This window comes from Serratia sp. BW106 (assembly GCF_002607755.1).
GTDB classification, from domain to species: domain Bacteria; phylum Pseudomonadota; class Gammaproteobacteria; order Enterobacterales; family Enterobacteriaceae; genus Serratia; species Serratia proteamaculans.
The window spans coordinates 178,251-235,921 of the sequence record NZ_MCGS01000023.1; the positions used below are offsets into that span (position 1 = coordinate 178,251).

Below are 57,671 nucleotides of genomic sequence, written 5' to 3' on the forward strand. Positions count from 1 at the left end.
GCACCGAGCAGCGACACACAGGTACGTATCAGTCCCGCCACCACCTGGGGGTTTAGCGTCGACCATTATGATGCGCTGCTGGTGCATTAAAAAACAGTTTGACTCGCCAAAACTGCCGCCAGATGGCGCAGAGCGATCAAACAAAAAAGGAAACCCTCGCAAGGGTTAATGGACTCAATGTGCAGAAGCACAAGCATCAAGGAATAATGCTCATGAAAAAAACACTGCTGGCCGCCTCGTTGGCGGCAACCACCCTGTTCTCCGCTTCATCCGCCTTCGCCGTTGACAGCGTAGAACTCAAGGTGATCGGTACTATTTCACCGGTGGCCTGTACACCAGCTCTGAGTGGCGGTGGCAGCATCGATTACGGTGACATAAAGGCCGACACCTTAAAACAAGACGACTATACCGTGCTGGATGAAAAAACTTTGAATTTTACCATTACCTGTGACGGTAATGCCAAGGTAGCAGTGAAAGTGGTGAATGGCCGTACTAATACCCTCGCGGGCTCCACCGAAAACCCACTATCAGGTGCCGGTAAAACACCGACCGGAGTCACCTTAACCACCGGCGATGCGGCCTATGGGCTGGGTCTGGCTGGCAGCGCCAAAATTGGCGGTTACGGCATAGCACTGGGTACACCAACGGCAGATGGTACCGCCGTTGACTCCATCTACAAATCTGCGGATGCATCAGTCACCACCTGGGCCAAGGGTGCAGCCAAGTCATCCCTGACCACCAGTACCGATCAACTGACACTCACCTCCTGGGCGACCAGCGGCACCCTGGTGCCAGTCGCCCTCAAGGCTCTAGCTGGCACCTTGTCGGTTCAGGCCTATATCAACAAGGCCTCCGCACTCGACATGACCAAACCAACCAAGCTGGATGGTTTGGCCACCCTCGAATTGGTTTACCTGTAAGTTCTGGCGGCCGGCGTTATACCGGCCGCATATCCTTCACTATGGCGGCCCACGCGGTGTGCCATGTTGAAAAAGGTTATTCAATGCAGCCCCTTTCCTCGCACCGTTATCCGGCGGTGGCCCTGCGCCTTTTTTCTGGCGTAGCTCTGCATTTACTGGCTCCTCTCGCCTGGGCGACCGGAATAGCGCCCCATGCCGAAGAAACCCTGTTTGACTCGCAAATGCTGCAGTCCCGCAATATTGATACCGCCGTCGCCGACACCTTTCGTCAGGGGCCACGCTTTTTACCCGGGGATAATCCGGTGATGCTGACGGTCAATGGCAGCGGCCGCGGCCGGATCAGCGCCCACTTTGATAACGATGGCCAACTCTGTGCCGATGCCGACTTTCAAAAGCTGGCCGGTCTGGCGTCTCCGCCGGGTTTTACCGGCAAAGAGACCTGCTTTGATCTGCGCAGCGCCTGGCCACAGACCGAACTGCAGCTGGATCCCGGTGAGCGCCGGGTTGATCTGGTGGTGCCGCCGCAGGCGGTCGTCGCCCCCGGCAGCGACAACGGTAACTGGCAACACGGCGGCGTCGCCGGTTTGTTCAACTACGATGCCCAATACATGGGTACCGCCGGCAACAGCGCCGGGGTCAACTTTAGCCAACTGGACAGCGAAGCCGGATTTAACGCCGGTGACTGGATAGTACGCAGCCGCCAAACCCTGTCGCGGTTTAACGGCACACAAACCCTGCAGCATCAGGCCGCCTATGCCCAGCGCAGCTTCGTCGGCATCAAAAAAGTGTTCCAGACCGGACAAATCAGCCTGGCCAACTCACTGTTCGGCACCGGACAGGTACTGGGTGCCCAGCTAGTTCCGGAGACCGCACTCACCCAAGGTCGCGGTGGCGCAGGCTTGGTGGAAAGCATCGCCGACAGCCAGTCGGTAGTCGAGGTACGCCAGTCCGGGGTGCTGCTCTACCGCACCACCGTGCCCGCCGGGCCGTTTCGCCTGCAGGGGTTTTCCCTGCTCAATACCAGCACCGATCTGGCCGTGACCCTGACCGGCAGTGACGGTGGGCAACGCCAGTTCAGCGTACCGGCCAGCACCTTCCTGCTGAGCGGCAATGCCATAGTCCCGGGCTGGTCCTTTGGCGTTGGGAAAATGGACCAACAGGGCAGCAGCGAAGCCCCCTGGTTGGGTACCGCAGCCAACGGCTGGCAACTGACGCCGCACACCAGTCTCAATGCCGGTGTGTTGGCCTCGTCCCCCTATCGGGCTGGCGGTGTGGCGCTGGACAGCCAGGTGTTTGACGCCACCCAACTGTCGCTGCAGGGCAAGGTGGCGCAGGATAATCGCCATGCCAAGACCGGCGCATCGCTCTCCGCCTCACTCAGCCGACAGCTTACGGAAAGAATCAGCGCCGGTCTCAACACCACGCAGCAAACCCTCGATTATCAGGAACTGAGCGATGCGTTGCAAAGCAGCGAACAGGACACGCAAGGCCGTACCCGCAGCCAATATGGTGCCAACCTCAGTTGGGCTGCGCCTTATGTCGGTAACCTGTCCATCGGCTGGGCACAAAGTAACACCTTTGACGGTGCCCGCAGCCGCTACCTGCGCGCCGGTTGGAGCCGCCAGATAGCCCAGGCCTATCTCGGCCTTAGCCTGGAGCGTAATACCCGTTCGCTGGATGGCAAGACCGAAGACCGCGCCTACCTGACCCTCAGCATCCCTTTCGGTAGCCGCAGCCTCAGCGCCTCGGTCACCCACACGGATAAAAGCACCCGCAGCGGGCTGCGCTACAGCGATCGCAGCCATCAGGACTGGGGTTGGAGTTTGTCTGCCGATCATGACTCCGGCAGTCAGCGTTCCAGCGGCACCGGCTCACTGGACTGGGTCACCCGCGTTAGCCAATTTAGCGGCAGCCTGACCCGTGACTCGAACGATTACTCCAGTTGGAGCGCCCGCGCCTCCGGCGGCGTAGTGGCGCACGGCGGCGGTGTCACGCTTTCGCCCTACCGCATTGGCGATACCTTCGGCATCGCCCGGGTCGGCCGCGAGGCCGGTATCCGGCTGGACACACCGGCAGGCCCAACCTGGACCGACAGCCGGGGGTATGCGGTGCTGCCATCACTCAGTGGTTACCAACGCGCCACCGTGCAGGTGGATACCCGCAGCCTGCCGAAAAGCCTGGATATCGGTAACGCCTGGCAAGACAGCGAACTGGCTCGCGGCGCAGTAGGCCGAATGGACTTTGAGGTGGTGCGCACCCGGCGGGTACTGATCAGCCTGCGCGATGCCCAAGGCACATTCCTGCCGCACGGGGCAGCGCTGTTCGACAGCGCCGGCAACTTTGTCACCGTAGTCGGCAATGACGGCGCAGCCTTCTTGCCGGACGCCGAACCGGGCAAATCACTGGATGTACAAAATGCCGGGCGACCCTTGTGTTCGCTCCGGCTGGCTCTGCCGGAACAGCCGGATAACACCGGGCTTTATGAAACCGCCGCAGCGGTCTGCCGCTGAACATGGAGAGGAAGATGAAACGGATCGTTGTACTTTCGGGGCTGCTGCTGAGCCTGATTATCTGGATGGCCGGGGCGGAAAGCCTGCCGCCACCCGACACCCGTTGCAGCCTGTCGGCCAGTACCACGCAGTTTGACTATGGCATGCAAACCCGTTGGCAGTTACGAACTATGCCGGGGACGACGCTGTTATCCCCGGGTGACCGGGCCCTGACGGTGACGGCCGCTTGCCCGTACAGCCAGGTACTGCGCCTGAAGTTGCAGGGCGAAACGGGCCCCAATGGACAGTTGCGCTACGGCGACCGGGGTGAATTGCAGGTCCGGGTGACCGCCGCTCAGTTGGACGGACAGCCGGTTGGGCTGGCACTGAGCCGAGCGGGTCATCATGAGGCCACGGCCGTGACGTTACCGGTCACGCTGGGGCCGGACAGCGAACTGACCGCCGGTGAACCCGGCCAGCCGCGCACCGGACGCACCCTGAGCCTGCAACTCACGCTGACGCCGCTGCTGAGCGAACAGGACACCCGCGTCATTAGGCGAACACAAAACGAGAGCGGGTTGACGTTCACCCTACTGGATTGAACAAAACGACTGACCTACTAGCGGTGCAAGGCCTTACGAGCATTGAAACGCAGACTTCGCCCCTATCCAGAAAAGAGGCATTAAAACCCTGTCAGGGAGAGATGACCATGTTATTACCGAACCACACTGCGACCAACACCCGAGACCAGGAACCAACACGTTTGCCCCTCCTGCCACCCCAACTGGCCGCCCGGCTGACACCGACTGAACACATTATCATGCAGGCCCTGCTTAGCGGCCAGGAGTTGACCGCCATTGCCTGGAAACTGCACCGTGATATCCGGACCATCAGCAGTCACAAGCAACGGGCAATGGCCCGACTGGCGCTGACCAGCAATGCCATGTTGTATGCCCTGGGGGCGCTGCTCGGCCCACCGCTGCCAGCCGAGATCGCCGCCCGCCGTCAGCTACTGGCCCCCCGCGAACAACAGGTACTAAACTCCCTGCTCAAAGGCCACTGTGTGACCGACATTGCCCACCAACAGCGCCGCAGCGTGAAAACTATCAGTTATCAGAAATGCCAGTTAATGCAAAAATTGGGGTTAAAGAGTGAAGTAGGGTTATTTGCATTGGAACCCCAGCAGGCACGGGCCTTGATGGCTGACTGGTCAGGATGGTCTGAGCCCGCTATTGCGGGATAAAAAACCAAGAAAGGCAAAACCCCTGACCGACTCTGACCATTGCAGGGTGTGCCAAACATAATCAATAAAAAGCCCATTGGCGGAAAAGAGTCCGCCGAATGGGCTTTAAAGCGAGAAGAAATACCCTCAGCGGCGGTTACGCACCAGTTGGTAGCGGCGGGTCAGGTATTCCACCGGCACACTCCAGATATGCACCAGGCGGCAGAATGGGAACAGCACGAACAACGTCATGCCCAGCACCATATGCAGTTTAAAGATCGGCGCAACGCCCACCAGATGCTCAGATGCGCCAGTATGGAAGGTCACCACTGCCTGTGCCCAACCCACCAGCTTCATCATCTCGCTGCCGTCCATATGTTGGGCGGAGAACGGAATGGTCAGCAGACCGAGGCACACCTGCACCACCAGCAAGGTCAGGATCATGATATCGGCAAAGCTGCTGGTCGCCCGCACCCGTGGGTTGGTCAGACGGCGTTTCAGCAACAGCGCACCGCCGATCAAGGTCATTACACCGCAGGCCCCCCCGGCGATCATCGCCAGCTTCTGTTTCACATCAACCGGCAGGAAAGACTCGTACATCCAGTGCGGCGTCAGCATGCCGAGGAAGTGCCCGGCAAAGATGCCCAAAATGCCGATATGGAACAGGTTGGAAGCCAACCGCATGCCCTTTTTATCCAGCATCTGGCTGGATCCGGCGCGCCAGGTATATTGCCCGTAATCGTAGCGCAGCCAACTGCCGATCAGGAAAATCGCGCCCGCCAGATAGGGGTAGATATCGAAAAAGAACTGATTTAAAAATTGCATGATTAGCGTCCTTTGGTTCCGGTTAGCGCATCCGTCAGGTCCAGGTATTGCGGTGCCACCGCGCCAGCAAAGCGCCGTTGGTGCGCCGCCTGCTGCGCCGAAGCGCAGCCCTGCTCGCCCAAAAACTTAACCTGTTCCTCTTCCCATACCGCGTCCAGCGCCTGCGGCGTGTCATCGCGGGCTTCTTTTGCTACCTGGGACTCCAGCGCCTGTGCCTGAACTTCGCTACCGGACAGCGCCAGCAGCAGATCAAACAGCACCGCATACGGGCTTTCCCGCTGCTGTAGCCGTGCACCCAGCAGTGCCAGGATCGGCGCGATATCCTGCAGCCCTCCGGCGGCCTGTTCCTTGCTGCGGCTGGCGAGATACTCCAGGTACAACGGCAGGAAGTCCGGCAGTTCGCGGCTGTCGATCTCCAGCCCGGCTTCGCGGTATTGCGCCATCAAATCGACCATCGCCTGACCGCGATCGCGTGATTCACCGTGCACATGTTCAAACAGCAACAGCGAAGTGGCGCGGCCACGGTCGAACAGCTCGCAGTATTCGGCCTGCACATCCAGCAACGGGCGGGCGCAAAAACGGCGAATAAACAGGATCAGCTGCGCGCTGTGGTGCAAATCCAGTTCACTGGCCGGTTCCAGCGCTTCCACCAACGCCTGTTGGTGGTCAAACAATGCCTGCTCCGGGTAGTCCAGCAGGCGGGCAATCACTTTCAGGCTGATCATGAGGCGTCCTCCTGACGAGGCGTTTTTTTCGTCACATCAATGGCGTCAATGCGGCGGCTGTTGAACAGGTTGAATTTGCCGTCGCTGCCGTGGCAACCATCGCCGAAGCTGAAGCCGCAGCCTTTGCTTTCCGGGAAGGCCTCACGCGCCAGTTCACGGTGGCTGGACGGGATCACAAAGCGGTCTTCATAGTTGGCGATCGCCAGATAGCGGTACATCTCCTGCGCCTGTGCTTCGCTCAGCCCCACCTGTTCCAGTGCGCTGGTGTCCAGCACGCCGTCAACGGTTTCTGCCCGTTTGTAATGACGCATCGCCAGCATGCGCTTGAGCGCCAACAGCACCGGGGCGGTATCACCGGCGGTCAACAGGTTGGCCAGGTATTGCACCGGAATACGCAGGCTCTCCACGTCCGGCAGTACGCCGCTGTGCGCCAGCTCACCGGCATCGGCGGCGGATTGAATCGGTGACAGCGGCGGCACGTACCACACCATCGGCAGCGTGCGGTATTCCGGGTGCAGCGGCAGTGCCAACTTCCAGTCCATCGCCATTTTGTATACCGGCGACTGCTGGGCAGATTCGATCACCCCTTGTGGGATGCCATCCGCCAACGCCTGGGCAATCACCGCCGGGTCATGCGGGTCGAGGAAAATATCCAGTTGGCTCTGGTACAGATCTTTGTCGTTTTCGACCGCCGCCGCCTGCTCGATACGGTCGGCGTCATACAGCAGCACGCCAAGATAGCGGATACGGCCGACGCAGGTTTCCGAACACACCGTTGGCTGGCCGGATTCGATGCGCGGGTAGCAGAAGATGCATTTCTCGGACTTGCCGCTCTTCCAGTTGAAATAGATTTTCTTGTACGGGCAGCCGGTCAGGCACATGCGCCAGCCGCGGCATTTATCCTGATCGATCAGCACAATGCCGTCTTCGCCACGCTTGTAGATAGCCCCGCTCGGGCAGGTCGCGACGCAGGCCGGGTTGAGGCAGTGTTCGCACAGGCGCGGCAGGTACATCATGAAGGTGTTTTCGAACTGGCCGTACATCTCCTTTTGCATATTGTCGAAGTTTTTATCCTTCGAGCGCTTGGAGAATTCACCGCCGAGGATCTCTTCCCAGTTCGGACCATTTTCAATCTTCTTCATGCGCTGGCCGGTGATCAGCGAGCGCGGCCGGGCGATCGGCTGATGCTTGCCCTGCGGCGCGGTATGCAGGTTCTGATAGTCGTAGTCGAACGGCTCGTAGTAGTCGTCCAGCGCCGGGACGTCCGGGTTGGCGAAAATCTTCGACAGCAGGCCGACACGGCCGCCCATGCGTGGCTCCAGCTTGCCGTTGATTTTACGGATCCAACCGCCCTTCCACTTTTCCTGATCTTCCCAGGCGTGCGGATAACCGACGCCGGGCTTGCTTTCCACGTTGTTGAACCAGGCGTACTCCATGCCTTCGCGGCTGGTCCAGACGTTCTTGCAGGTCACCGAACAGGTGTGGCAACCGATACATTTGTCCAGGTTCAGCACCATGCCGACTTGTGAACGAATTTTCATTTTGCTTTCTCCTGCTGGCTGCCCTGCGAGTCGTCGTTACCTTCACCGTCTAACCAGTCGATGCGGTTCATCTTGCGCACCACCACAAACTCGTCGCGGTTGGAGCCGACAGTGCCGTAATAGTTGAAACCGTAAGCCAGTTGGGCGTAACCGCCGATCATATGGGTCGGTTTCGGGCAGACGCGGGTCACCGAGTTATGGATGCCGCCGCGCTGGCTGGTGATTTCCGAGCCGGGAATATTCACGATGCGTTCCTGCGCGTGGTACATCATGGTCATGCCGGCCGGAATACGCTGGCTAACCACCGCCCGCGCAGTGAGCGCGCCGTTGGCGTTAAAGGCTTCGATCCAGTCGTTGTCCTCAATCCCTAAGTCTTTGGCGTCGTCCTCACTCATCCAGACGATCGGCCCGCCGCGCGACAGGGTCAGCATCAGCAGGTTGTCACTGTAGGTGGAGTGAATACCCCACTTCTGGTGCGGCGTCAGGAAGTTCAGTGCCTTCTCTTTATTGCCGTTCGGCTTCTGGTTCAGCAACGGCTGCGCGGCCCGGGTGTCGATCGGTGGACGGTACACCAGCAGGCTCTCGCCAAAGGCACGCATCCACTCATGATCCTGATACAGCTGCTGGCGGCCGCTGATGGTGCGCCATGGGATCAGCTCATGGACGTTGGTATAGCAGGCGTTATACGACACATGTTCGTCTTCCAACCCTGACCAGGTTGGGCTGGAAATGATTTTGCGCGGCTGGGCCTGAATATCACGGAAGCGGATTTTTTCGTCTTCCTTGTTCAGCGCCAGATGGCGGTGATCGCGACCGGTCATCTTGCCCAGCGCGTCCCATGCCTTGACCGCAACCTGTCCGTTGGTTTCCGGTGCCAGCGCCAGGATCACCTCGGCGGCATCGATGGCGGTTTCAATCTTCGGTCGACCGGCGGCCGGGCCTTCCGTCTTGACGTAGTTGAGTTTTTTCAGGAAGTCGACTTCGGTCTGGGTGTTCCAGCTGATGCCTTTGCCGCCGTTGCCCAGCTTATCCAGCAGCGGCCCCAGCGAAGTGAAACGCTCATAGGTGGCTGGATAATCACGTTCTACCACCATGATGTGCGGCGCGGTTTTACCGGGGATCAGATCGCACTCGCCTTTTTTCCAGTCTTTGACGCCGTAAGGCTGTGCCAGCTCGGCGGCCGAATCATGCTGGATCGGCAGCGTCACCACGTCGGTCTCCTGGCCCAGATGCCCGACGCAAACTTCGGAGAAGGCTTTGGCGATGCCCTTGTAGATCTCCCAGTCGCTTTTCGAGTCCCAGGCCGGATCAACCGCCGCCGACAGCGGGTGAATAAACGGATGCATATCCGAGGTATTCATGTCGTCTTTTTCGTACCAGGTGGCGGTCGGCAGCACGATGTCGGAATAAAGACAGGTGCTGGACATGCGGAAATCAAGCGTCACCACCAGATCCAGCTTGCCTTCACCGCCGTTATCCAGCCATTCCACTTCCTCAGGTTTGGCACCGCCCTGTTGGCCCAGATCCTTGCCCTGAATGCCGTTTTCGGTACCCAGCAGGTATTTGAGCATGTACTCGTGGCCCTTGCCGGATGACCCCAGCAGGTTGGAGCGCCAGACGAACAGATTGCGCGGGAAGTTCTGCGGGTTGTCCGGCTGTTCGGCGGCGAAGTTCAGGGTGCCTTTTTTCAGCCCTTCAACGGTGAAGTCCAGCGGCGACTGACCGGCGGCTTTCGCCTGTGCCGCCAAATGCAGCGGGTTGGTACCCAACTGGGGAGCTGACGGCAGCCAGCCCATGCGTTCGGCGCGCACGTTAAGGTCGATCAGGCTGCCGCCAAAGCGGGTTTTGTCCGCCAATGGCGACAGCAGCTCTTCGGTGCCGACGGTTTCATAGCGCCACTGGCTGGAGTGGTTGTAGAAGAACGAGGTGCTGTTCATATGGCGCGGCGGACGCTGCCAGTCGAGGCCAAACGCCAGCGGCAGCCAACCGGTCTGCGGGCGCAGCTTTTCCTGGCCGACGTAGTGCGCCCAGCCACCACCGCTCTGGCCGACGCAGCCGCAGAAGATCAGCATATTGATCAGGCCGCGGTAGGTCATGTCCATGTGATACCAGTGGTTGACACCGGCACCGACGATAATCATCGAACGGCCATGGGTTTTCTCGGCATTGTCGGCAAACTCACGGGCAATGCGGATAATGTTGTGGCGCGACACGCCGGTGATCTGCTCGGCCCAGGCCGGAGTATAGGCTTTGACGTCGTCGTAATCGGTGGCGCAGTTGACGTCATCCAGACCACGTTCGAGGCCGTAGTTAGCCAGGGTCAAATCGTAAACGCTGGTCACCAGCGCTTCGCTGCCGTCTGCCAGACGCAGGCGTTTTACCGGCAGCTTGTGCAGCAGGATCTCGTCCAGCGCCACGCTGTTGAAGTGTTCGCTCTCGGCACCGCCGCTTTTGATGCCGCCAAAGTAAGGGAAGCCCACTTCGGCCACCTCGTCGTGTGCGCCCAGCAGGCTGAGTTGCAACTCGACTTCCTGCTGATCTTCACCGGCGCGCTGTTCCAGGTTCCATTTGCCCTGCTCGCCCCAACGGAAACCGATCGACCCCTGTGGGGCCACCAGTTCGCCGCTGCGTTGATCAATGGCGACGGTTTTCCACTCGGGGTTATTTTCCTGCCCCAGGCTATCGACCAGATCGGCGGCACGCAGCAGGCGTCCGGCGGCGTAATGCCCCTCTTCGCGCGGCTCCAGCAGCACCAGCATCGGCATATCGGTGTAACGACGCACGTAGTCGCGGAAGTACCCCACCTCACGATCCAGGTGGAACTCTTTGAGCATCACGTGGCCCATCGCCAACGCCATGGCGCTGTCGGTGCCCTGTTTTGGGTTCAGCCATTGGTCACAGAGTTTGGCGACTTCGGCGTAGTCCGGCGTTACCGCCACGGTTTTGGTGCCTTTGTAGCGGACTTCGGTGAAGAAGTGGGCGTCCGGGGTACGCGTCTGCGGCACGTTGGAGCCCCAGGCGATAATGTAGGAAGAGTTGTACCAGTCGGCCGATTCCGGCACGTCGGTCTGCTCGCCCCAGGTCATTGGCGAGGCCGGTGGCAAGTCGCAATACCAGTCGTAGAAGCTCAGGCAGGTGCCGCCAATCAGCGACAGATAGCGAGCCCCGGCGGCGTAGGACACCATCGACATCGCCGGGATCGGTGAGAAGCCGATGATGCGGTCGGGGCCGAAGGTTTTGGCGGTATAGACGTTAGAAGCGGCGATCAGTTCGTTCACTTCCTGCCAGCTGGAGCGGACAAAACCACCGCGTCCGCGTGCGACCTTGTAGCTTTTGGATTTTTCCGCATCGCTGACGATCGAGCCCCAGGCATCGACCGGATCGCTGTGCAGCGCTTTGGCCTCACGCCACAGTTTGATCAGGCGTTTACGCATCAGCGGGTATTTCAGGCGGTTGGCGCTGTACAGATACCAGGAGTAGCTGGCGCCGCGTGGACAGCCGCGTGGTTCATGATTGGGTAGGTCTGGGCGGGTACGCGGGTAGTCGGTTTGCTGGGTTTCCCAGGTCACCAGGCCGTTTTTCACATAAATCTTCCAGCTACAGGAGCCGGTGCAGTTCACCCCATGGGTGGATCGCACAATCTTGTCGTGCTGCCAACGGCTGCGGTAGCCGTCTTCCCAGTCGCGGTTGGTGTTCAGCGTCTGGCCATGTTCGCCAGAAAAGGGTTCCGCCAACTGCTTAAAATAGCGGAATCGGTCTAGAAACTTGCTCATCCGGAGTTCTCCTGAAGGCTTTCATTGTTATATGAAGTGACATTGCTCAATCTGCCGCCAGCCTACTGAGGCCAGAACTGTGGCAAATTGATTGCGATCAAGAGAACGGAGGGAGAAGAACGGCGGCAGCGGCGTGGCTACCCCTAAAGTATCATGGCAAGTATTGGGTTTAATGAATTGAAAATATTATAGAAATGATGAGTCAGATGTTCGAGGGGATATGCTGCGGGGTCAGTCGGGGTATTTGGGGGTAGGATACGGGCGGGTGCCCGCATCCTTGACGGCAATGTTGCTGTTATTGGTGGGAAAGACGCATTAGCCGAGATCCATCTCATGGCCGATCCACTCGCCGCTGTCGCGATTAATCACGCGCAGATACTGCTCATATTCCTGTTCGCCGTAGAACAGGTTCAGCAACGGCGTTTTATAAAATGACTGCCACATTTGCCCCAGCATGATCGGTCGGCGCGGGACATAAATGTTCTCGATCAGGTTATAGCCGGTAGCCATCAGCATGAAGCACAGGAAGAAGTAGTTAAACCTGCCGCGGATGAACGAGCTCTGATGAGCCACGTAATAAAACAGCAGAAAGACCGACGCCACGCTGGCATAGCGGCTGGCCGCCTGTAACGAGCTGGAACACAGGAAAACAAACACCACCAGCCAGGCCGCGGTATTTTTGATGTCCCCCGTCTGGTTGCGCATTGGGTGAGCCAGCATGAAAACGCCGAGAAACAGCGCCGGGAACAGCACGATCAGGAAGTTAATCATCCCGTTGGCATTGCCGGAGGTCAGGTAATCGCTGGCATACATGCCGGAGGTATAGACGTCGGAATAACTGTTGATGCCGGAAATCGTAATATGGGAAACGATAAACGGCAGCGCGAACTTGGCGGTCAGCAACGCAATGGCGCTAAACACCACCGTCAGCAGGCCGTTCAGGCGCATCACCCGGCTGCACAGAAATACCCCGACCAGCAGCATGCTGGAAAAGTGGGTCAGCATGGCAAACAGCATCAGACCGGCGGCGAGCGGCCGATTTTGCTTATGGCAAAACAGCACTATCGCCAGCGTCATCACCGCCATCGAGAAACCAAAACGCAAGCCCATGCCGATGATAAACGGGTTGATCAAAAACAGCACCGCCAGATGCAGCAACACAAACTGCCGGGCTGAAAACACCTTGCCGGAGTGCAGCATGACAATATTCAACGCGCTCAGGTAACAGTAAACCGACAGCGCGACGTACAGCCCCGGGATGACGAAGAACGGGATACCCAGCGTTTTGAAAATATAAAAGTTGGCGTACAGCACCACGTCCACCTTGCCCTGAATGACATCACCCAGGCTGGTGGCCGAGTTAATGGCATCGTAATTGGCAAAGTGGCGATAGAGATCCGCCAGCGGCGGGATCTTGATAAAGAAGAAGAAAAAACACAGCGCAATCAGCAGATAGGCCACCGTGTTTTTCTTTCCCGCCCGCAGCGTGGCAATACTGTGCAGCAAGGCGAACAGCGGTACCGTCAGCAGCAGCACGCTGCCGATCAGCGTAGAACGTTCAAAGCGCATAATCATCCTCTGGAAAGGGTTGTTCTCTTATCTGTATTGCTGAAACGTCAGAACGGCACGCCACGGAAGAACACATTGCGGATGATATTTTTCATGTATACGCCGGCCATCAGGCCACTATTGACATAAACAATGCCCTTCAACCCGTACACCACCCCGGCCAGGCGGTTCTTGCCGTCGGTAATGATGCGCGAGTTAATGCAGGTATGGCGCAGCCGCATGATGTTGCGCGCCCGGCCTGAGATCTGCGGCATCAATCGCTGCTCGAACTGCATTTTATTGCGATAGCCAATAATGCCTTTCGGGCTGGAAGTGATGCGTTCACCGTCGTGGTCGTTGTGCACCGCCAGCCGTTCATGCAGCGTGCCCACCTTCGCCCCGGCCGCCAACAGCCGGTACAGGAAGATATGGTCCTGGTAGCGTGGGGTATTGAAGAAACCACGCACCGCTATCGCCATGCTGCGTCGCAGCATAATCATCGGCGTGTAGGCCACACCGGCCAGCATAAAGTCTTCCAGCCCCTCACAACGCGCCCGGTAATAATGCTCGGCGCTGATCTGGCCGTCCTTCAGGATATCCATATCGCACAGGCTGACGTCGTAATCCCCCTGTTGCATAAACGCCAACTGGCGGGCGATTTTCTGCGGATGGTAGTAGTCGTCATCATCCAGAAAGGCAATGTACTCGCCACGTGAACGCAGGATCCCGCTGTTACGCGCCTGCGCGCCACCGCCGTTATGCCGACGCGGATAATAGATAACCTGCCCCCGTTCGATATAGCCGGCCAGGCGTTCGCGGGTCGCCAGGCGTTGTGCATCGCCCTGCGGGTTGTCATCCACCACGATAATCTCCAGCGGGCGATGGGTTTGCGCCAGCACGCTGTCGATGGCGCGTGCCAGCAGTTCACTGCGGCCATAGGTGGGTATGATGACGCTAACAGTAATACTCATATATAGATTTGCCCCAATTGACATAGGTGCGCCGCTATCCGCGCAGGTTATACAGCCGGGCCATCAGGTAGTAAGCCAGCGGGCTGCGGTAGAACAGTCGGTTCTTGCGGCTCAGCATTTTACGCTCTTCCGCCCGCAGGCCGGAGTAGCGGCGTTTCAGCTCGCGGGTTTCGCGCAGTGCATCACGCAGCCCGAAAAAGTCCAGTCCCACCAGCAAACGTGCCTTCAGCGTGGTGACGAACAGCACCGAGTAAAGCCCATGCCCCATCCCCTGGCGGCGTCCACTGTCGGCACCGTCGAGCGCATAATCCAGATCATCCAGATCGCGTCGTTTGGGTGCACGCGTGATGCCATTCGGGTTGGCGCGGTAGCCCACCAGCGGCGTGTCGCAAACCACGATACGTTGCGCTTTCAGATAGAGTTGCGGAATCAGCTGAATGTCTTCGAAATTGCGTCCCGCCGGGAAGCGTGCCTGATCGAACAGCGTTTTGCGGTAAATACGCGCCCAGGCGAACCACATGCTGCGGTTGAAGCTGTCCGCCAGCAGCGCCATATGAGCATCACGCTGCTGCGGCGCGGCATTGCCGGGCACGATAGCCATAGTGCCGTCCGACTGGATCTTGCCGTTGTTGATTGTCGAGAAGCGCTGGGCATTGAACGCCACTATGTCTGCCTGCGGGTTATCTGCCAGCAGGCGGCCTAAAATGCTGAAATACCCTGCCAGCAGCACGTCATCGGAATCGAGAAAACCGATATAGCGCCCTTCCGCATGGGCAATGCCACTGTTACGCGCTTCGCTCAGCCCCTGGTTTTTCTGCCGCAGAATACTGACCCGCCGTTTGTGTTGCGGGTAACGACACAGCACCTCTTCGGCAAATCCAATGGCACCATCCGGGCTGCCGTCATCCACGATGATCACTTCCGCCCAGTCCGGCAGCTGCTGCAGCACTGAGCACAGGCAGGCCTCAATATAAGCCTCGACCTTATACACCGGAATAATCAGGCTCAGAGTGGTATTCATGATCGGTTATCCTTGGTTTTCTTTTTGAAGTTGCACCCTGACCGCCCGGCTGCCCATCGACGGCAATTCAGCCTCGATCTGCCGCTGGCCTTGCGCCTGCCAGCCCGCCGGCAAGTCAAAGCGCGCCGACATGGGCCGGTAGTAAGGGTTGGCGATCAGCACCAGGCCCTGCTCGCCATTGATAAACAGCCTGGCCGGGATGGCGGTATTGTTGCCCTGTAACAGGGTGCTTTCGCCGGAAAGCAGGTAAGGGTTAAAGCTGACAATCTGCTGCGCCACGCTGGCCACCCCCTGCCAGATAGCCTCGAACTCCTGCTGGCTAAAACCGCCGCGTTGGCGCTTGTAGAACAAGTCGGTATAGGAATAAAACAGAATGCCTTTGGCGCCGCCAATCAGCCCCAGCCAGGCCTGATTGCGGATCTCCGCCTCCGTCGGTTGGCGTGGTTTGCGACCCGGCGCATAAGCGGCGTGATCCATAATCTGCATCACCAACCAGGCCCCTTTGACCTGCCGCGCCACCTGACTGGTGATGCGGCTGTACTCCAGAGTGCGCGTCAGGTCGGCGTCTCGGCCAACCGGGTAAGGATCGCTGGCCAGCACGTCCGAACTGTTGAAATAGGCGTTGAGCGTGCCGGTCTTGTCCAGCACCTGGAACGTCAGGTGATCCGGATCCAGGCGTTTTACCTGCAAATGCTTTTGCTCGATCTGCGGCACGTATTCCGGCCCCAGTTCGTCGTTGATATACCAGGCCAGCAGGTTCGGCTGGTGTTTGAACCTTTCCACATAGCTCGCCGTCAGTTGCGGATAGCTCATTTTGGTTTCCGGCGCGAACCGGGTACCGGCATACATGTCCTTGAGCGAGAAAATCACCTGCAAACCGTACTGCTGGGTTTTGCGGAAATAGTTATCGGGATCGCGGCCGGTACCGTAGTTGTAATTGAGCAGCGTGTTGAAACCGGCATCGCGGATGCGCGCCAGATGCTCATCCGTCGCCATTTCACCGTACATGTAAATACCCAGCGGGAAGAAGCGCTTGCCCTGTTTCAGGGTATAGCCCTGGGCATCCAGCGCCACTTTAGGCTGCGCACGACCGACACTGATCGGCATTTCGCTTCGCTGGCTGCGCTGTGAGGCGACATCCGTCACCTGCTGCTGCAGCCGATACTCCCCGGCGGCCAAATCGGCCGGCAACGGGAACTCCACCTGCTGTTTACCACTAATACGGTAACGGCGGCTGTCGTGCTTCACGGCGGTGTTTTTGTCGTCGACCAGCGTGCTGTCCACCTGCACCTGTTGCGGGTCCACCACTTCTATCAGGCTCGATGCTGCGCCGTTGGCACTGCGCATCTGGTATAACTCCGGCGCTACCGGCTGCTGACAGGCGTAGACGTCATCAAACCAGGCGCTGCCGGTGGTGCCCTGGCGCAGATAAACACCCAGCACCACCTTCACCGCCCGTGGCGGTACCCGAAAATCCCCGGTGACCGGCTGCCAGCCGCTGGTGCCCAGCAGGCCCTGCGGATAGCTACCGGCCAAAAAACGCCCCTGATCGTCATAGCTTTCGATAAATACCCCGGCGCCCTGATTATCCCCCTTGCCCTTCAGGTTCTCACCGCGCACCCAACTGCCAAAAGCCAGTTGCTGACCGGGTTTAACCGCCAGCGTCTGCAGCATATTGTGGTAGTTGGCGGGGTTGTGATTTTGATAGAACAGGCTGCTCTGGCCGCCATGACCACCGGCCACCACCTGCGCGGAAGCCAGTGACCAGCCCGCGCCGCCCTGCTCGAAACCGGGATCCTGCAGCAGGTTATTGCTGCAGGGGGCGGCATTGGCCAGCCCGGAGCCCACCAGCAGGCAGGCCGTGCTTAGCTTGCTGAGTTTCATTGGCGTTTCATCACCGCGTTGTACAGATAAGAGAAGAACAGATAGCAGGACTTCTGGTAGGAGAGCCCGAGATGGCGGCGATAAATTTGCCATTGCCAGTCGGCCGCCTGGATTTTATTGCCGGATAACGACTGCGCAGAAAGGCGGTAGAAGGCCAGCGGTTCGGGAATGCAATACGCCAGGTGGTTACGCGCTTTTTCCAGCACCGACAGCCACATCACGTAGTCCTCGTGCCCGACCTTGCTTTGGTACACCTTGCCGATCTGGCGCTGGTTGTACATGCCGGTCAGGTTGCCGATCCAGTTACTTTTCAGCATGTCCTGGTAAGCGATGATCTCCCCGGAACCCCGGTAGTTTTTCACCCGCGCCGGGTCATCTTCGAAGGTGTAATAATGCGAGCATACCACGTCATAACGGGAAGTCTTCAGGATGCCAACCTGGCGCGCCAGCTTGTTCGGGTGCCAGACATCATCGCTGTCGCAGAACGCAATATAATCACCGCGCGCCGCTTCAATCGCGATATTGCGGGTTTCGGCCACCCCCTGGTTGGTGTTGTTGCGAATGTAGGTCAGGCGATCGTGAATAAAAGGCTTCACCACCTCGGCGGTCTGATCGGTGGAAGCGTCGTCGATCACGTACAGGTGATAATCCTGATAGGTCTGGTTCAGCACCCCGAGGATCGACTGTTTGATAAAGCCCGCGGCGTTGTAAGCCGGCATGATAACTGAAACTTTTTCCATCTTAACCTCCAGCGATAAGCTGTTGCCATTGGGGATAAATACGCTCAGGGATGAACTGCTGTGCCCGTTCCAGCGAGTGCAGAGAGAAGCGCTGACGCAACTCGCCGTCCTCGATCAGCGCCAGCGTACGTCGGCTGAAGGCCTCGATATCGCCCTCCGCCACCAGATAGCCATTGCCCGCATCATCGATCAGTTCAGCGGGCCCGGTCTGACAGTCGAACGCCACCAGCGGCAGGCCAAAGCTCATGGCTTCAATCAACACCATCGGCAGCCCTTCGTAACGCGAGGTCATCAACAGCATCGCTGCCTGACGGTAGTGGCTGGCAATGTCTGCCGTTGCCGGCAGCAACCTCACCTGTTCACCCAGCCCGGCGGCGTCAATCTGCTGCTGTAACGCCGCGCGGTCCGGGCCGTCACCGACGATATGCAGTTGCCAGCCCGTCGTTTGCTGCGCCACCCGTTGCCAGGCGGCAATCAGACGATCAAAGCCTTTCTGATGACACAGCCGACCGACCGCCAGCGCCACCGGCTGTTGCAACGTCGGCTGCGGTGCTTGCACCGGGAACGGGGAAACGTTCTCGATCACCCGACATTTACGTTCCGGTACCCAGCGGCTGATGGTCGCCAGATCTTTCCTGGTCAGCAGTACCGTGCGGTCACCCAACCGATAAACCAGCACCTTCAGCCACTTCATCGGCCAGGCGTATTGATGGAAGCTGACGTGTTCACTCAGCAACAGGCGGCTGCGCGGACAGAGTAAACGCAGGTACGGCACCATCAGCGACGAGAGTTTTCCCATCGAAACGGTGACGATCACGTCATAGCGACCACGCCGCAGAAACCACGCCAGCCGCCAGGGCCACAGCAGCGTTCTGCCGGGCATAAAGCGCAGGGTCACCGCGGGATCCAGCGGGTAAAACGCCCGGTCACCGCTGATCGACACCAGATCCACCTGATGGCCCAGACGCGTGGACAGCGCATTGGCCAGGCTGCTGGCGACCCGCTCGGTACCGCCCTTTTCGGCGATGTTCTCAATCACAATCGCTACTTTTCGTTGCTGCATGTCATCTCCGAAATCCCTCACGGGCGGTGCGCAACAGACGCCCCCCCAATGGAAACAGCCCCAGTCTGGCCAGGCAGTCGCCGTACAGTTTGATCGCCCTGAACTTGCTGCTCAGGGCATGGTGTTCGGTGCGCGACGAGTAATAGTTGAAGGCCTGCAGGTTCTCGCTGTACAGCGAGGCCAGCAGGTGTTTGCAGGCAAATCCGCTGATATAGCGGCCGCTGGTATGCAGGTAGGCATCAATAAACTGTTCGCTGGCGTCGATGTTCATCCGGCAGCGATCCGTGTCGGCATCACCGCAGCGGATGAATACCCCGTGCCCTTCGTCAAAGGCCACCCTGGCCCCCAGATTGGTGGCATTGACCAAAAACCCCCAGTCCTGGTACTTGTAGAGGAATTCCGGGAATAAAAACCGTCGGTCCTCTTTTTTACGCAGGCTGATGGTGGAGGTGCGAATATCGCCCATATCGAGGAATAAAAAGTCGGCCCCTGCCGCCCCTTCCTTATAATCGAATCGGTAACTGCGAATGTTTTTGTCACTCACCGTGGCGTAATTACCAAAAATAATGTCCAGCCGGGTATCCTGATGGCGTTTCAGGCGGCGGATAATATAGTTGGTACTGAAGGAGTCTTCCGGCTCAAGAAAGAAAACCACCTCCGCACGCGCCAGCCGAAAACCAGTATTACAGGAAACCGCAGTATTAGTACGTATTTTATTTTCATGCAGGCGCGCCCGACGATTGGCGGCCAATAAGCTGCGCATATTATCCAGCTCTGGTTTATCGGAAGCATTATCAACCACGATAATTTCATAATCAAAGCCGGAGCAGGCATTGGTCATCCGGACTAGCGTGGCGGCCAAACTGGCTGAGTTATTAAAAACGGGCATGACAATCGATAAGTCCATTTATTACCTCAACAATATATTATCATTTGGCATAACAACGTTATTGCCAACGGAATAGTTTGTTATCCCAGAATTTCCTTGTCCGGTTATTACCCCCCGTCCTGACGCGGTTAAAATTCGCGCAGCCTACCGGTTATTCAACTACTCCTGGAAATAACCTCCCCACTCCTGTTCAATGGTTTCTGGCATCAACCTTTGCAGGCCGGCCCCCGGGGTGAATGTCAGCTCGCCAAAATAGATACGTTGCTGCACCTGATAAAAATCGACACGAACATAGGAAAATTGCTCCGCAACCTGATGCGACAACGCCAGCATTTGCTCCAACCGGCAGGGTTTGTCCATCGGCACTTCGCTGTTGGGCACCCCCAGACGGATCTCGGTGCGGTTCCAGTCAGCATCAAAAAAGTCGCGACGGTGATCGATAAAGCGCTGGTAATCGATCTGGATGAAAAACCGCACTTCACCACCGCGGTTAAAACAGTGGATCTTGATATCATTGGGTGTTTTGCCATCTTCCAGCAGCATTTTTTCCACCATCACACAGGGTGGAATATCCTTATAATGACGCTCGCGGTAGACCTGATAAAAATTCTGTCGCAGCCAGCTGTTGGTCAGCACTCTCAATTCATTGAAGCTGGTCTGGCTTTTATCAAACACCAGTTTGTTATAACCGCTGCCGTGATTGGCCTTAATAACAAATGCATCAGGCAGTGCCTCATACATCTCCTCAGTTAATTCATTACCCTGGGCATAAAGTTCAATCAGGTACTCTTCCCCCCACAAATTCTTGATGTACTCTCTGACCTGATATTTATCGGATAACTGAGTGTACATTGCCAGAGGATAGACTTTTCTGCGCATCAGTTTTTCGCTATACCCCACCGGCTTGGCCAGGTGCGGTACCTTGTGAAAAAACAAGGCGTATTTTAACTGATGATATAATGCGTCGGGTATATTACGGTAAAAACCCTTCACCAGATTATTTAGCATAAAGTTCTCGCACCTTCCCTATTAATTGAGGTAAACAACGGTAACAGGTGACCTGCAACCGGGTAATTTGTCCTCTCCTGAAGAAACCATTAAGTACAAAGAATGAAATAAACTCGGTGATCAGGGTGGAAATCGCAGCGCCCGCTATGCCGTAACGCGGTATCAACAGCAGATTCATCAATACGTTGGCCAGGGCGGCCAGCGGCATTTTTATCGCGATAAACCGATAACCGCCAAACAGCACAATCGCCCGATAGGACACGGTACCCATCACCGAAAACAAAGAAGTCACCGAACACAGCGCCAGAATAGTGGCGGTTTCACGGTAGCTGTCACCAAACATCAGCGCCACTATCGGCCCGGGGAACAGCGACAGCAGCAAAATGACCGGCATCGAAAGCAGCAGCACCACCAGATACAACAGCCGAATACGCCCTTCCTGTTCGACCTGGGTGCGGGCATTTGCCACCCCCGGCATCATCGAGGTAATCAGCGCGATCGGCACAAAGATCCACCCCTGACTCAGGGTGATGGCGGCGCTGTACAGCCCAACGCTGTGCTCGCCCAGATAGTTGCCGATCATGATCTGATCGATACGGGTATAGATGACAATCGACAGTCCGGAGACCGCCAACGGCAGCCCTACCTTTAGCAGGTAACGCCCGTAGCGTCGTTGATGTCGCCCGCTGATCGGCCGCAGCCCACTGCGCTCTCGGCGAAACAGCACCCAACGCACCGCGTAGGGGATCAGGCTGCTCAACACATAAGGCACGGCAAACCACTCCAGCGGCAGTCTGGCATGCACCAGCGCCAGCCGAACCACGATCGACAATAACAGCGCCAGATTGTTGATCAGCGTGTTCAACTTCGATTTCAGCAGGGCGTCGTAATAGATTTTATAAACGTCCTGCACCGAGAAATAAGCGCTGATCAGCATCAACGCCATCATGATCTGGCTGGTGCGATCCTGCGTCAGCAGCGCCCAGGCCATCAGCGGCACGGCGATCAGCGCAAACAACTGTCGGCGCAGGCGCATTGAGGCCAGCATCAGCCGGATACCGCTGTGCCGTCGCCGGGCGACGCGGTTAAACAACACCGCATCGGCCCCCAATTGCACCAGCGGGACGGCAATGGCGATCACCGACAGCAGGTAGTTAATCAGCCCGTATTGCGCCGGTCCCAGGTAACGCGCCACGTACACCGAAACGAAAATGCCTGACAGGCTCAGCGATACCCGTTCCAACATCAACCACAGGGAGTTCATCAGCATCGCTTTCATGCGGCTACTGGACCTTTTCCTGATGGCTGGGGTAAGCAAAGGCGTAGTACCCGGCATCGGTGGCGGTTTTCTTCACCATGCCGTTGAGGATCACCCCTTTAATGGTCACCCCGTTCTGCTCGAAGCGGCGGATACTGGTCTCAATCTGCCTGACGGTGTTGACCTCAAAGCGCACCACCATCAGTGCGGTCCCGGCATGATGGCCCACGATGGCGGCGTCGGTCACCGCCAGCACCGGCGGCGTGTCGATCAGCACCAGATCATAGTTCTGCCCCGCCCAACGCAGGAAGTCGGCAAAGCGCTGGTGCATCAGCAGTTCAGACGGATTCGGTGGCACCTGACCGCGTGGCACGAAGTCCAGATTGGCAATGTCGGTTTTCTTCACCGCCTGGTCTGGGGCGATCAACCCCGACAGCATGTCTGAAAGACCGCCCTTGGCGCTGTTGTTCAACCAGCGGTGCAAAAAGCCTTTGCGCATGTCGGCGTCGATCAACAACACCCGTTGACCGGCCTGGGCGATCACCACCGCCAGGTTGGTGCTGGTAAAGCTTTTACCGCTGGCGGGACTGGCGCCGGAGACCATCAGAATGTTGTTTTTGGCCTCCATCATGGCAAAGTGCAAACTGGTGCGCAGACTGCGGATCGCCTCAACCGACAAGTCCTCCGGTTCCTCTTGCGCCAGGATCGGCAGTTTGCCGCTGCTGCTTTTGGTCAACAATTGCTGCTGAGTACGATTACGCTTTTGCTGCCAGGGGGATAACGGCACCGTGGCGTACACGCTGATGCCGCGCTTTTCCAGCGTATCGGTGTCACTGATGCCACGGTGAAGCGCGGCACGCAACACCACCACCGAGGCTGACAGCACGCCGCCCATCAACAGAGCGAAGAAAACGATCATCATTTTTTGCGGCTGAACGGGGCGCAGACCGGTTTCCGCCTCATCGATAATACGGATGTTGCCCACCGTGCCGGCCTTGCTGATGCTTAATTCCTGCTGCTTGTTCATCAGTTGCATGTAGACCTGCTGATCCACCTGCACGTCACGGGTCAAACGCAGAATTTCCTGCTGGGTTTTTGGCAAGCTCTGTACCTGCTTGCCCAACCGCGCCTTTTCCGCTTCCAGCGTGGCGCGCTTTTCCAACAGTGCCCGGTAAGCCGGATGTACGCGGGTATAAAGCTTGGAGATTTCCGCCTCTTTGAAGGTCAGCTCATTCAACTGGCCTTCCAACTGCACCTGAGTATCCAGCACCGATTTGGCTTCCAGTGACAAATCCACCGAATCGTTCTGCTGACGGAACTGGTTAAGCTGATTCTCGGCGTTATTAAGCGAACTCTGGGTACGCGGCAACTGTTCGTGCAGGAAAGCCAGCATGCGCTGTGCCTCCTCGGTTTTGCGATCCACGTTTTGCTGCAGGTAGTTATCGGTGATGCTCTTAAGCACCGCCTCCGCACGCTGCGGATCCTCCCCCGCCAGGCTGAAGGTCATGATGCCGCTTTCCTTGCCACCGGGAGCGACATCCAGCATGTTGCGCAGATCGTCCACCGCTTTCTGACGTGGCACATTAACCACGCTGAAGGTGGTCCCCGGCAAGGCTTCGAGCGCGGTCACATTGATTGCCCAGCCGCCCTGCTGCAATACCTGCCCAACGCTGCCACTGAACAGGGTTTTACCGTCATGGCTCAGGCTATAGCGCTGTTGATCTTCCGCCGTCAGGGTCAATTCCTGGCCCTGCATGATGGCCGGGACCTTCATGCCGGAGATATTCAGTACCGGGGGCGTTTCGCCGCTCAGGCGAGCAATGCCCTTGCCGAACAGCGGGAAGTAATCCGGGCTGATTCGCACCGTCAGGCCAAGGTCGTCGACGGTTTTGCCAATCACGTAGCGCGATTTTGCCAGCGAAACCTCGTCCTGGGTCGCCGAGTTTTGCCCGATGGATCCGCCAATCGAACTGTCCAGCGTTTCACGCAGCAACGAGTCACCCGAAAGCTGTTTTTCCACCTGCACCAGTGCGGTAGCCTGATAGATTGGCGTTGCCATCAACGCATAAGCGCAGCCGAGAATGCCGGCCACGCCGGTCACCAGCAGAATGCGCCAGCGGTTGTCCCACAGCGGGCCAATCAGTCGCTCCCACTCCAGTTTGTCGTCCTGCTCAGCCATCACAATCGGCAATGCATTGTTCTTCATCATCGGTTTTCCTTTAGTCACCGTTACGGGTTTACCAGTTACGTACCCGCAACGTGGCCTCGCTGAGGTCGTTAAAGCTGGAAATGGTCGGTGCCAACTGGCTGATCAAACGGTTCCAGCGCGCGATCGGCGCCGCAGTGACGTACACCACATCGTAAGGTTCCAACTGGAATTCGGTGCCCATCGCCAACGCGGAGGCATCAGACAGGTCGAACTGATAGAGCGACGCCAGCCGCTGTGGCTGTTTGCCGCCGTTCGGGCGGATCACGAACACGCCGGTCGCGTCGGCGACCGTTTGGCTGATCCCTTCGGAGCTGCCCAACGCCTCGGTCAATGTCATCCCGCTGCGATCCATTTTCAGCGTCGACTGCTTGCCGACCTCACCCATAACGAACACTTTCAGTTCGTCGTTGCGCGGCACATACAGGATGTCGCCCGGCTCCAGCAGGTGGTTTTGGCTGATATCGCCACGTTGCATCAGTGCCTGCAGGGAAATCGGCTGCTCTTTACCCTGATGCGTCAACACCACGTTGCGCCAGTCGGCGTTGTCCGTCAGGCCGCCGGCGGCATTAACCGCATCAAGAATGGTCAGCGGCACGTTGGTCACGGCCTGCTGCCCTGAAGTTTTCACTTCACCGGTCACATAGACTTTTTGCGAGCGGAAGGCGGCGATGCTGACATCCACCTGCGGACTTTCCACATAGGTGGCCAGTCGACCGGCAATCTGGTTACGCACTTCGCTGACGGTTTTTCCCACCACCTTCACCCGACCGATATACGGATAGAAGATTGAGCCGTCGGCATGTACCCAGTTGCCGGTGTCGCTGGCGCTGCGGTATTGTCCGGCCGGCGTGGTCAGTTCGGGATGATCCCAGACGGTGACGTTAAGCACATCGCCGACACCGATGCGGTACTGATAGCTTTGCAGACGCTGGTCCAGTGCCAGGTTTGGTCGCGCTACCGGCTCAACCCGACGCATTTTTTGCAGCAGCATCGGCGTAACGCGGTACACCTGGACCTGTTTATTCAAATCAAAGTCTTCGTCCGGTTGAGTCACTGTCTCTTTGCCATGGGTCGGCAGATGTGAACCCGGAAAGGCAGTGCAACCACTAAGCAAAACGCTGGACAGCACCAGTGGCATCAAATGAGGCAAATGAAGGTTCATAACGGTACCGTGAGAAAACGGGCCGCCGTTGCGGCCCGTTGGAGGATTAACGATCGGCGGTAGGGTTATCGGTAAAGATCCTTGCCTGACGAGGTTCGTGCAGCAGGGCAAAATAACCGAAGAAGCAAAATACGAAAGCCAACAGCATCAGGTGGTCCGGCAACTGCAACACTTCGCTACAGATGCCCACGCAGGCCAAAGTGACCGCCAACATGCAGCTCATGGCCAGCGCCTGGCGTGCATTGAGGCCACGACGCATCAGAATGTGATGCAGGTGATCGCGCCCGGCCTTGAACGGGCTCTGGCGACGCAACAAACGCCGTACCATCACTGTCACCATATCCATCAGCGGGATGGCGATTAACCACAGTGCGGTCACCGGTCGTATTATTGCGTCGTCTCCCTGAGTAGCGACAATCAACAACCACAGCACGCTGAAGCCAATAACCATGCTGCCGGCATCACCCATGAAAATCTTGTTACGCGCACCGAACACGCTGAGGTTAAACAACAGATACGCCGCCAGAGCCGCTATCAGGCTCAGACACCACAACGCCTGCGCGTCATGCCCGGCCAGACCGAACAGGATGGCCAATGCCATAAAAGTGACACAGGACAGCGCGCCGAGCTGGCCGTCGATACCGTCAACCATGTTATAAGCGTTGATCGCCCCCCATACCGCCAGCGGCGTAATCAGCAAGGCGGCATAACCCAGCAGTAACTCCTGGTGACCCCACAGATGCCCGAAGGAAGTAAGTTGCATCCCTGTTGCCAGCATCATCGCCAGCGCAATCCCTCCCTGCACAATGACGCGCGGCGCCACCGGCAGATCAAAACGGTCATCAAGCACTCCCAGCATCACCAACGCCGTGACGCACAACAAATAGGTAGTGCTGTGCGGCAGCCAGTCCGGTTGCCAGAAGGTCACCAGCGTCATGATCAGGTAAATGGCAATGCCGCCGACCAGCGGAACGTGTCCCTGATGACGCTTACGCGCATTGGGTTTATCCACTAATCCCACCGCTAACGCAGCACGCCGGGCAATAACCACCAGCATCAGCGCCAAAATAAATATCACACTCAGTTGATATAACATGATCCCTCCAGCGAATAAGCACGCTACCGCCCTTGAGTTACAGCTCCCAATGCGCTATTAACAGAAATAAAATTGACAGTGCCAGGATATAAGTCAGCATGAGTTAATCCTGTTAAATACAGATTTATCCGCTTGTCAGCGGTGAAAAATAAACAACCCTGATCTTAGAGAAAGTTATCTCTAGGAAAACTCGTGTTTAATTGTTCTTTCGATTGCCGAATCAAGTTCAACCGGCGCCACGAAATCACTTTGTACATTGCTTTTAAATTGTGTTCTGGCGCAGAATTTTTGCACCCGTATGCGGCTAATAGGGAATTTACGGCGACTTATTTTACTCACCAAATCCAATGCCGTTGCGCCACAGAGACCAAATAAATAGGGAATGCGAATAGTCTTATTACTTTTTCCTAATGAAGAAGAAATAACATCGACCAGTTGATTCATGGTGAAGTCAGGTTTATCAACATAATTACTGACCTGATAAGTTGCCTGCTGATCCAGCGCGTGCTCCAGTCTGGCGGCAATATTTTCCACGTAAGCCATGGACTTCATATTATTGCCGCTGCCAATCATCACAAAACGACCGCTGGCGATTTGCCGGAACAGGTTATAGACGTTGCCACGATTATTTTCACCAAACACTACCGTCGGGCGGATGATGGTTAATTTGTTGCTGCCCTCGGCTTTGCGCCAGGCTTCGTAGACATACTCGGCCTCCAGCTTGGATTTGCCGTAATGGTTAAAGGGTTCGAAAAGCCCTTCTTCACCGGTTTCCTGGGTCACGAAACCGTAGACCGCCACCGATGAGGTAAAGATGATTTGCTTGATATTCAATGCCGAGGCCGTCATGCAAACATTGCGCGCGCCTTCAACGTTAACCTGATAATACAGTGAGACAGGATCGACATTATCCTGATGCTCGGCCGCAAGATTAATCACGGCGTCACAATCCGCCAGTGACTGCCGCAGGGTCTCGGGCTGGGTTACATCGCCAAATTGATAAAGCTCAGGAAAATGCTCACTTGGCTTTTTATCCACGATGGTCAACACCAGGTCGTTACGCGCACTCAGACGTTTAACCAAACGCGTCCCGATAAAGCCGGAACCCCCGATGATAGCTACTTTACGCTTATCCATAATTTGTCACTCAACCCGGTTACCCATTATTCCCTACCGCACCATTGAGGCAGGACGCTAATTGGCGTTAGAACATGGAAACCAGACTGGACAAAACAGACCGAGCTTTCAAATAACAAATAATGAAATAAAAATATTGGCCGAATGTAAAATTATCGATAAAGGTGAAATATTATCTTGTGCTAATTTTTAACATCGTAAGCAACCTGATATTCCATGGTTTTATTCGGTAGTATAAGATTAATCTTACCCGTTCCCTGCGCATCTGAAGTTTCGTATTTCACTGGCTGTTTCAACTTTCCCTGTTTGGGATCGACACACTCTATGGTCGCTTGGTCCAGGCTTTCACCCTGATACAGACAAAGCAAGGTTTGTGGCCCGTTGCTCCGGGAGTTGTTCAGCGTCAGGGTAAGTACCACGCGGGTATTGTTTTGAATATCATTGATAATGGGTGGGCGAGTTTGATTCCCCAGCACATATGAGAAATGTGAAATTATCAGCAAAGACACGAATACCGACAGATATTTTACAACTCTGACGGCAGGAACTGAGAAAAAACCTGCCGGCATCGGAATTTTTTTTCTTATTGACGTATTTTTAAGCGTTCCTGACGTGACAGACGGAGTAACTGGAGCCATATCCCTCTCGGGTTGCTCTATTTCTTCAGTAAGAATTTCATCATCTTTATTGTCATTTTCAGAAAGTTCCGCTTGAATATCTTTATTAGCATCTTCTTCAGCATTCCATATTTCGTCAGCGACGTATTCATCTTCTTCAGAAATAAAGTGAAAAACAGCCTTATTCTCAACCTTATAACCCAGGCGAGGAATAGTTCTGATAAGTGTATGCTCTGTATCACCGATTTTTTGGCGAATTGATTTAATTGTTTGATTTATCGTTGAATCTGAACAATAAGTTCCTTTCCATATGTTTTCTATAATTTCCGTACGACTAACCAGCTCAGGTGATCTGGCGACAAGAAGTGAAAGTATCTGATACTCCTTCCAACGTAGACGAAACTTTTCCCTGGACGGTGTCAGAACATCTAGATTCCTAATCTTTATTCTTTTATCAAGATTCACTTTTAATTTCCTTAGCGTGCCTGTCCTGCACACTTTGTATAGAAATATGAAAAAATGTTCAAGAAATTAAATGTAAACTCAACAGGTTGCATTCAATAGATATTAACTTTTATAAAAATTCGCTGATTTCATTTTTTACATTACCTCTCAAATGGAGGTTCTGATTCTTTGAATGTCTCTATTTCCCTGTTGGCATCATGGTTTCTTATCATGTTTACCGGCAATAAAATACAGCCAAATTGCTGTTTTAAAACACAAAATACAAATATGTTATAATATTGTTATTTAAGTGAAATTGTGAAATTTCATACTCACCACCAAGGACACCCTCTGTTTTTCCGTCTAATCCGATTGCCAGATAGCCTACAAAAAGCCTGCAAAAACAGAATGAGAGTTATCTGATTTAATCCTTCGCAGAACACCCGGTTAAAATATAGCACCAAATACAAAGGCCTATTGCCGTCCTGATGAGATGAATCTCTAATAACAAAAAAAAAACCAAAATTCATTACCGCACCATACGTCATACACAGTGCTTTATTTTCGTAAGGAATTCGACTGGATAATGAAAAAATAACGCACAGAAAAAAATCCAGTCATCAACAGTGAAAACTCACGGTTTGAGAGAGATACCTATAAACAAAGGGAAAAACAGTACGCGATAATAAGAATATTACCTAAAGAGGTGGGAATTTCACTGAGGGATTAAAATTTCATCGGGGACAAAGAGAAATGAGTCCCTCCCCTGTTGGGGAGGAACCGGTGCTACTCGAAGGTTTTACTGTTTCTTGCGGCCATAAACTACCCAGGTGACCACCACACACAGCACGTAGAACACCAGGAAGATTTTCATCGCTCCCGCCGGTGAGCCGGTCAAGGCCAGAGAGGTGCCAAAGGCTTTCGGAATAAAGAAGCCGCCGGCAGCACCAATTGCCGAGATAAAGCCCAGGGCTGCCGCAGAGTCGGTCACCGCTTCGCGCTGAGCGCTTTCGTCACTGCCCCCGCTGGCCTTAACCCGGTCAACGGTGATTTTACGAAAGATCACGGCAATCATCTGGAAGGTAGAACCGCTGCCTAACCCGGCAGTGAGGAACAGCAGCATAAAGACGCTATAAAACGCAATAAACGACCCTGTATGCCCCGCCCCCGGTAAAGTCAGGAACAGCAAGGCAGCGAACACCGCCATCAGCACAAAGTTAATCAGCGTAACGCGAATGCCGCCAAAGCGATCGGACAGTGCGCCGCCCACCGGCCGTGCCAGAGCGCCAAGGAACGGGCCGAAGAAGGCATAATGCAGGATCACCACGTCCGGGAACTGGGTTTTAGACAACATGGCGAAACCGGCGGAAAAACCGATAAAGGAACCAAAGGTGGCGAGATACAGCAGGCTTAGCACCCACAGGTGACAGCGTTTGAGTACCGGCAGTTGCTGACGCAGCGACGCTTTGGAGGCCGCCAGATCGTTCATGCCAAACCAGGCCGCAAACGTACCGACCAACAGGAACGGCACCCAGATCCATGCGGCGTTCTCCAGCCACAGTGAGCTGCCATCCGCCTGTGTCTGAGCGGTGCCACCAAAGGCACCAAAGATAGCGACAGAGATGGCCAGCGGAGCCACCAACTGCATCACGCTAACCCCCAGGTTGCCCAAACCGCCATTCAAACCCAGCGCGCCGCCCTGCCTGGCCTTCGGAAAGAAGAAGCTGATATTGGCCATGCTGGAAGCAAAGTTGGCACCGGCGAAGCCACACAGCAGGGAGATAATCACAAACACGCTATAAGGGGTAGTGTCGTCTTGTACCGCAAACCCCAACCACAGACAGGGTACCAACAGAAAGCAGGTACTGATGGCAGTCCAGCGACGGCCGCCGAACAGCGGGATCACAAAGGAATAAGGCACGCGCAGGATAGCGCCAGAAACGGAAGGTAATGCAGTAAGCAGGAACAGCTGATCGGTGGTGAAATTGAAGCCAACCTTATTCAAATTGACCGCGACCGCGCTAAATAACATCCAGACGCAGAAAGCCAATAACAGACAAGGAATGGAAATCCACAGGTTGCGGTTGGCAATGCGTTGGCCACGCTGTTGCCAGAATGCGGCATCCTCAGGTTGCCAGTCCTGAATAACCGCGCCTGTTTGTTTTGATAATGACGTTGCAGATTGCGACATAAAAACCTCAGACACAGGATGATAACTCCGCCCACCCTAGGCGGCGCACCCCATGGCAAAGTTGATGTAAATCAACCCGGATGCAGGTAGCCAACGGCCGAAAAAGGCTCGCCATCCCTTTGTGAGTAACCCGAGGATTCTTATAAAAGCAAAATAAATCAATCGATTGAAAAATACGCCATGCCTCAGCAACTCGCCAACATCGCGGCGTGGAAACTAGGGGGTACTTCGTTAGAGGTATGGGGTTATGCCCCGGTATGATAAAAAATGGCGCTGAATTGTTGCCACACCGGCTGGTGCCACCTGCTTTTGTCCTCTGGTTACCCGCCGTTGTCTTGCTCTGCGCCGGGGATCCCAAATTTATGAAACGCCTGTTGGCTCCGCTTTCCATCGTTAATCAGGTGGCCGTATTGATGTTGCTGTTGGGCATTCTTGGCGTGGCCGGCATGAGTATTTCCGCCTGGATGTCACAAAGTATTCAAGGTAACGCGCATGCCATCAACAAAGCCGGGTCGCTGCGGATGCAAAGTTACCGCCTGCTGGCGCAGGTGCCGTTGGATGTCCACAGCGAAGCATTGATCCGCGAGTTGGATCAGGATGCCAACAGCCCTGATCTGCAACACTCGGTGACGCAAGAGCAACTGACCGAACAATTTCAGGCACTGTACCGCTACTGGCAATCGACTTTGTTGCCAAGGTTGCGCGAAGCCCAGCAACCGGCTGACGCCGCGCCGCAGGTGGCACATTTCGTTTCCCAGTTGGATACCCTGGTCTCCGATATCGACCACCATACCGAACGCCGACTGCTGACGGTAACACTGGTGCAGGGGGTGTTTATCGCACTGACGCTGCTGCTGTTGGTGGGCACCATTTGTTATCTGCGCCGGCGCCTGCTGCATCCCTGGCGGCAATTGGTGGCGATGGCACTGTCGGCGGGCCGCGGCGATTTCAGTCGCCGTTTTGCCCAGCGTGGGCATCAGGATGAAATGGCCTCGCTCGGCGGCGCATTAAACACCATGTCCGACGAACTTGCCGCCATGTACAGCGGGCTGGAGCAACGGGTGGCGGAAAAAACCGCCGACCTGCAGCAAAAGAATCAGGTGCTGAGCTTTTTATATCGCGCCAGTCGTCAGTTGCATGCCAATGAACCTTTGTGCAGCCGCCTGACGCCAATACTCAATCAGTTGCAAACCCTGACGCCGCTGCGTGCCATCCAGGTGCGCCTGTACGAAAACAACAGTCAGGAGCAGTTTGTGCAACTGAGCGGCAACCAGCCGCTGCGGCCGGAGTATTGCAATAATCCGGTGTGCAGCGCCTGCCTGAACGACGAGGGCCAACAACAGGCCGATCACCCTTCTTTGAGCTGGAGTCTGAGCGACAAGCTGGGTGATTACGGGGTGATCGTCGCGCAACATGCGCCACAGCAGCCGCTGAATGACGATCATCAACAACTGATGAGTACCCTGGTCGAACAGTTGACCAGCGTGCTGGCGATTGAACGCCAGGTCGATCATCAACAACAGTTGATGTTGATGGAGGAACGGGCAGCAATAGCGCGCGAGCTGCATGACTCCATCGCTCAGTCGCTGTCGTGCCTGAAGATGCAAACCAGTTGCCTGCAAATGCAGGGTGCCGAGCTGTCGCCCGCCAACCTGGCGCTGGTGCAACAGATGCGTGAAGAGCTGAACATTGCCTACCGCCAGCTACGGGAGCTGTTGACCACCTTCCGCCTGCGGTTGACGGAGCCGGGGCTACTGGCGGCGCTACAATCGACGGTGCAGGAGTTTAGCCAACGGCTCGGGATCACCATCAACCTAGACTACCAGTTGACGCCGCGTACGGTCCCCGCTTATCAGGCCATCCACCTGTTGCAGATCGCCCGTGAGGCGTTAAGCAACATCAACAAACATGCTCAGGCCAGTCAGGTGAGCATTCAGGTGGTCAATCAACGTGGCGAGGTCACCCTGAGCGTCTGCGATAACGGCTGCGGGTTGCCGGAAGAGACCGATCGTCCCGATCACTACGGCCTGATCATTATGCGCGATCGCGCCAAAAGCCTGCACGGCCGCTGCGAAATTTTACCCCGCAGCGGCGGCGGCACTGAAGTCCGGGTGGTATTTAAACCGGACAACCACGCCATCGACTAATGGGAGAAACCATGACCACCGAAACTGCCGCCACTATTTTACTGATTGACGACCACCCGATGCTGCGCAATGGCGTAAAACAGCTTATCGGCATGGACCCACGCCTGCAGGTGATTGCTGAAGCCGGTAACGGCGAACAGGGGGTCGCGTTGGCCGAAGAACACGATCCGGATCTGATCCTGCTCGATCTGAACATGCCTGGCATCAACGGGCTGGAGACGCTGGATCGCCTGCGCCAGACCGCCCTTTCCGGACGTATCGTGGTGTTTAGCGTGTCGAACCATGAAGATGATGTCGTCAGCGCGCTAAAACGCGGTGCCGATGGTTATCTGCTGAAAGATATGGAGCCCGAGGAGCTGCTGAAGGCACTGCATCAGGCAGCGGCCGGGCAGATGGTGTTAAGCGAGGCCCTGACGCCGATCCTGGCCGCCAGCCTGCGTGAGAACCGCCCCAGCACCGAACGCGATATCCAACAGCTCACACCGCGTGAGCGCGATATTCTCAAGCTGATCGCTCAAGGCCTGCCCAACAAGATGATTGCCCGCAAACTGACCATCACCGAAAGCACCGTCAAGGTGCACGTCAAACACCTGTTGAAAAAAATGAAGCTGAAATCACGCGTTGAGGCCGCCGTCTGGGTGCTGCAAGGGAAGAACGGTTAATCCGCCCCGTTCAACGGCCCGGTTTCAGCCGGGATGGGCGGTGTTTGCAGTGTTTTTGCCGGTGGCAACCCAGGATCAATGCTGGAAGACGCGGTCAGCGGCGGCGTCACCTGCAGCTGGATCCAGTTAGAGGTCACCAATTGCTGCTTGTCATCCTCCAGCGTCACCGACAGACGGTAGCTGTTGGCAGCGTCCGGCGAGTTATCCCACTGCGGCACAATCAAGCTCCAGCCGTGTGGATCGTTGCTGTTTTGCGACGGCGTCAAGCTCAGCGCCTGGGTATCGCCCTGCCAACTGACACGGGTGATTTTGTTGGTGGTTTTAATCTCCAGCACCAGCGGCAAGGTTTCCCCCGGTTGCAGGCGCCAGGGTGGCGTGGCCAGGAACACTTGCAGCGTTTTACGCTGTTTGAACGCCATCACCGGCACATTTTTCCGTTCAATATTGTCATAGCGGCTGCCGCGCAGCGACTTGGCCTGAGCGACATACTCCGGCGATATCTGCTTCACCAGCGGCACGCCAAGCCGATAACTTAACGCCAGCTCGACCTGATCCTGACTGACTCCGCCTTCCCCCATCTTGTGCAGTGCTTTCACCGTCACTAGCGGGACCGGGGTATAATTCACCCCCAGTTGCATGGCACGCGGATCATTTTGCTTTTTGCCGGAGCCAAACAGATCGACGTTTTCTCCCCAGTACTGTTCATAGCTGAGCGAGCCGCCAATCTGACGGTAAAACGGCAGGTAGCCCTGAGTGGTGATGTCATAGCCGCTCGCCGGACGGCTGAGGAATTGAGCGTTATCGGCCTGTTGTGCCAAAGCCGATAACGGATAGTAGTAGTTGGCGGAAAAACGCAGGAAATCCCCCCAGGCTTCGGCCCCCAGACTGGCGCGCTGGTGATGGCGTTCAAAGTCGCTGTCGAGCACGGTGTTATATCCCAGCAGCCAATCACCGGCGACCCAGCGTTGGCCGAGGCCAACGTTGCCCAACGAGCCGTCCGTTTGTTGCAATAGCCCGAGTTGGCTGTAGGTCAGCAAACCGTTAACGTCATGCAGCGGGCTGAATAACTGGCCGCTGCTGCCGCTAAAATCCCCTTGGTCGGACATCACCAGCGACAGTTTGGCGTTACCCAGTGGCGAAAGCAGCTCCTGCGCCTGCTGTTGCAACACGTTGCCGGCTTGCCCCACCGCATAGCTCTCGGCCCGGGTGCGCACCTGCTGACCCGAGACGTTATTCAGGTTGCGTTCACCTAACTGTTTAGCCATGGTGGCCCACTCTTTCTCACGCTCGGCATCGTTCGACGCGCTGCCGCCCAGTTCGGGCAGCGTGTCGCCCGGTTGATGAGCCACAGATTCGGGTGCGGGTGGAGATTCGGCATAGGCGGGCAACGCGCCAACCAGCCACGCCAACCCCATCGCCGGTAAACAGGCGGCGGGTGAGAAGAACAAATCAACGACCTTTTTCAATCGGTAACGCGCTTTATCGATAACGTCTGTCATTACACCGTCGCCGCCCCTTCATCCAGAGGGTTGGCAAATAAACCTTTTTTGCTGCCATCACTCCAGACGGCAGACAACCCAAACTTTGCACAGTCTGCTACCCGGTATTTCACCCTAACGGGCGCCCGACGGCCAAACTGCATCATGAACCCTAAAGTCTAGTGGGTTCCTCATCAGAAACAATCAGATAAACCTCATTTGAGCAAGTGACAACGTCACATGAGACCCAATTATTTTAGTCGATGATGTGGCGACCAAGAGCACGCTGAAATCCCCGCCCCTGAATAGCAAAAATTCACTTAATTTCATCGCAAATTTTGCCGAAAAAAACCGCACATTAGCATTTATAAGAAAACTAATTAATTGATTATCCGTAGCAATTCGCAATTTCAGTGTATTTCATCTGGCATGAAACAACGCTTTGCGGCCCCCTGCGCAATATCGATAATCGGTGAGTCATGGGTTCCCCATGAAACCCGTTTTGCCGCTATTTTGAACGCTAATTTCAGCTCGGCAAGGACGCAATGTGTTCGATAACCTCCCACTCGATCTCTGGTATCGCGGCCTGTTTATCCCGGCCATGTTACTGCCGGCAGCGATCGCCCTGCGGCTGATGAATTCCCTGCCGCAAAGTCTGTCACAACACCCGCCGCCGGGGGCACGTACAGCCATGTTGATTGCCGTTGGTGCCGGATTGGCGGCCCTGCCTTTCACTATCCCACTGCTGCAACGGCTATTGTTGCTGCCGGTGGCGGCGATATTGTTGGCGCTGGCGCTCATCGACCGGCAACACCGGTTATTGCCGGATCGCCTGACGCAGCCGCTGCTCTGGGCCGGGCTATGGGTCAATCAGCAGGGTTGTTTTACTTCACTGACCGACGCCGTGACCGGGGCCAGCGTCGGTTATCTGTCGCTTTGGTTACTCAATGCGGCCTATCGCTATAAACGGAAAACGGACGGTATAGGTCAGGGCGACTTTAAGCTGTTGGCGGCACTGGGTGCCTGGACCGGTTGGGCCGCTCTGCCCGCGTTGCTCACCGGTGCCGCGGCAGCCGGACTGTGCACAACGGCAATGGCCTGTTTACTGCGCAAGTCCGGCAGGCAGGATACGCTGCCGTTTGGCCTTTATCTGGCGCTTTCCGGCTGGCTGGTTCTGTTGATGGCGGCCGATATTGGCATTTCACCCTTCAGCGAAGAAATCACGCTATTTCATCTAATTTCACCCTGACAGCCAGCTGTTTTCCGCTGTTATAGCCGGCTGTTGGCATAGCTGTTATGGCGAGCCGCCCCCGGCGCTACTATGATGGGTTTTATCAAACACAGGAGGTTGTATGGTCGGTCGTGGTTTATCTGCACTCGCGCTTAGCGCGGCTTTGGCTACCGGTTCGCTGTCTTTCGCGGCACAGGCCGCCGGCACCTTTACCCTCAGCTCATCGGCATTTCAGGATGGCGGCACGCTGGCACAGAAATATGCCGGAGCCGCACCGGGCAACGCCAGTTGCACCGGCAATAACGTTTCGCCACCGCTAAACTGGGCCAACCCACCGGCAGACACCAAAAGCTTCGCCCTGCTGCTGTCCGATCCCGAAGGCCGCGCAGGTCTGGGAGTCAGTCATCTGGTGGCCTATGGCATTCCTGCCAGCGCCAGCGGCTTCGCCGAGGGCGATCTCACCCAGGGCAAAGGCTTTATCGGTGGAAAAAACTCACCGGGTACCGCGGTTTATCATGGCCCCTGCCCACCGGCGGGTTCAGGGCAGCACCACTATACCTTTGTGTTGATCGCCACCGATCTGCCGCCGCATGCGCTCGGCCCGGGGCTCACCCGTGAACAGCTATTGGAGAAATTACAGGGCCATGCCAAGGGCGGTGCGGGCATTATCGGTCGCTTCGGCCAATAGCGACTCAGGCGGTCAACGCCTCTGTCGGCATCTCGGCGACAATAGCCGGCGCGCGGTACAGGCTGACCACCTCACCAATCACCAGCAGGCTGGGTGAAACCGGCCGCTGACGGGCAATTAACGTCGGTAATTCTGACAGGGTACCGGTCAATACCCGCTGCTGAGGCAATGTACCGCGTTCAATAATGGCCAACGGCGTCTGTGCGGCCATGCCATGGCGCATCAGTTGCGCGGCGATGGTTTCACTTAATGTCAGTCCCATATAAAACACCAGTGTCTGACCCGCAGTGACCAGGCCGTGCCAGTCCAGACTCACCTCACCGTTACGGCAATGGCCGGTGACAAAACGCACCGATTGAGCGTAATCGCGGTGGGTCAGCGGGATACCACTCGCTGCCGCACAACCGCTGGCGGCAGTGATCCCCGGAACCACATGACAGACCACGCCATGGCGCTGCAATTCAACCATCTCCTCCCCGCCGCGACCAAAAATAAACGGATCTCCCCCCTTCAGGCGTACCACTCGATTACCGGACAGGGCTAATTCGACCAGCAGGTGATCGATCTGCTTTTGCGACAACGTGTGGCAGCCCATGGACTTACCTACGTCGATGCGCAGCGCCTCCTGCGGCAGCAAGGCCATTACCGCCGGGGAAACCAGACGATCGAACACCACCACGTCCGCCTGGCGGATCACCCGTAATGCCTTTAACGTCAGCAACTCCGCATCCCCCGGCCCGGCGCCCACCAGCCACACTTCACCGTTGCGTACCGGCTGGCGATGATCGCCGGCCAACATCAGTTTCTCAATCGCGCTCATCTCACCACCTCTGCTAGGCCACCCGTTGGGATGCATGCTGTTGAATCAGTTTTTTTAGCTCCGGCAGGCAGGAACCGCAGTTGGTGCCGCATTGCAGACGGGCACCCAATGCCTCTGCGCTGTGGCAACCCTGCTGGATGGCCGCAATGATGCGGTTCTCGCCTACGCCGAAACAGCTGCAAATCGTGGTGCCTGCCGCTAACTGCCCCGACGCACCGCGCCCTGCCAGCAGCGCCAGCCGTTGTGGCCCACCGCTGGGGGCCAGCTCAAAGGCGCTGAGGATCGCCGGACGGTCTAGCTGCGGGGCCTGCTGGCGAACATAAAACGCCAGTTGCACCTCGCCCTGTCGCCAGCCAATCAGGTGCAGACCGCGCTGGGCCAACTGTGCCGTTTGCAGCGTCATGCCCTCCAGCGAGAAATGCCGCTGTAGCCAGGCCTGCCAGTCTTCAACCGGCCGCTGCCCGGCCATAATGTAGTGAGTCAGGCCGTCCTGCGCGACCCGGCTCCAGTAAATTCCCCTGGGGGCGGCGACGTCGGCACGGATAAAAATCTCCGCCTGCCAGCTCACCGGCCAATGGCTGACCCGTACCGGCGCATGTTTGCTTTCCGGCTGGCCGGAGTCGGCATCCACCACCGGCGGGATCAGGCTGTCTACCCGGCCCTGAGCGGTAAATTGACCGTTCCAGTGCATCGGTACGAACACACTGCCGCGCCGTTGCCCCGGGTTGCACTGTGCGCGTGCCAGCATCCAGCCGTGGGGCGAACTGAGTCGTACCAGACTGCTGTCGACGATCCCCAGTTCGGCAGCATCCTGTGGGTGTATTTCGCAAAAAGGTTCGCTCAAATGACGCATCAACCGTGCCGCTTTGCCGGTGCGCGTCATGGTGTGCCATTGATCGCGGATACGACCGGTGTTCAGCACCAGTGGATAACGTGGCGAAACCGCATTCTGCGGCAGGCGTGGCGTCACCGGCAGTAGTCGCGCCTTGCCATCAGGATGGAAAAAACGCCCATCGGCAAACATGCGCCGACACCCCGCAGGATGCCGCGCATTCACCGGCCACTGCACCGGGGCCATCTGCAACCATTGCTGTCTATTCAGACCCGCCAGTTGGCCGATGTCGAACGCGCGCGTTCCGTTATTTTCAAATCCGGACAGGGCCGCGTGTTCGCTGAAAATTTCCGAAGGATGTTGGTAATCAAACGCCGCACCATGACCCATACGTTGCGCAACCTGACTGAGGATCCACCAATCGGCGCGGGCTTGCCCCGGTGCCGGCAGAAAGGCGCGCTGGCGCGAAATACAGCGCTCGGAGTTGGTCACGCTGCCCTGCTTCTCCCCCCAGGCCAACGCCGGCAGGCGAATATGCGCCAGTTCGGCGGTATCGGTCATGGCCATCACTTCGGACACCACCACCAGCGGGCACTGTTTTAGCGCCTGGCGCACCGTATCGGCATCCGGCAGCGAGACCACCGGGTTAGTTCCCATAATCCACACCGCTTTTACCTGCCCGGCGGCGATCGCCTGGAACAGATCCACCGCATTCAGCCCTGGTTGCCTGGCGATGCGCGGCGATTGCCAAAAACGCTGAACCCGGTCGATATCCTCGGGGTTGAACCCCATATGCGCCGCCAGTTGATTGGCTAGCCCACCGACCTCCCGCCCGCCCATGGCATTGGGTTGGCCGGTAATCGAAAACGGGCCGCTGCCTGCCCGACCAATACGTCCCCCCGCCAGGTGCAGATTGATAATCGCATTGCATTTATCCGCACCGCTGGCCGACTGGTTAATACCCATCGAATAGAGCGTGACCCAGTTGTGGGACGCGGTCAGCAGCTGGAAAAACGTCAGCACCGCACTCAGCGGCAGCCCGCAAAACTCCGCCACCCGCTGCGGCGTCCATTCTGCCGCCGCGGCCAACGTGGCCTCTGCGCCACTGGCATGCTGTTGCAAAAAGGCGGTATCCAGCCCTTGCTGTTCGGCCAGCCAGTGCAACCCACCGGTAAACAACGCCGCGTCACTGCCGGGCCGTAGCGGCAGATGCAAATCGGCAATATCGCAGGTTGCCGTCTCACGCGGGTCGATCACCACCACCCGCATCTGCGGGCGCTGCTGACGGGCTTTCACCAGCCGTTGATAGACCACCGGATGCGCCCAGGCGGTGTTGGACCCGGTCAGTATCACCAGATCAGCCTGTTCGATATCTTCATAACAGCAAGGCACCACATCGCCGCCGAATGCCCGCTTGTAGCCAACCACCGCAGACGCCATACACAGCCGCGAGTTGGTGTCGATATTGGCCGCACCGATAAATCCCTTCATCAGTTTGTTAGCCACATAATAGTCTTCGGTCAGCAGCTGGCCGGAGGCATAAAACGCCACTGCCTGCGGGCCATGTTGTTCAATAATCTGATTAAAGCGCTGCGCCACCTGGCCGAGCGCCTGATCCCAGGCGACCGGCTGGCCATCGACCTGCGGCTGCAATAAGCGGCCGGTCAGATCCAGTGTTTCACCCAGTGCGCTGCCTTTGACGCACAGTCGCCCCTGGTTGGCCGGGTGCGCTACATCGCCGCTGACCGTCAGTTCGCCATGACCCTGCTGCTCAATGGCTACGCCACAGCCCACGCCGCAATACGGGCAGGTGGTGCAATGCGTGGCGGTCATGACGTCACTTCCGCCGTTTCCGGCAGTTCAGCCTGCACCGCCAGCGGTGTACTGCGCACCCACACGCGGCCTTCCTCGACCCGCACCGGCCAGACGGTGACAGCACGCTCTGCATTATCCACACAGATACCGTCACTCAGGCGGAAACGCTGCTTGTACAACGGGGAAATCACCACGGGTTCGCCCGCTACGTCCCCCAGCAACCCACGCGCCAGCACGTTGGCGTCGCTGTCCGGTTCCTGGTTAGCCAACGCATAAACGCCGCTGTCCGGCAGATGGAACAGCGCAATTTGCCGCTGCCCCAGCCGGGCAGCCATGCCGACGTTGGCCGGGATCTCCGCCAGCGCACAGACATCCAGCCACTGTTCCCCGACAGCCTTCGCCGGTTGTACCTCGATCACCTGGCCCCGCTCCACACCCATCGCCGGGCGGCGTTGTCCGCGTTCCGCCTGCCAGACGATCGCCTCATCCGGCTGTTCGCTGTTAACAAACGGACGGAACAGTTTCAGGCGATCCGGGCTGGCGAGCGTGGTCTGCCATTCGCATTGGTAGTGGCTGACTACCCTTGCCATCTCTGCGTCCAATTCGACGCCGATGCCCAGACTGTCTTGCAAAACCACTTCACGCAGGTAGTCCAGCCCACCTTCCAGGTTGTCCATCCAGGTGCTGGTGCGTTGCAGGCGATCGGCGGTGCGGATGTAGAACATCAGGAAGCGATCGACCGTGCGGATCAGCGTGGCGGTATCGAGATCGCTGGCAAACAGGTCCGCATGGCGCGGTTTCATGCCGCCGTTACCACACAGATAGAGGTTCCAGCCTTTCTCGGTGGCGATCACCCCAACGTCTTTGCTCTGCGCCTCTGCGCACTCTCGCGTGCAACCGGAGACCGCCATCTTGATTTTGTGCGGCGAGCGCAGCCCCTTGTAACGGTGCTCCAGTTCGATAGCCAACGAGGTAGAATCCTGCACGCCATAGCGGCACCAGCTGGAGCCAACGCAAGATTTCACCGTGCGCAGCGACTTGCCGTAGGCATGCCCGGTTTCAAATCCGGCGTCGACCAATTGCTGCCAAATCTCCGGCAATTGCTCCAGCCGGGCGCCAAACAGGTCAATCCGCTGACCACCGGTAATCTTGGTGTAGAGCTGATAGCGCTGGGCAATTTGGCCGATGGCGATCAACCCCGCCGGGGTGATTTCACCGGCCGGTACCCGTGGGACCACCGAATAGGTGCCGTCTTTCTGGATATTGGCGAAAAAGCGATCGTTAGTGTCTTGCAGCGGCAGGTGCTGCGGTTTGAGCAGGTATTCGTTCCAGCACGAAGCCAGGATCGACCCCGCCAGCGGTTTGCACACCTCACAACCACGCCCATGACCGTGTCGAGACAGCAGTTCGTCAAAGGTGCGGATGTTGCCGACGCGTACCAGGTGATACAGCTCCTGACGTGAATAGGCGAAATGCTCGCAAACGTCTTTTTTCACTACCACACCGCGTTGCTGCAGTTCGTGCTCCATCAGCTGTTTGACCAATGCCGCGCAGCCGCCACAGCCGGTGCCCGCTTTGGTGCAGGCCTTGACCGCCGCCAAATCGCCGCAGCCTTGTTCCACCGCGGCGCTGATATCACCTTTGCTAACGTTATGACAGGAGCAGATCTGCGCCGTGGCCGGCAAGGCCGAGACCCCCAAGGCTTTCGGTGCTGATCCGGCCGTCGCAGGTAAAATCAGACTCTCCGGCATCGCGGGCAGCGGCATATCGTTGAGCATCATCTGCTGCAGCGTGCTGTATTCAGCGCTGTCGCCCACCAGTACCGCGCCCAATAACCGCTTGCCTTCGGCGTCGATCACCAGCTTTTTATACACCTGTGCCGGGCCGTCGACCCAGCTGTAACTTTGGCTGTCGGGAGTATGGCCATGAGCATCACCGAGCGACGCCACTTCCACGCCCAACAGTTTGAGTTTGGTGCTCATATCTGCACCACAGAACACCGTTTCCTTGCCGGCCAGCCGATCGGCCAGGGTACGCGCCATCTGGTAGCCGGGAGCCACCAGCCCGAAGATTTGTCCGTTCCACAAGGCGCACTCGCCAATGGCATAAATCGCCTCATCGCTGGTGCGACACTGGCTGTCGATCACGATGCCGCCGCGTGCCCCCACCTCCAGTCCGGCCTCGCGGGCAAGCTGGTCTCGTGGGCGGATACCGGCAGAAAACAGAATTAAATCAGCTTCTAAGCGCTCACCATCGGCAAAGTTCATACAGTGACGGTGTAACGAACCCTCGGTAATCGCCTGAGTTTGCTTACCGGTATGCACGCTGACACCGAGCGCCTCGATTTTTTTGTGCAGCATGGTCGCGCCACCGTCGTCCAGTTGCACCCCCATCAGCCGTGGCGCAAATTCCACGACATGGGTGTTCAGCCCAAGCTGACGCAAGGCATTGGCGGCCTCCAGCCCCAGCAGGCCACCACCGACCACCACCCCGACGCGGGCGGTTTTGGCGCAATCGGCTATCGCGGCCAGATCGTCGAGCGTGCGGTAAACCAGACAGCCCGGGCGATCGTTACCCGGGATCGGCGGTACAAACGGATAAGAGCCGGTCGCCAGCACCAGTTGGTCATAGGCCGTTTCTCGCCCCTCGGCATCGATCACACATTTGCGCTGGCGATCGATAGCGCACACCGCCTGCCCCAACCGCAGCTCTATGCCGCTACGGTCGAAAAAGCCCGCCTCTACCATCGACAGCGAATCCGCACTGCGGCCGGAGAAAAACTCGGACAGATGCACCCGGTCGTAGGCCGCCACCGGCTCTTCGCCAAACACCACAATGTGATACTGCAAGTGCAGTTCGCGGGCGACCAGTTGTTCCAACAAGTGATGACCGACCATGCCGTGACCGGCGACCAACAAAACGGGCTTGTGCATATCAGAATTCCTCTCATCAGACGCCGCTGGCGTCCCGGGTTCGCTACTGCCAAACAGCAAGGTATCCGGCTGTGAAACCGGCAGGCCAAGCTGCTGCAGATAAAAAGGGCTGTCCTGAGCGTCGCCATACAGCACCACGCCCTGTAATTTGCCGTCGCGCACCAGCAGGCGGCGGTAGTGCTGTGCCTGAGGATCTTCGGCGTGATGGATCTCGGTTTGTCCGTCGGCAACCATTTCGCCGGCGCTGAATACTTCAACGCCACTGACCTTCAGGCGGGTATGCAACGGCGCTGGCCGGTAACCCGCCACCGGTTCCCCGCTCAGCCGCTGCGCCAACAGTCCGGCCTGTTGCCAGCAGGGTGCCACCAGACCCACCGTGGTCTCACCAAACTGAGCACACTCACCGATGGCGAACACTGCCGGATCGTCCGTTTGCATGCGGTCGTCGATCATAATGCCGCGCTCGCAGACCAGTCCGGCGGCCTGCGCCAGGCTAATTTCGGGCCGCACTCCGATGGCGATCACTGCCAGTTCACAGGCCAATAACTCGCCGTGACTCAGGGTGACCGCGCTGACCCGTTCGGTTCCCTGAAAGCGGCTGACTTCGCAGTTCAACCGGCATTCGATACCGCGCTGCAACAGGTTCTGCTGCAACATCCGCCCTGCTCGAGCGTCCAACTGCCGTTCCATCAAATGCTCGCCCCGGTGCACCACGGTGACGTTCATACCGCGCTGCGCCAGTGCCGCCGCCGCCTCAATCCCCAGGACACCACCGCCCACCACCAGCGCCGGTTGGGCTGGCCGGCAGCGGCCGAGCATCGCTTCAACATCGTCCAGGGTGCGAAAGCCATAAATGCCGTCCAATCCCCCACCCGGCAGTACGGGTCGCAGCGGGCGCGAACCGGTGGCAAATACCAGCAGGTCATAAGGCAGTTGATGCCGCGCGGTGATCACCCGCTTTTGTTGCCTGTCCACCGCCAGCGCCGGTTCCCCGGCCAGCAGCTGCACCCCCTGCTGCCGATACCAGTCATAGTCGTGCAGCAGGGTATCGCTGAACGCTTTGTCCCCCGCCAGTACCGGCGACAGCAGAATACGGTTGTAGTTGCCGCGCGGCTCTTCGCCAATCACCGTGATGGCATAGCGCTCTGGCGCCAGCCGACACAGGGTTTCTACCAGCCGCATACCGGCCATGCCGTTACCAATCACCACCAGTTTGGGTTTGTCCATCATCCGGCTCTCATGCCGCTTTCGCGTGCTTCTCATACAGGAACTTCAGCACCTGCCGACGGTAATGGTGATATTCCGGATCATCCGCCAGCGCCACTCGTGAACGCGGACGCGGCAGCGCCACCGGCAGAATTTCACCGACGGTGGCCGACGGGCCGTTGGTCATCATCAGCACCCGATCGGACAGCAGCACCGCTTCGTCGACGTCGTGGGTAATCAGCACTATGGTGGTGTGCAGCCGCTGCTGGATTTCCATCACCGCATCCTGCAGATGTGCGCGGGTCAGCGCGTCCAGAGCGCCGAAGGGTTCATCCATCAGTAGAACTTTGGGTTTCATCGCCAATGCGCGAGCGATACCAACCCGTTGTTTCATGCCGCCGGAGATTTCATGTGGCCGTTTGTCGAGCGCATGGCTCATGTGCACCAGCGCCAGGTTATGTTCGATCCAGTCGCGCATTTCGCTGCGCGTCATCTCGTGGCGGAAAACCTGATGCACCGCCAGCGCCACATTCTCGTAAGTGGTCAGCCACGGCAGCAGTGAATGGTTCTGGAACACCACGCCGCGCTCCGGGCCCGGCCCGGTAATTTGCCGGTTGTCGCACAGCAATACGCCGTCGCTGGGCAGCGTGAGCCCGGCGATCAAATTCAGCAGCGTTGATTTGCCGCAGCCGGAGTGGCCGATCAGGCTGAGGGTTTCCCCGGCCTGAATATCAAAGCTCACCCGATCCAGCGCGATAAACTCCCCCTGCGGGGTGGCAAAGCGCTGGCTGACGTTCTGGACCTGAATAATCGGTTTCATGGCGCGCTCCTTAGCGGTTCTGATAGCTAAAACGTTTTGCCAGTAACATCAGTCCCTGCTCGAGCAGCAGCCCGACCACGCCGATCACGATGATGGCGATAATGATGTTTTCGACGTTGAGGTTGTTCCACTCATTCCAGATCCAAAAACCGATGCCGACGCCGCCGGTCAGCATTTCCGCCGCGACGATCACCAGCCAGGCGATGCCGATCGACAGGCGCACACCGGTCAACACATAAGGCAGCACCGCCGGGAACAGGATCTTGCGCATCACTGTCCACTCCGACAGCTTGAGCACCCGCGCCACGTTGAGGTAATCCTGCGGAATACGCGTGACGCCCTCGGCGGTATTAAGGATCATCGGCCAGATTGAACAGATGAAAATGGTCCAGGTTGACGCCGGTTCTGCACGCTGAAACAGCAGCAGGCCAATCGGCAGCCAGGCCAGCGGGCTGACCGGGCGCAGCAAAGAAATGATCGGGTTGAGCATGTTGGCCAGAAACGCAAAGCGCCCCAGCAGGAAACCGGCCGGAATGCCGACCAGCGCCGCCAGGCCAAAACCGGTCGCCACACGCTGCAGCGAGGCCAGTACGTTCCAGCCAATGCCCTGATCATTCGGCCCGGCGGAATAAAACGGGTCGGCAAACAGCACCAGCGCCGCCTGCCAGGTCGCCCATGGCGTTGGGAACCCCTTGCTGTTAAGCGCCGCTATCTGCCAGACCACCAGGGTCAGCACCAGCCCCAGCACCGCGGGCACGCCCCGGCGGAAGCCCTGTTGCAGCAGCAAGCCCCAACGAGGTTTGCGCTGCGGCTGCGGCTTGTGCGGGCGCTTTAGCGGCACGATTTCCGCACTGACTTCTACACCGGGTGACGCAGGAATATCGATCCGTTCAGCGAGATTTTTCATCGGTTACCTCAGCGCTTTAAAGAGAAACTGTTGGCGTATTCCGCCGGATTACTGCCGTCCCAGCGCTTGCCGTCCAACAGCGTGCTGGTGCGCATATCGCCGGTAGGCAAGTTCACTCCGCCTACCGCGCTGGCCGCCTGCTTATAGATTTCGGTTCGGTTGATTTTCTTCGCGACGGCCAGGTAGTCCGGTTCGGCGTTCAACAGGCCCCAGCGGCGATGCTGGGTCAGGAACCACATGCCATCGGACAGGTAGGGGTAGCTCACTTCGCCATCGTGGAAAAAGCGCATCGCATGCGCGTCCTGCCATGACTTGCCCAGACCGTCCTGGTACTGGCCGAGCATGCGGCCGGTGATGATCTCTGGTTTGGTATTGATATAGGCGCGCCCCGCCACCACCTGGGCGGTTTCCTGGCGGTTGGCGTCCGAACTGTCGATCCAGCGCGCGGCGTCCAGTACCGCAGCGGTCAGCGCACGGGCGCTGTTGGGGTTGGCCGCGACCCAGTTTCCGGTGGTGCCCAGCACCTTTTCCGGGTGATCGGGCCAAATTTCCTGGCTGGTGACGGCGGTAAAACCAATATCCTCGGCAATCGCACGTTGGTTCCACGGCTCACCCACGCAAAAACCGCTCATGTTGCCGATTTTCATGTTCATCACCATCTGCGGCGGCGGCACCACTACGTTGCGCACGTCGTCAAACGGGTGAATACCGGCGTTGGCCAACCAGTAGTACAGCCACATGGCGTGGGTACCGGTCGGGAAGGTTTGGGCGAAGGTGTAAGTGCCCTTGGCGCTGGCATCGACGGTTTTTTTCAAGCTGGCCGCATCGGTGACACCGGCCTGTTTTAACTGGTTGGAGAGCGTGATCGCCTGGCCGTTGTTGTTGAGTGTCATCAACACCGCCATATCCTGCTGCGGCCCGGCAACACCCAGCTGCAGGCCATACACCATGCCGTACAGCACATGGGCCGCATCCAGTTCCCCGGACAACAGCTTGTCGCGCACCGCCGCCCAACTGGCCTCCTTGCTGGGGATAATTTTGATGCCGTACTTCTGATCGAACTGTTTCACCGCCGCCATTACCACCGAAGCGCAGTCGGTAAGTGGAATAAAGCCCACGCGGATCTCTTTTTTCTCCGGTGCGTCAGAGCCTGCCGCCCAGGCGGCGTTCATCAGGCCGGGCAACATCATGCTGCCGCCCAGCGCCGCGCTACCGGCCAAAAAGCGGCGGCGCGTCAGGCTAAGCCCGGGGAGTTTGGTGTGCGTCATCGGCAAGTCCTTCAATCAGGCGATAAAATAAAAAAGGCGTCCCATCAGCACATTCCACCGTTGGGGTGAACATGCTGAAAGGACGCCTTTATCCAAAATCTTGTTGGCAACCGACCGCCATTGGCCAGGTTACGTTTTAGTAATGCAACCTACGTGCCAATTCTATAACTTCACATACCCCCATTCATAGTTATACGGGCCGTAGGGGCGCTGCATGCTGCGCCCGCATGATTCAGGGCAAATGTATTCGTCCCTTTTGCACGATCGCAAGGCAGTAACTGCACTGACGGTGTGCATATACCCCTTAGGGAGTATTACCGCTGGGTGGCAGAATATCCGCGACCGCCAGCATGGCGTTGGCGATATCAATCAGACGCTGGTTCTGGTTCATCGCCATCTTCAGCAGCAAACGATGGGCCGCCTCCTCGGTCAAGCCGCGATGCTGGATCAGCAGGCCTTTGGCGCGTTCAATCTGCTTGCGTTCATTCAGCGTTGCCCGCGCCGTCGCCAGTTCCTCCGATAACACCTGTAGCCGTTGCGACTGCTGCTGAATCAACTCCAGCATCGAGCGGCCCAACCGCGGATGGATACCGTCCCCCGCCAGCGCCGATGCATCCCCCAAGGGTGCCGCCACGAAAACCGCGTAACTTTCTTGCATCGGCTGCGGCGCGTAATCGGCGCAGTCCACCGCCAGCGCGCGCTGGGCCTGCGCCAGACTGTGGCGGCAACTGGTCATCAGTGCCTCCTCCAGCCGGTCTTCAATATGTTTCATCAGATCGATACGCGCACTGGTGATCTCGAACCAGCGCAGGCTGGTGTCGGCTTTATCATTCAGTTGCAATTGGGTACAGGCAATACGCCGCAGGCGTTCAAACTCGCGGTCATCCTGCTGCTGCATGTGCCGCCACTGGGCCAGAGAAGCTTCATCGGCAAACTCGCTGAAGGTGGCAAAGCAACGCTCCTGCCCTTCGATCAGCATCAGTAACTGTTGGTGTGCCGATTCGCCAAACCGCATGGCGGCAAAACCGGCCGAACCGATTGCCCGTTCCTGCCCGGCCAGCTCCTTGCCCTGCATAAAGCTGAACATGGCGATCAACGCACGTGCCGTGATGGGTTCTGCACAGGCATCCGCCGCTTCAAATACCAGCGCCAGCAGGCTGTGAATGATGTCATTGAAGGTGCCCATGGCCGCAGGCTGCAGAACTTGCCTTTGCTGCACCTGGCGGCGCAATTCAGGCAAGGCGGTAAGATGATGCAGCGCGCCGGCAATGCGGCTGAACAGACGACTGGCGCTGGCCAGGGGCGCAGTGCTGTCATCCAACTGCATCAACTGCCGCTGCACCGCCAGCTCAGCCTGCTCCACTTCCTGCGCCCGCCCGGCCAACCGCTCGCCAAACAACGCTCCCTGTGAACACAGGTAAATATTGACGGTACCGCGTTCCCGCTGGAGCACGTGGATCAGTTGGCTGACCCGGCCAACCAACTGCCCCATCTGCAACAGTTGTTGCAATACGGTGATTTCACAACGTTTGGAGGCCAGCAAAAAATCGCCGGCACTGGGCGGGAAAGTGTGGTTACGGCTCATGACAAGATCCCCAGTGGGCTAAATAAACCGATCCTGCAAAAGCCGTGCCGTGCTGGGTTACTTACTCACGCGATCCAGATACAGCATGCTGTTGGCGATATCCACCTTGGCGTCTTTAACGTTGTCACGCAGTGCCACCAGCGTTTGTCCCTGCAATGCCACGACGTAGGGAGAGCTGGTCTGCAATTCGCGCTGTAAGCTGGCGTAGTGCGCGGCGCGCTTTGCCCCGTCACCTTCCGCCGCCGCTGCGCGGGTTTCCGCACTCAGCGCCGGGATAGTCCACTGGGTGCGCCAGGCCAGGGTTTTCGGCCCGTCGGGCACATTGTAGGCAAAGGCGCTGGCGTTGGTGTTCGGATCCAGATAGTCCGCTCCCCAATAGGTGAAAATGGCCTGGAAATCGCGGCTGCGCATTTTGCCCCACAGGTCGCTTTCTACCACCGGATGAATATCCAGTTGCAAACCGGCCTTGGCAAAGCTGGCCTGCAGCGCCTGGGCGATATCGGTATACGGCGGCTGGTTGATGACGATCAGATCAATGCGCGTGCCTTCGGCAATACCGGCGTCATGCAAAATCTGTTTGGCCTTGGCCACGTCGAGCTTGAACGGTTGGTTGTCGATCGCCCCGTCCAGCCCCAGCGGCAGAAACGCCTGATGGACGCGGTACTGGCCCTTCAGCAGGTTGTCGGCAATGGATTGGTAGTCCACCAGCCAGCGCGCCGCCTGCCACAATGCCGGGTTACTCAACGTAGGGACCTGCTTGCTCCCGGTGTTGAAACCGAGGTAATAGACTTTGGACGAGTCCTGCTGCTCTATCCTGACACCCGGCTCTTTACGCAGCGAATTGAACTGATCAGCGCCCAAATCGTAAGCCACGTCGGCGTCCCCTTTCAGCAGTAACAGGCGGCGGGTTCCGGCATCGCTGACGTTCTTCAGCAGCACCGTTTTCAACTTCGCCTGCGGTTGGGCATAGTCGTTCCGACTGAACAGCAGCGCCTCATGCGGGACATAGTTGCTGACGCGATAAGGCCCGGCACCGGCAGAATTAGAACGCAGCCAGGCGTTACCGAAATCCCCCTGTTGACTGTGCTCAGTCAGCAGCTTTTCATCGACGATCGAGGCGACCGGCGCGGTCAACAGCCGCAATGCCAGCCCACTGCCGATATTGGCCGACCAGCTTAACTGCACCTGATTATCGCCCAGCTTCTTCAATTGACCCTCGACGTTTTCCGGCGTCCAGCCGAACTCACCAAGAATAAACGACGGCGCCTTGTTCAGTTTCACCGCCCGCACCAGCGAGAAGATCACATCTTCCGGCCGTACCGGATTGCCGGAAGCAAAGCGCTGGTCAGCCTTCAGGGTAAAAATCAGGCTGCGACCGTCCGCCCCCGCCTGCCAGCGGCTTGCCAACTCCGGGGCCAGTTTTTCCGGCGTACTGCGATCCGGCGTCAGTAACCGCTGATACAGGTTGACCAGGTTGGCCGAGCTGACGGTTTCAAAGCTTTCGGCCGGATCCAGACTGATGATGCCTTCCAGCGAACTGACCACCACCAGCGTGTCTTTCGGGGTGGCCGCCTGCGTGCCAAAGCTCGCCGCCAGGGCGCTGAACAATAAGGTGGGGATTAGCCGTTTCATCGATGCACTCTCCAGGATCACGCGGATGCGTTATTTTTCGAGTGTAGAGGCAGCGGCTTAGCAGAAGAACGACTAAAAATTGCTTTATTTATTACGCAGATGAATATTAACCCAAAATAATTGGTGTCGCATCAAGGCGGCAAGTGAATGAATCCCGATGAGCTTACCCGAGTAAGTGATTAGGGTGAGTGAATACAGCCAACATAGATGCGGCTTCAAGTATGCAGGGTTATACCCGCCGGGTTAGCGGCGGGTATATTCAGTTCACCAAACGGCCGTGCGCCATCGCCACCGAGCGATCGCACATGTGGTCGATCACATCAGCGTCGTGGCTGACCAGGATCATTGTCAGGTCACCCGCCTGTTTCAGCTCGTTGAGCAGGTTGAGGATCTCCGCCTGCACCGACATGTCCAGCGCCGAGGTGGGTTCGTCCAGCAACAGCAGTTTGGGTTTTAACAGCAGTGCTCGTACTATCGCCACCCGCTGACGCTGGCCGCCGGAAAGCTGGTGCGGGTAACGATCCAACAAGCGCGGATCCAACCCCACCTGACGAAAACCGGCGCTGATTTTTTGCTCGATTCCGCTCTCTTTCAGTAATTTCAGCGGCTCCGCCAGGGTGCGCAACAACCGGTGTTTGGGGTGCAGCGAGGCATAGGGATCCTGAAATACCATCTGCACCTCACGTCGCAGCGTGCCGGTGAACGGACGCCCCGGCTGCAGATCGCGACCCAGCAGGTTGAAACCGCCGCTCCAGCTTTCATTCAGCCCGGCCAACACCCACAGCAGCGAGGATTTACCGCAGCCGGAAGGGCCGACCAGCCCGAAACATTCACCCGGTTCGATATGCAGATTAACCTCATGCACTACGGTGCGCACGTCATAGCCCTGCCGATGGCTGACGCTGAGATTGTCCAGAGTAATCAGGCTCATTTCAGTGACTCCAGCAGCGCACGATCCAACACCGGCAAGGGTTTACCCCGGGTCTCTCGGCTTGGCCGACACGACCACAGCGTGCGGGTGTAAGGATGGGTGGCAGAGGCCAGGCGATCGGCGGGCAACTGATCCAGCAGTTCGCCTTTGTACATCACCAGCACCCGCTCACAATAGTGCGCCACCTGCTGCAGGTCGTGGCTGATCAAAATCAGGCCCATATTGCGTTGTTCAACCAAATTTTCGATCAGTTGCAGGACCTGATCGCGCATCTGGTGATCCAGCGCGGACGTGGGTTCGTCGGCAATCAACAATTGCGGGTCGTTAATCAGCGCAATCGCCAGCATCACCCGTTGCCCCATGCCGCCAGACAACTGGTGCGGGTAACGTTGGCGCAGCGATTGCGGATCGGGCAGCCCTACCGCCGCCAGCATATCCAGCACCTTCTCCCGCCGTTCTGCCCGGCCCAGGCGGGTGTGCAGCAACAGCGGCTCTTCCACCTGACGGCCAATCGGCTGGGTCGGGTTCAGCGCATGCTTGGGATCCTGCATCACCATCGCCACTTTGTTGCCGCGCAGGCGGTTCCACTGGCGTTCATTCAGCCGTGCCAGATCGTCGTCACCCAGCGTTAAACGCTGCGCCTGCAACTGTAACGGCGGTGGCAGCAAACCCATCAAGGCACGCGCGGTCAAGGATTTACCGGAGCCGGATTCCCCCACCAGCGCCAACCGTTCCTGCCCCATGCTGAAGGAAATGTCTTTGACCAGCGGCTGGGAACCCGGCAATACCACCGACAGCCGTTCGACGGTCAATAAATTGTTATCAATGTCCATGACGAGGATCCATTTTATCGCGCAGGCCATCGCCCAGCAGGTTAAAGGCCAGGCTGGCGAACAGGATCGCCCCACCCGGTACTGCGGCGACCCACCACTGGTCAAATATCACTTTGCTGCCCTCGGCCACCATGGAGCCCCATTCGGCGGTCGGTGGTGCCACGCCCATGCCGAGAAAGCCCAAACCGGCGGCGGACAGGATGATGCCACCGAGGCTCAGCGCGGCACGCACCACGGCACTGGGCAGGCACAGCGGCAAAATATGCCCGGCCATCAGCCGCAGGCCACCAATGCCTTGCATGCGCGCTGCGGCCAGATAGTCACTGCGGCGCAACGCCAGGGTTTCTGCCCGCGCCTGTCGGGCAAAAGAAGGCCAACTGGTTAACGCCAGCGCCAGCGCGCCGTTCATCAACCCCGGCCCCAGCACCGCAACAAACGCCAGTGCGATCACCAGGCTGGGCAACGACAGAAAAATATCGGTCACGCGCATCAGAATACGCTCGACCCAGCCACCGAGATAACCGGCGCTAATGCCCACCAGCAGGCCAATCGGGATGGTCAGCAGCAAGATCAATGACACCAGGATCAGCGTTGGGCGAGCGCCGTAAATCACCCGTGACAGCAGATCGCGGCCAAAGCCGTCGGTGCCCAGCCAATGGCCGGAAGCAGGCGGCAGCAGGCGCAACTCGATATGCTGCAGATTGGGATCGACAGGCGCCAGCCACGGGGCCAGCAGCGCCGTCAGGATCAGGATCGCCACCAGCGTCGCGCCAATCGTCAGCGTGGTCAGCCTGCCGCGTGGGCGATAAACGGCAGCCGGTTCGCTCTGGGGTTCATGTTCAGAAAGATATTGGCTCATCGGGTTCGCGGGTCCACTAAATAGGTCAGCGCATCGGCCAGCGCGTTAAGCACCACAAAACAGGTGCCAATCAGCAAGGTGGCGCCGAGAATGGCCGGCGTATCGGCGGCAAACAGTGCGGTGGTCAGATAACGTCCCACCCCCGGCCAGGCGAACACCGTTTCAGTCAGCACCGCGCCCTCCAGCAGGCTGGCGTAGGACAGCGACAGTACGGTGATCAACGTGCCCAACACGTTGGGGAATACGTGACGCACCAGAATACGCGTGCGGCTGGCCCCTTTGGAACGCGCCAGGGTGACGTACTCTTTATTGCACTCTTCCAGCATCGCCGCACGCAGCAAGCGGGTGATGCCCGCCATCGACAGCAGCGCCAGTGCCACCACCGGCAACCACAGGTGGCTGATGGCGTTGTAGAACATCTCACGATCGCCGGACAGCCAACTGTCGATCAGGATAAATCCGCTGCGCGGTTCCATACTGTACAGATAGATATCATCCAGCCGCCCCGGCCCCGCCGACCAATGCAGCGTGGCGTAAAACAGCAGCAGCCCCAATAGGCTGAGCCAGAAGATAGGTACCGAATAGCCGATCAGCGACAGCAGACGCGCCGCATTATCCAACCAGCCGCCCGGTTTGATCACCGCCAGAAACGCCAGGGTAATGCCACCGACCGCTCCGAGGATAATCGCGCAGGTCGCCAGCTCCACCGTGGCCGGGAAGGTGCGCAGCAGATCGCTCAGCACCGGCTGCGAGGTAATCCGCGAGATACCCATATCCCCTTGCGCCAGATGCACCAGATAACGCCAGAACTGCACCGGCAAGGGCTGATCCAACCCCAGATCGTGGCGCACCTGGGCATAGGTGGCTTCGCTGGCGTGATCGCCGGCTATCTGCAGCGTGGGATCGATCGGTGCCAGATGCGAGAGCATAAAGGTGAACAGCAGCAACCCAAGCAGCGTCAGCGCCAATGACAGCAGGCCGGTAAACAGCCTGCGGCCCCAGCGCCAACTGCGCCGGGCTAACCCGGCGGAAGAGGTACGACTGATCATTACTTGCTGACCTTGCTGTAGAACACCATGTCAGGGTTGATGCCCTGCTCGTAGCCTTTCAGGTTGTCGCGTACCGCAATCAGGCTGCGCGCCTGCAGACCAATCACAAACGGCGAGCTTTTCTGGACGGCTTGCTGCAACTGTTGGTAATCCGCAACCCGTTTGGCGGTGTCATTTTCCGCCGTGGCCGCCAGCGTCAGTTTGTTCAATGCCGGTATCTGCCAGTTGGCACGCCAGGCCAGCGTTTTACTGCCGTCTTCCGGGTTATAGGCGAAGGCAGCGGCGTTGGTGTTCGGGTCAAAATAGTCCGGCCCCCAGGAGGTCAGGACCGCATCATAGTTGAGAGATTTGACCTTGGTGGAGACCTGCGCACTGAGGCCCGGCACCAGATCCACCTTCACCCCGCCCTGAGCAAAGCTGGCCTGCAATGCCTGTGCGATGTCCAGGTATGGCGGCTGGTTGTTGACCTCCAGCTTAAAGCTGACGTCTTTCAGACCGGCCTTGGCCAAAATTTCTTTAGCCTTGGCCGGGTTAAAGCTGTAAGGCTTGTCTTTCAGTGCCCCCAGGTAACCCTCTGGCAGGAATGCCTGATGGTTCTGGAACTGGCCTTTCAGCAGGTCATCGGCAATGCCTTTATAGTCGAACAGCCAGCGCGCCGCTTCCCAGAAGGCCGGGTTACCCAGCGCCGGGGACGCCTTGGCGTTGAACTGCAGGAAATAGAGTGAGGCGTACGGAATGGCCAGCGGCTTGACGCCCGGCTTGCCTTTCAGCGCGGCCATCTGGTCTGCCCCAAGGTTGCGCGCAATGTCGGCGTCGCCCTGCTCGATCAGCAGACGGCGGGCGGCCGGATCCGGCACGTTTTTGATCAGGATAGTTTTCAGCGTTGGCGCACCCTCTGGCGAACCGGGGTTGGCGTCAAGCACTACCACTTCATGCGGCACATAGGTGCGGATTTTATACGGGCCGCTACCGGCGGAATGGCTGTTCAGCCACTGGTGGCCAAAGTCATCACCCTGCTGATGCGCCAATGCTTCTTTGGCATCGACAATGGAGGACACCGGGGCCGAAAGCAGGCTAAGCACAAACGCCGGGCTGACGTTTTCGCTCCAGCTGATTTTGACCCGCTGGTCATCCACCTTGCTCAGGTATTGGTCGACATTTTTTGCGTTCCAGCCCAGTTGGGTGAGGATAAACGACGGCTCAAGATTCAGCTTCACCACCCGCGACAACGAGAAGATCACGTCTTCCGGGCGCAGTGGATTGCCGCTGGAGAATTTGGCGTCTGGCCGCAGAGTAAAAGTCAGGCTGCGGTTATCACTGCCCGCCTGCCATTCACTGGCCAACGTGGGTTTAAGTTCGATCGGATTTTTTGGATCTGACTGGATCAGGCGTTGGTACAGGCTGTTGAATGACTGCACCGTGGTTAATTCAAAGCCCTGGGCCGGATCAAAGCTGACCACGTCATCGATGGATTGGGCAATCACCAAAGTATTGGCCGGGGTTGCCGCCTGCGCGTTGAAACTGGCCGCCACGGCCAAAAATACCAAAGAGGGAACGAACGCTTTCATCAAAAACTCTCCAAGCGGATGGAATTTATAGTAATTTCGCGAGTGTATGTGAGAGCCATCGGCAGGCGAAGGTACTTAAATAACTATAGATATTCTTTTTATGTCTATAGCTGAGATTTTGATTATTAAGCAGACGGACTTTTGCGTGTGGGTGCGCAGTTGCTGGGGTAACCCTGAGCACCAATGACTTCTTTTGCGTGGCGCTGCGCAATGGGGAAAACAACGTTTTGTACCCTTCCTTGCCAGCAATTAGTCTGCGGCTAATTGCTACAGGGAGCTATCAAATGGAAACAAGCACGCCAGCGGACGGCGGTCAAAACTCACATAATCGGGCGGTGCAACAAACCATTGAAGATATGAACATCGTGCTGGCCCAATCAGGGCTCTTCATTAGCCGATTGACCGAACAAGATCGTCGCTGGCAAAAAGGCAGAAAAAATGGTCATGCGCTCAACTGGCGCTCACTGTTGAAATTTTATGACAGTACAGCGCTCGAAACAGGAAGCTTTGCTTTTGTTTTCAGGTGGATTGCTGCGCCGTTGACTCGTGTCGGCTTTTGCCCGTGCTACTACCACAAAGTGGAAAACGTCATCGAACTGGCCGCACTGGAGAGTTTTACCAGACGTGCAGATAAACATCCGCTAAGCGGCAAAATGCTGCAACACTGCCTGCACACCCTCTATTTTTATGGCGTGAATCTGCGTGGGCAAGGGCTGATATCTACAACGCTTCCCGACATACTGATCAGTAACGTTCTCAACAATCGCCTGCTCGAGCTTTATACCCGTCAAGCTTCATTCACCGTGATACCCGGCACTATGAACTGCACAACGGAATTCATCTCATTGAGAAAATACCTAAGCCGCTTTAAAAAAATTCAGCGTTAAGTCCTTGCGTGATATGGTGTGTACAAATAACGTTCAAAAAGGAGAGCAACATGAAGGACAGGGACCTGAACGACCCAACGCTAACTATTCAAGAAGAAAAAGAAATCATGATCGAAATTTTGCAGCAACATCTTCGCTGGCAAATGGCGAATCCACCGCCTCCTGAAGAAGTCCCCATATTAGAACTCATAGGCCCAGTGCAAAAAAGCAAACGCCGTATGGTTAGAAAACTGTTGAGAAAACAGCTTTAACTTTCCCTATCGCCGGGCACCATGCCCGGCCTGCTTGCCAGCCACCTTCCCTCCGATTAAATCTGGTAATCGATCACCGTATCCAGCTGTGAGGAGAACACTTTGTCTTTGATTTCGGTCAGCGACAGCGTTGGGTTACAGAGCTGGATAAATCGCCATGCATAGTTACGTTGTAACTGACTGCGTTTCAAACCTAACCACACGGTATTGGGTTCGAACAGGTGTTCGGCGTTAAGGCTAACCAACCCGTGGTCGCGTTCCTTCTCGTAGGACATATCCGCCAGCACGCCCACCCCCAACCCCAGCTCAACATAGGTTTTAATCACGTCAGAATCCTGCGCACTTAAGGCAATATCCGGCGTTAACCCGGCAGCTTTGAAAGCGCTATCCAACCGTGACCGGCCGGTAATGCCCTGCCGGTAGGTAATCAGGGGCAAAGTACTGAGCATTTCCAGCGTTACCTGTGGCTGACGGGTCAACTCATGCCCTTCCGGCACCAGTATGGTGTGGTGCCAACGGTAATAAGGAAACGCCGC

General features: G+C 57.5%; 45 protein-coding genes (2 of these 45 cut by a window edge). 11 read left to right on the forward strand and 34 right to left on the reverse strand.

Features of this window, described 5'->3' with window-relative positions; genetic code table 11:
* The 5 genes from BEI65_RS17020 to BEI65_RS17040 all read left to right on the forward strand — a co-directional run.
* Positions 1-90, forward strand: the 3' end of a protein-coding gene (locus tag BEI65_RS17020) for a fimbria/pilus chaperone family protein (protein ID WP_099064342.1). 624 nt of this gene lie to the left of the window's left edge; 90 of the gene's 714 nt are visible here — the last part of the coding sequence; its start codon lies beyond the left edge, outside the window; its stop codon occupies positions 88-90.
* Positions 91-212: 122 nt separating this feature from the next.
* On the forward strand, positions 213-920 hold the full coding sequence (locus BEI65_RS17025; protein ID WP_099064343.1) for a DUF1120 domain-containing protein: 708 nt from the start codon (positions 213-215) through the stop codon (positions 918-920).
* Positions 921-1,003: 83 nt separating this feature from the next.
* Complete coding sequence (locus BEI65_RS17030) at positions 1,004-3,430, forward strand: fimbria/pilus outer membrane usher protein (RefSeq protein ID WP_099064406.1); 2,427 nt, start codon at positions 1,004-1,006, stop codon at positions 3,428-3,430.
* A 14-nt stretch (positions 3,431-3,444) separates the two neighbouring features.
* Complete coding sequence (locus BEI65_RS17035) at positions 3,445-4,011, forward strand: hypothetical protein (RefSeq protein ID WP_099064344.1); 567 nt, start codon at positions 3,445-3,447, stop codon at positions 4,009-4,011.
* Positions 4,012-4,118: 107 nt separating this feature from the next.
* On the forward strand, positions 4,119-4,652 hold the full coding sequence (locus BEI65_RS17040; RefSeq protein WP_198404468.1) for a LuxR C-terminal-related transcriptional regulator: 534 nt from the start codon (positions 4,119-4,121) through the stop codon (positions 4,650-4,652).
* A gap of 126 nt (positions 4,653-4,778) precedes the next feature.
* On the opposite strand, the gene narI is transcribed toward BEI65_RS17040, so the two are convergent.
* From narI to BEI65_RS17135, 19 genes are all read right to left on the reverse strand, one after another.
* Positions 4,779-5,456, reverse strand: coding sequence for a respiratory nitrate reductase subunit gamma (gene narI, locus BEI65_RS17045; RefSeq protein ID WP_099064346.1), 678 nt, complete (start codon positions 5,454-5,456; stop codon positions 4,779-4,781).
* A gap of 2 nt (positions 5,457-5,458) precedes the next feature.
* Complete coding sequence (gene narJ, locus BEI65_RS17050) at positions 5,459-6,181, reverse strand: nitrate reductase molybdenum cofactor assembly chaperone (protein ID WP_099064347.1); 723 nt, start codon at positions 6,179-6,181, stop codon at positions 5,459-5,461.
* The gene (gene narH, locus BEI65_RS17055) at positions 6,178-7,722 is read right to left on the reverse strand and encodes a nitrate reductase subunit beta (protein WP_085117243.1); all 1,545 of its coding nucleotides are present in this window, start codon (positions 7,720-7,722) and stop codon (positions 6,178-6,180) included. The genes narJ and narH overlap by 4 nt, the downstream gene beginning before the upstream one ends.
* Positions 7,719-11,495, reverse strand: coding sequence for a nitrate reductase subunit alpha (locus BEI65_RS17060; protein WP_099064348.1), 3,777 nt, complete (start codon positions 11,493-11,495; stop codon positions 7,719-7,721). Before BEI65_RS17060 ends, narH begins: the two co-directional genes overlap by 4 nt.
* Positions 11,496-11,810: 315 nt before the next feature.
* Positions 11,811-13,064, reverse strand: a complete 1,254-nt coding sequence (locus BEI65_RS17065; protein WP_099064349.1) for an EpsG family protein — start codon at positions 13,062-13,064, stop codon at positions 11,811-11,813.
* 47 nt (positions 13,065-13,111) lie between these two features.
* Entirely contained in the window at positions 13,112-14,014 is a 903-nt protein-coding gene (locus BEI65_RS17070) for a glycosyltransferase family 2 protein (protein ID WP_099064350.1), read from the reverse strand.
* A gap of 34 nt (positions 14,015-14,048) precedes the next feature.
* Positions 14,049-15,035, reverse strand: a complete 987-nt coding sequence (locus tag BEI65_RS17075) for a glycosyltransferase family A protein (RefSeq protein ID WP_099064351.1) — start codon at positions 15,033-15,035, stop codon at positions 14,049-14,051.
* 6 nt (positions 15,036-15,041) lie between these two features.
* Positions 15,042-16,919 (reverse strand): carbohydrate-binding protein CenC, encoded by a 1,878-nt coding sequence (locus tag BEI65_RS17080; protein WP_099064352.1) that lies wholly within the window; start codon positions 16,917-16,919, stop codon positions 15,042-15,044.
* A complete protein-coding gene (locus BEI65_RS17085; RefSeq protein WP_099064353.1) occupies positions 16,916-17,659 on the reverse strand; it encodes a glycosyltransferase family 2 protein in 744 nt (247 codons plus the stop codon). The genes BEI65_RS17080 and BEI65_RS17085 overlap by 4 nt, the downstream gene beginning before the upstream one ends.
* Position 17,660: 1 nt before the next feature.
* Positions 17,661-18,722 (reverse strand): glycosyltransferase family 4 protein, encoded by a 1,062-nt coding sequence (locus BEI65_RS17090; protein WP_099064354.1) that lies wholly within the window; start codon positions 18,720-18,722, stop codon positions 17,661-17,663.
* 1 nt (position 18,723) lies between these two features.
* Positions 18,724-19,629 (reverse strand): glycosyltransferase family 2 protein, encoded by a 906-nt coding sequence (locus tag BEI65_RS17095; RefSeq protein ID WP_099064355.1) that lies wholly within the window; start codon positions 19,627-19,629, stop codon positions 18,724-18,726.
* Positions 19,630-19,770: 141 nt separating this feature from the next.
* Positions 19,771-20,619, reverse strand: coding sequence for an ATP-grasp fold amidoligase family protein (locus BEI65_RS17100; protein ID WP_099064356.1), 849 nt, complete (start codon positions 20,617-20,619; stop codon positions 19,771-19,773).
* On the reverse strand, positions 20,609-21,898 hold the full coding sequence (locus BEI65_RS17105; RefSeq protein ID WP_099064357.1) for a flippase: 1,290 nt from the start codon (positions 21,896-21,898) through the stop codon (positions 20,609-20,611). The genes BEI65_RS17100 and BEI65_RS17105 overlap by 11 nt, the downstream gene beginning before the upstream one ends.
* Before the next feature lie 4 nt (positions 21,899-21,902).
* On the reverse strand, positions 21,903-24,086 hold the full coding sequence (locus BEI65_RS17110; protein ID WP_099064358.1) for a polysaccharide biosynthesis tyrosine autokinase: 2,184 nt from the start codon (positions 24,084-24,086) through the stop codon (positions 21,903-21,905).
* 28 nt (positions 24,087-24,114) lie between these two features.
* Positions 24,115-25,248, reverse strand: a complete 1,134-nt coding sequence (locus tag BEI65_RS17115; protein WP_099064359.1) for a polysaccharide export protein — start codon at positions 25,246-25,248, stop codon at positions 24,115-24,117.
* Between the two features lie 46 nt (positions 25,249-25,294).
* On the reverse strand, positions 25,295-26,344 hold the full coding sequence (wecA, locus tag BEI65_RS17120) for a UDP-N-acetylglucosamine--undecaprenyl-phosphate N-acetylglucosaminephosphotransferase (protein ID WP_099064360.1): 1,050 nt from the start codon (positions 26,342-26,344) through the stop codon (positions 25,295-25,297).
* Positions 26,345-26,524: 180 nt separating this feature from the next.
* Positions 26,525-27,481 (reverse strand): NAD(P)-dependent oxidoreductase, encoded by a 957-nt coding sequence (locus tag BEI65_RS17125; protein WP_099064361.1) that lies wholly within the window; start codon positions 27,479-27,481, stop codon positions 26,525-26,527.
* 182 nt (positions 27,482-27,663) lie between these two features.
* Positions 27,664-28,563 carry a transcriptional regulator gene (locus BEI65_RS17130; RefSeq protein WP_099064362.1) on the reverse strand — a complete coding sequence of 300 codons (900 nt, stop codon included), beginning with the start codon at positions 28,561-28,563 and terminating at the stop codon, positions 27,664-27,666.
* Positions 28,564-29,341: 778 nt separating this feature from the next.
* A complete protein-coding gene (locus BEI65_RS17135; RefSeq protein ID WP_099064363.1) occupies positions 29,342-30,733 on the reverse strand; it encodes a NarK family nitrate/nitrite MFS transporter in 1,392 nt (463 codons plus the stop codon).
* Positions 30,734-31,095: 362 nt separating this feature from the next.
* Here BEI65_RS17135 and narX point away from each other — a divergent pair, with 362 nt between their 5' ends.
* On the forward strand, positions 31,096-32,880 hold the full coding sequence (gene narX / locus BEI65_RS17140) for a nitrate/nitrite two-component system sensor histidine kinase NarX (RefSeq protein ID WP_099064407.1): 1,785 nt from the start codon (positions 31,096-31,098) through the stop codon (positions 32,878-32,880).
* Positions 32,881-32,891: 11 nt separating this feature from the next.
* Positions 32,892-33,542, forward strand: a complete 651-nt coding sequence (gene narL, locus BEI65_RS17145; RefSeq protein ID WP_099064364.1) for a two-component system response regulator NarL — start codon at positions 32,892-32,894, stop codon at positions 33,540-33,542.
* On the opposite strand, the gene BEI65_RS17150 is transcribed toward narL, so the two are convergent.
* Positions 33,539-35,041 carry a YchO/YchP family invasin gene (locus BEI65_RS17150; RefSeq protein ID WP_099064365.1) on the reverse strand — a complete coding sequence of 501 codons (1,503 nt, stop codon included), beginning with the start codon at positions 35,039-35,041 and terminating at the stop codon, positions 33,539-33,541. The two genes, narL and BEI65_RS17150, sit on opposite strands and share 4 nt — an antisense overlap.
* 526 nt (positions 35,042-35,567) lie before the next feature.
* On the opposite strand from BEI65_RS17150, the gene BEI65_RS17155 reads away from it, so the two are divergent.
* Together BEI65_RS17155 and BEI65_RS17160 are read left to right on the forward strand one after the other, a co-directional pair.
* The gene (locus BEI65_RS17155; protein ID WP_099064366.1) at positions 35,568-36,269 is read left to right on the forward strand and encodes an A24 family peptidase; all 702 of its coding nucleotides are present in this window, start codon (positions 35,568-35,570) and stop codon (positions 36,267-36,269) included.
* Positions 36,270-36,372: 103 nt separating this feature from the next.
* Positions 36,373-36,939, forward strand: coding sequence for a YbhB/YbcL family Raf kinase inhibitor-like protein (locus BEI65_RS17160; protein ID WP_099064367.1), 567 nt, complete (start codon positions 36,373-36,375; stop codon positions 36,937-36,939).
* 4 nt (positions 36,940-36,943) lie between these two features.
* Here the strand turns inward: BEI65_RS17160 and cobA are convergent, their stop codons facing one another.
* The 13 genes from cobA to BEI65_RS17225 form a co-directional block, all read right to left on the reverse strand.
* Positions 36,944-37,759: a uroporphyrinogen-III C-methyltransferase gene (gene cobA / locus BEI65_RS17165; RefSeq protein ID WP_099064368.1), complete on the reverse strand. Its 816-nt coding sequence runs from the start codon at positions 37,757-37,759 to the stop codon at positions 36,944-36,946.
* Positions 37,760-37,772: 13 nt separating this feature from the next.
* Positions 37,773-40,424 (reverse strand): nitrate reductase, encoded by a 2,652-nt coding sequence (locus tag BEI65_RS17170; protein WP_099064369.1) that lies wholly within the window; start codon positions 40,422-40,424, stop codon positions 37,773-37,775.
* Complete coding sequence (gene nirB, locus BEI65_RS17175) at positions 40,421-44,566, reverse strand: nitrite reductase large subunit NirB (RefSeq protein ID WP_198404474.1); 4,146 nt, start codon at positions 44,564-44,566, stop codon at positions 40,421-40,423. Before nirB ends, BEI65_RS17170 begins: the two co-directional genes overlap by 4 nt.
* Before the next feature lie 10 nt (positions 44,567-44,576).
* Positions 44,577-45,365, reverse strand: coding sequence for an ABC transporter ATP-binding protein (locus BEI65_RS17180; protein ID WP_085117310.1), 789 nt, complete (start codon positions 45,363-45,365; stop codon positions 44,577-44,579).
* Between the two features lie 10 nt (positions 45,366-45,375).
* Complete coding sequence (gene ntrB, locus BEI65_RS17185; RefSeq protein ID WP_085117311.1) at positions 45,376-46,272, reverse strand: nitrate ABC transporter permease; 897 nt, start codon at positions 46,270-46,272, stop codon at positions 45,376-45,378.
* Positions 46,273-46,280: 8 nt separating this feature from the next.
* Positions 46,281-47,540 (reverse strand): CmpA/NrtA family ABC transporter substrate-binding protein, encoded by a 1,260-nt coding sequence (locus BEI65_RS17190; RefSeq protein ID WP_099064371.1) that lies wholly within the window; start codon positions 47,538-47,540, stop codon positions 46,281-46,283.
* A 304-nt stretch (positions 47,541-47,844) separates the two neighbouring features.
* Entirely contained in the window at positions 47,845-49,125 is a 1,281-nt protein-coding gene (locus tag BEI65_RS17195; RefSeq protein ID WP_099064372.1) for a nitrate regulatory protein, read from the reverse strand.
* A 57-nt stretch (positions 49,126-49,182) separates the two neighbouring features.
* On the reverse strand, positions 49,183-50,757 hold the full coding sequence (locus BEI65_RS17200; protein ID WP_099064373.1) for an ABC transporter substrate-binding protein: 1,575 nt from the start codon (positions 50,755-50,757) through the stop codon (positions 49,183-49,185).
* Positions 50,758-51,016: 259 nt separating this feature from the next.
* Positions 51,017-51,688 carry an ABC transporter ATP-binding protein gene (locus BEI65_RS17205; RefSeq protein WP_099064374.1) on the reverse strand — a complete coding sequence of 224 codons (672 nt, stop codon included), beginning with the start codon at positions 51,686-51,688 and terminating at the stop codon, positions 51,017-51,019.
* Positions 51,685-52,521: an ABC transporter ATP-binding protein gene (locus tag BEI65_RS17210; protein ID WP_099064375.1), complete on the reverse strand. Its 837-nt coding sequence runs from the start codon at positions 52,519-52,521 to the stop codon at positions 51,685-51,687. The genes BEI65_RS17205 and BEI65_RS17210 overlap by 4 nt, the downstream gene beginning before the upstream one ends.
* Positions 52,511-53,380 carry an ABC transporter permease gene (locus BEI65_RS17215; RefSeq protein ID WP_099064376.1) on the reverse strand — a complete coding sequence of 290 codons (870 nt, stop codon included), beginning with the start codon at positions 53,378-53,380 and terminating at the stop codon, positions 52,511-52,513. The genes BEI65_RS17210 and BEI65_RS17215 overlap by 11 nt, the downstream gene beginning before the upstream one ends.
* Positions 53,377-54,429: an ABC transporter permease gene (locus tag BEI65_RS17220; RefSeq protein WP_099064377.1), complete on the reverse strand. Its 1,053-nt coding sequence runs from the start codon at positions 54,427-54,429 to the stop codon at positions 53,377-53,379. The genes BEI65_RS17215 and BEI65_RS17220 overlap by 4 nt, the downstream gene beginning before the upstream one ends.
* Positions 54,429-55,997 (reverse strand): ABC transporter substrate-binding protein, encoded by a 1,569-nt coding sequence (locus BEI65_RS17225; RefSeq protein WP_099064378.1) that lies wholly within the window; start codon positions 55,995-55,997, stop codon positions 54,429-54,431. Before BEI65_RS17225 ends, BEI65_RS17220 begins: the two co-directional genes overlap by 1 nt.
* Before the next feature lie 284 nt (positions 55,998-56,281).
* Here BEI65_RS17225 and BEI65_RS17230 point away from each other — a divergent pair, with 284 nt between their 5' ends.
* Complete coding sequence (locus tag BEI65_RS17230) at positions 56,282-56,884, forward strand: hypothetical protein (RefSeq protein ID WP_099064379.1); 603 nt, start codon at positions 56,282-56,284, stop codon at positions 56,882-56,884.
* Positions 56,885-56,934: 50 nt separating this feature from the next.
* Positions 56,935-57,135, forward strand: a complete 201-nt coding sequence (locus BEI65_RS17235) for a hypothetical protein (RefSeq protein ID WP_099064380.1) — start codon at positions 56,935-56,937, stop codon at positions 57,133-57,135.
* Positions 57,136-57,191: 56 nt separating this feature from the next.
* Here the strand turns inward: BEI65_RS17235 and cbl are convergent, their stop codons facing one another.
* A protein-coding gene (gene cbl, locus BEI65_RS17240) for an HTH-type transcriptional regulator Cbl (protein WP_012145640.1) crosses the window boundary here: on the reverse strand, positions 57,192-57,671 show its 3' portion. The gene runs 474 nt beyond the window's last position; 480 of the gene's 954 nt are visible here — the last part of the coding sequence; the start codon falls outside the window, past its right edge; its stop codon occupies positions 57,192-57,194.

What these genes read in the sequence shown, in the direction of transcription:
- BEI65_RS17220 (WP_099064377.1), bottom strand. Translation starts at nt 54,429, where the DNA reads ATGATCAGTCGTACCTCTTCCGCCGGGTTAGCCCGGCGCAGTTGGCGC.
- BEI65_RS17180 (WP_085117310.1), bottom strand. Translation starts at nt 45,365, where the DNA reads ATGAAACCGATTATTCAGGTCCAGAACGTCAGCCAGCGCTTTGCCACC.
- BEI65_RS17095 (WP_099064355.1), bottom strand. Translation starts at nt 19,629, where the DNA reads ATGGACTTATCGATTGTCATGCCCGTTTTTAATAACTCAGCCAGTTTG.
- BEI65_RS17200 (WP_099064373.1), bottom strand. Translation starts at nt 50,757, where the DNA reads ATGAAACGGCTAATCCCCACCTTATTGTTCAGCGCCCTGGCGGCGAGC.
- BEI65_RS17210 (WP_099064375.1), bottom strand. Translation starts at nt 52,521, where the DNA reads ATGGACATTGATAACAATTTATTGACCGTCGAACGGCTGTCGGTGGTA.
- BEI65_RS17150 (WP_099064365.1), bottom strand. Translation starts at nt 35,041, where the DNA reads ATGACAGACGTTATCGATAAAGCGCGTTACCGATTGAAAAAGGTCGTT.
- BEI65_RS17065 (WP_099064349.1), bottom strand. Translation starts at nt 13,064, where the DNA reads ATGCGCTTTGAACGTTCTACGCTGATCGGCAGCGTGCTGCTGCTGACG.
- wecA (WP_099064360.1), bottom strand. Translation starts at nt 26,344, where the DNA reads ATGTTATATCAACTGAGTGTGATATTTATTTTGGCGCTGATGCTGGTG.
- narI (WP_099064346.1), bottom strand. Translation starts at nt 5,456, where the DNA reads ATGCAATTTTTAAATCAGTTCTTTTTCGATATCTACCCCTATCTGGCG.
- BEI65_RS17205 (WP_099064374.1), bottom strand. Translation starts at nt 51,688, where the DNA reads ATGAGCCTGATTACTCTGGACAATCTCAGCGTCAGCCATCGGCAGGGC.
- narH (WP_085117243.1), bottom strand. Translation starts at nt 7,722, where the DNA reads ATGAAAATTCGTTCACAAGTCGGCATGGTGCTGAACCTGGACAAATGT.
- BEI65_RS17215 (WP_099064376.1), bottom strand. Translation starts at nt 53,380, where the DNA reads ATGAGCCAATATCTTTCTGAACATGAACCCCAGAGCGAACCGGCTGCC.
- BEI65_RS17225 (WP_099064378.1), bottom strand. Translation starts at nt 55,997, where the DNA reads ATGAAAGCGTTCGTTCCCTCTTTGGTATTTTTGGCCGTGGCGGCCAGT.
- BEI65_RS17085 (WP_099064353.1), bottom strand. Translation starts at nt 17,659, where the DNA reads ATGGAAAAAGTTTCAGTTATCATGCCGGCTTACAACGCCGCGGGCTTT.
- BEI65_RS17040 (WP_198404468.1), top strand. Translation starts at nt 4,119, where the DNA reads ATGTTATTACCGAACCACACTGCGACCAACACCCGAGACCAGGAACCA.
- BEI65_RS17080 (WP_099064352.1), bottom strand. Translation starts at nt 16,919, where the DNA reads ATGAAACTCAGCAAGCTAAGCACGGCCTGCCTGCTGGTGGGCTCCGGG.
- BEI65_RS17070 (WP_099064350.1), bottom strand. Translation starts at nt 14,014, where the DNA reads ATGAGTATTACTGTTAGCGTCATCATACCCACCTATGGCCGCAGTGAA.
- BEI65_RS17105 (WP_099064357.1), bottom strand. Translation starts at nt 21,898, where the DNA reads ATGAAAGCGATGCTGATGAACTCCCTGTGGTTGATGTTGGAACGGGTA.
- nirB (WP_198404474.1), bottom strand. Translation starts at nt 44,566, where the DNA reads ATGGACAAACCCAAACTGGTGGTGATTGGTAACGGCATGGCCGGTATG.
- cobA (WP_099064368.1), bottom strand. Translation starts at nt 37,759, where the DNA reads ATGAGCGCGATTGAGAAACTGATGTTGGCCGGCGATCATCGCCAGCCG.
- BEI65_RS17135 (WP_099064363.1), bottom strand. Translation starts at nt 30,733, where the DNA reads ATGTCGCAATCTGCAACGTCATTATCAAAACAAACAGGCGCGGTTATT.
- narJ (WP_099064347.1), bottom strand. Translation starts at nt 6,181, where the DNA reads ATGATCAGCCTGAAAGTGATTGCCCGCCTGCTGGACTACCCGGAGCAG.
- BEI65_RS17025 (WP_099064343.1), top strand. Translation starts at nt 213, where the DNA reads ATGAAAAAAACACTGCTGGCCGCCTCGTTGGCGGCAACCACCCTGTTC.
- BEI65_RS17035 (WP_099064344.1), top strand. Translation starts at nt 3,445, where the DNA reads ATGAAACGGATCGTTGTACTTTCGGGGCTGCTGCTGAGCCTGATTATC.
- BEI65_RS17235 (WP_099064380.1), top strand. Translation starts at nt 56,935, where the DNA reads ATGAAGGACAGGGACCTGAACGACCCAACGCTAACTATTCAAGAAGAA.
- BEI65_RS17075 (WP_099064351.1), bottom strand. Translation starts at nt 15,035, where the DNA reads ATGAATACCACTCTGAGCCTGATTATTCCGGTGTATAAGGTCGAGGCT.
- BEI65_RS17060 (WP_099064348.1), bottom strand. Translation starts at nt 11,495, where the DNA reads ATGAGCAAGTTTCTAGACCGATTCCGCTATTTTAAGCAGTTGGCGGAA.
- BEI65_RS17160 (WP_099064367.1), top strand. Translation starts at nt 36,373, where the DNA reads ATGGTCGGTCGTGGTTTATCTGCACTCGCGCTTAGCGCGGCTTTGGCT.
- narL (WP_099064364.1), top strand. Translation starts at nt 32,892, where the DNA reads ATGACCACCGAAACTGCCGCCACTATTTTACTGATTGACGACCACCCG.
- BEI65_RS17115 (WP_099064359.1), bottom strand. Translation starts at nt 25,248, where the DNA reads ATGAACCTTCATTTGCCTCATTTGATGCCACTGGTGCTGTCCAGCGTT.
- BEI65_RS17195 (WP_099064372.1), bottom strand. Translation starts at nt 49,125, where the DNA reads ATGAGCCGTAACCACACTTTCCCGCCCAGTGCCGGCGATTTTTTGCTG.
- BEI65_RS17190 (WP_099064371.1), bottom strand. Translation starts at nt 47,540, where the DNA reads ATGACGCACACCAAACTCCCCGGGCTTAGCCTGACGCGCCGCCGCTTT.
- BEI65_RS17090 (WP_099064354.1), bottom strand. Translation starts at nt 18,722, where the DNA reads ATGCAGCAACGAAAAGTAGCGATTGTGATTGAGAACATCGCCGAAAAG.
- narX (WP_099064407.1), top strand. Translation starts at nt 31,096, where the DNA reads ATGAAACGCCTGTTGGCTCCGCTTTCCATCGTTAATCAGGTGGCCGTA.
- BEI65_RS17030 (WP_099064406.1), top strand. Translation starts at nt 1,004, where the DNA reads ATGCAGCCCCTTTCCTCGCACCGTTATCCGGCGGTGGCCCTGCGCCTT.
- BEI65_RS17100 (WP_099064356.1), bottom strand. Translation starts at nt 20,619, where the DNA reads ATGCTAAATAATCTGGTGAAGGGTTTTTACCGTAATATACCCGACGCA.
- BEI65_RS17125 (WP_099064361.1), bottom strand. Translation starts at nt 27,481, where the DNA reads ATGGATAAGCGTAAAGTAGCTATCATCGGGGGTTCCGGCTTTATCGGG.
- BEI65_RS17230 (WP_099064379.1), top strand. Translation starts at nt 56,282, where the DNA reads ATGGAAACAAGCACGCCAGCGGACGGCGGTCAAAACTCACATAATCGG.
- BEI65_RS17170 (WP_099064369.1), bottom strand. Translation starts at nt 40,424, where the DNA reads ATGACCGCCACGCATTGCACCACCTGCCCGTATTGCGGCGTGGGCTGT.
- ntrB (WP_085117311.1), bottom strand. Translation starts at nt 46,272, where the DNA reads ATGAAAAATCTCGCTGAACGGATCGATATTCCTGCGTCACCCGGTGTA.
- BEI65_RS17110 (WP_099064358.1), bottom strand. Translation starts at nt 24,086, where the DNA reads ATGATGAAGAACAATGCATTGCCGATTGTGATGGCTGAGCAGGACGAC.